The 48,553-nt window shown below is 58.8% G+C and carries 47 protein-coding genes and 1 tRNA gene; 23 read left to right on the top strand and 25 right to left on the bottom strand.

Translation table 11 applies throughout. From position 1 onward, the window contains the following. Nucleotides 1-222: 222 nt before the first annotated feature. Nucleotides 223-843, bottom strand: coding sequence for a transglycosylase family protein (locus HMPREF2849_RS02880; protein ID WP_016423316.1), 621 nt, complete (start codon nucleotides 841-843; stop codon nucleotides 223-225). A gap of 871 nt (nucleotides 844-1,714) precedes the next feature. On the opposite strand from HMPREF2849_RS02880, the gene HMPREF2849_RS02885 reads away from it, so the two are divergent. Further along, on the top strand, nucleotides 1,715-2,146 hold the full coding sequence (locus tag HMPREF2849_RS02885) for a cold-shock protein (RefSeq protein ID WP_005511873.1): 432 nt from the start codon (nucleotides 1,715-1,717) through the stop codon (nucleotides 2,144-2,146). A gap of 72 nt (nucleotides 2,147-2,218) precedes the next feature. Here HMPREF2849_RS02885 and HMPREF2849_RS02890 read toward each other — a convergent pair whose 3' ends face one another. Then, a complete protein-coding gene (locus tag HMPREF2849_RS02890) occupies nucleotides 2,219-2,713 on the bottom strand; it encodes a DUF2771 family protein (protein ID WP_049193037.1) in 495 nt (164 codons plus the stop codon). A 122-nt stretch (nucleotides 2,714-2,835) separates the two neighbouring features. After that, nucleotides 2,836-3,996, bottom strand: a complete 1,161-nt coding sequence (locus HMPREF2849_RS02895) for a glutaminyl-peptide cyclotransferase (protein ID WP_070862584.1) — start codon at nucleotides 3,994-3,996, stop codon at nucleotides 2,836-2,838. A 23-nt stretch (nucleotides 3,997-4,019) separates the two neighbouring features. Here HMPREF2849_RS02895 and HMPREF2849_RS02900 point away from each other — a divergent pair, with 23 nt between their 5' ends. The 3 genes from HMPREF2849_RS02900 (at nucleotide 4,020) to HMPREF2849_RS02910 (ending at nucleotide 7,267) form a co-directional block, all read left to right on the top strand. Beyond that, nucleotides 4,020-4,712 carry a DUF3027 domain-containing protein gene (locus HMPREF2849_RS02900; protein ID WP_224433761.1) on the top strand — a complete coding sequence of 231 codons (693 nt, stop codon included), beginning with the start codon at nucleotides 4,020-4,022 and terminating at the stop codon, nucleotides 4,710-4,712. A 158-nt stretch (nucleotides 4,713-4,870) separates the two neighbouring features. Beyond that, the gene (locus HMPREF2849_RS02905) at nucleotides 4,871-6,385 is read left to right on the top strand and encodes an NCS2 family permease (RefSeq protein ID WP_016423312.1); all 1,515 of its coding nucleotides are present in this window, start codon (nucleotides 4,871-4,873) and stop codon (nucleotides 6,383-6,385) included. 9 nt (nucleotides 6,386-6,394) lie between these two features. Next, nucleotides 6,395-7,267, top strand: a complete 873-nt coding sequence (locus HMPREF2849_RS02910; RefSeq protein ID WP_069359664.1) for a TrmH family RNA methyltransferase — start codon at nucleotides 6,395-6,397, stop codon at nucleotides 7,265-7,267. Between the two features lie 3 nt (nucleotides 7,268-7,270). On the opposite strand, the gene HMPREF2849_RS02915 is transcribed toward HMPREF2849_RS02910, so the two are convergent. From HMPREF2849_RS02915 to serC, 3 genes are all read right to left on the bottom strand, one after another. Next, a complete protein-coding gene (locus tag HMPREF2849_RS02915; RefSeq protein ID WP_070595312.1) occupies nucleotides 7,271-8,176 on the bottom strand; it encodes a DUF6928 family protein in 906 nt (301 codons plus the stop codon). A gap of 15 nt (nucleotides 8,177-8,191) precedes the next feature. Next, complete coding sequence (sepH, locus tag HMPREF2849_RS02920) at nucleotides 8,192-9,316, bottom strand: septation protein SepH (protein ID WP_083295721.1); 1,125 nt, start codon at nucleotides 9,314-9,316, stop codon at nucleotides 8,192-8,194. A gap of 141 nt (nucleotides 9,317-9,457) precedes the next feature. Continuing rightward, complete coding sequence (gene serC, locus HMPREF2849_RS02925) at nucleotides 9,458-10,594, bottom strand: phosphoserine transaminase (protein ID WP_070549879.1); 1,137 nt, start codon at nucleotides 10,592-10,594, stop codon at nucleotides 9,458-9,460. Nucleotides 10,595-11,318: 724 nt separating this feature from the next. On the opposite strand from serC, the gene HMPREF2849_RS02930 reads away from it, so the two are divergent. Beyond that, nucleotides 11,319-12,614 (top strand): citrate synthase, encoded by a 1,296-nt coding sequence (locus tag HMPREF2849_RS02930; RefSeq protein ID WP_016423307.1) that lies wholly within the window; start codon nucleotides 11,319-11,321, stop codon nucleotides 12,612-12,614. A 216-nt stretch (nucleotides 12,615-12,830) separates the two neighbouring features. Then, the gene (locus tag HMPREF2849_RS02935; RefSeq protein WP_070862585.1) at nucleotides 12,831-13,190 is read left to right on the top strand and encodes an FKBP-type peptidyl-prolyl cis-trans isomerase; all 360 of its coding nucleotides are present in this window, start codon (nucleotides 12,831-12,833) and stop codon (nucleotides 13,188-13,190) included. A gap of 249 nt (nucleotides 13,191-13,439) precedes the next feature. Here the strand turns inward: HMPREF2849_RS02935 and HMPREF2849_RS02940 are convergent, their stop codons facing one another. Beyond that, complete coding sequence (locus tag HMPREF2849_RS02940; RefSeq protein WP_070862586.1) at nucleotides 13,440-14,921, bottom strand: carboxyl transferase domain-containing protein; 1,482 nt, start codon at nucleotides 14,919-14,921, stop codon at nucleotides 13,440-13,442. Nucleotides 14,922-15,029: 108 nt separating this feature from the next. Here HMPREF2849_RS02940 and HMPREF2849_RS02945 point away from each other — a divergent pair, with 108 nt between their 5' ends. Next, nucleotides 15,030-16,016 (top strand): ribokinase, encoded by a 987-nt coding sequence (locus tag HMPREF2849_RS02945; RefSeq protein ID WP_016423305.1) that lies wholly within the window; start codon nucleotides 15,030-15,032, stop codon nucleotides 16,014-16,016. Nucleotides 16,017-16,129: 113 nt separating this feature from the next. Here HMPREF2849_RS02945 and HMPREF2849_RS02950 read toward each other — a convergent pair whose 3' ends face one another. Genes HMPREF2849_RS02950 through HMPREF2849_RS02965 form a run of 4 tightly spaced genes read right to left on the bottom strand, consistent with a single transcriptional unit; the run spans nucleotide 16,130 to nucleotide 19,192 of the window. Further along, nucleotides 16,130-17,395, bottom strand: coding sequence for an ABC transporter permease (locus HMPREF2849_RS02950; protein WP_016423304.1), 1,266 nt, complete (start codon nucleotides 17,393-17,395; stop codon nucleotides 16,130-16,132). Then, on the bottom strand, nucleotides 17,392-18,297 hold the full coding sequence (locus tag HMPREF2849_RS02955; RefSeq protein WP_070862587.1) for an ABC transporter ATP-binding protein: 906 nt from the start codon (nucleotides 18,295-18,297) through the stop codon (nucleotides 17,392-17,394). The genes HMPREF2849_RS02950 and HMPREF2849_RS02955 overlap by 4 nt, the downstream gene beginning before the upstream one ends. A 59-nt stretch (nucleotides 18,298-18,356) precedes the next feature. Further along, nucleotides 18,357-18,926 (bottom strand): hypothetical protein, encoded by a 570-nt coding sequence (locus HMPREF2849_RS02960; RefSeq protein WP_016423302.1) that lies wholly within the window; start codon nucleotides 18,924-18,926, stop codon nucleotides 18,357-18,359. A gap of 2 nt (nucleotides 18,927-18,928) precedes the next feature. Beyond that, a complete protein-coding gene (locus tag HMPREF2849_RS02965) occupies nucleotides 18,929-19,192 on the bottom strand; it encodes a helix-turn-helix transcriptional regulator (RefSeq protein WP_042388879.1) in 264 nt (87 codons plus the stop codon). A gap of 133 nt (nucleotides 19,193-19,325) precedes the next feature. Here HMPREF2849_RS02965 and HMPREF2849_RS02970 point away from each other — a divergent pair, with 133 nt between their 5' ends. From HMPREF2849_RS02970 to gcvT, 6 genes are all read left to right on the top strand, one after another. Continuing rightward, nucleotides 19,326-20,192 (top strand): aldo/keto reductase, encoded by an 867-nt coding sequence (locus HMPREF2849_RS02970; protein ID WP_016423301.1) that lies wholly within the window; start codon nucleotides 19,326-19,328, stop codon nucleotides 20,190-20,192. 61 nt (nucleotides 20,193-20,253) lie between these two features. Next, entirely contained in the window at nucleotides 20,254-21,006 is a 753-nt protein-coding gene (locus HMPREF2849_RS02975; RefSeq protein ID WP_016423300.1) for an enoyl-CoA hydratase, read from the top strand. A 41-nt stretch (nucleotides 21,007-21,047) separates the two neighbouring features. Next, nucleotides 21,048-23,501, top strand: coding sequence for an HAD-IC family P-type ATPase (locus HMPREF2849_RS02980; RefSeq protein WP_016423299.1), 2,454 nt, complete (start codon nucleotides 21,048-21,050; stop codon nucleotides 23,499-23,501). Between the two features lie 226 nt (nucleotides 23,502-23,727). Next, entirely contained in the window at nucleotides 23,728-24,105 is a 378-nt protein-coding gene (locus tag HMPREF2849_RS02985) for a DUF485 domain-containing protein (RefSeq protein ID WP_016423298.1), read from the top strand. Between the two features lie 2 nt (nucleotides 24,106-24,107). Further along, entirely contained in the window at nucleotides 24,108-25,760 is a 1,653-nt protein-coding gene (locus tag HMPREF2849_RS02990) for a solute symporter family protein (protein ID WP_016423297.1), read from the top strand. A 279-nt stretch (nucleotides 25,761-26,039) separates the two neighbouring features. Further along, a complete protein-coding gene (gene gcvT / locus HMPREF2849_RS02995) occupies nucleotides 26,040-27,212 on the top strand; it encodes a glycine cleavage system aminomethyltransferase GcvT (RefSeq protein WP_016423296.1) in 1,173 nt (390 codons plus the stop codon). 187 nt (nucleotides 27,213-27,399) lie between these two features. On the opposite strand, the gene HMPREF2849_RS03000 is transcribed toward gcvT, so the two are convergent. Beyond that, nucleotides 27,400-28,035 (bottom strand): hypothetical protein, encoded by a 636-nt coding sequence (locus tag HMPREF2849_RS03000; protein WP_048733659.1) that lies wholly within the window; start codon nucleotides 28,033-28,035, stop codon nucleotides 27,400-27,402. 281 nt (nucleotides 28,036-28,316) lie between these two features. Here HMPREF2849_RS03000 and HMPREF2849_RS03005 point away from each other — a divergent pair, with 281 nt between their 5' ends. After that, the gene (locus tag HMPREF2849_RS03005) at nucleotides 28,317-28,892 is read left to right on the top strand and encodes an RDD family protein (RefSeq protein WP_070545928.1); all 576 of its coding nucleotides are present in this window, start codon (nucleotides 28,317-28,319) and stop codon (nucleotides 28,890-28,892) included. A gap of 14 nt (nucleotides 28,893-28,906) precedes the next feature. Here the strand turns inward: HMPREF2849_RS03005 and HMPREF2849_RS03010 are convergent, their stop codons facing one another. Both HMPREF2849_RS03010 and HMPREF2849_RS03015 read right to left on the bottom strand, forming a co-directional pair. Then, nucleotides 28,907-29,767, bottom strand: coding sequence for a siderophore-interacting protein (locus tag HMPREF2849_RS03010; protein WP_016423293.1), 861 nt, complete (start codon nucleotides 29,765-29,767; stop codon nucleotides 28,907-28,909). A 197-nt stretch (nucleotides 29,768-29,964) separates the two neighbouring features. Then, nucleotides 29,965-30,037, bottom strand: a tRNA-Arg gene (locus HMPREF2849_RS03015). A gap of 275 nt (nucleotides 30,038-30,312) precedes the next feature. On the opposite strand from HMPREF2849_RS03015, the gene HMPREF2849_RS03020 reads away from it, so the two are divergent. Beyond that, nucleotides 30,313-30,594 carry a cg0963 family protein gene (locus tag HMPREF2849_RS03020; RefSeq protein ID WP_016423292.1) on the top strand — a complete coding sequence of 94 codons (282 nt, stop codon included), beginning with the start codon at nucleotides 30,313-30,315 and terminating at the stop codon, nucleotides 30,592-30,594. Beyond that, complete coding sequence (gene cobF, locus HMPREF2849_RS03025) at nucleotides 30,545-31,393, top strand: precorrin-6A synthase (deacetylating) (RefSeq protein WP_070565958.1); 849 nt, start codon at nucleotides 30,545-30,547, stop codon at nucleotides 31,391-31,393. Before HMPREF2849_RS03020 ends, cobF begins: the two co-directional genes overlap by 50 nt. A 30-nt stretch (nucleotides 31,394-31,423) precedes the next feature. Here the strand turns inward: cobF and HMPREF2849_RS03030 are convergent, their stop codons facing one another. From HMPREF2849_RS03030 to HMPREF2849_RS03040, 3 genes are all read right to left on the bottom strand, one after another. Further along, nucleotides 31,424-31,825 (bottom strand): hypothetical protein, encoded by a 402-nt coding sequence (locus tag HMPREF2849_RS03030; RefSeq protein WP_042388876.1) that lies wholly within the window; start codon nucleotides 31,823-31,825, stop codon nucleotides 31,424-31,426. Between the two features lie 117 nt (nucleotides 31,826-31,942). Next, on the bottom strand, nucleotides 31,943-33,730 hold the full coding sequence (locus HMPREF2849_RS03035; RefSeq protein WP_049171331.1) for an acetyl/propionyl/methylcrotonyl-CoA carboxylase subunit alpha: 1,788 nt from the start codon (nucleotides 33,728-33,730) through the stop codon (nucleotides 31,943-31,945). 420 nt (nucleotides 33,731-34,150) lie between these two features. Next, the gene (locus HMPREF2849_RS03040) at nucleotides 34,151-35,035 is read right to left on the bottom strand and encodes a sulfurtransferase (protein ID WP_048733645.1); all 885 of its coding nucleotides are present in this window, start codon (nucleotides 35,033-35,035) and stop codon (nucleotides 34,151-34,153) included. A 363-nt stretch (nucleotides 35,036-35,398) separates the two neighbouring features. On the opposite strand from HMPREF2849_RS03040, the gene HMPREF2849_RS03045 reads away from it, so the two are divergent. Continuing rightward, nucleotides 35,399-36,457, top strand: a complete 1,059-nt coding sequence (locus HMPREF2849_RS03045; protein ID WP_069359650.1) for a Cj0069 family protein — start codon at nucleotides 35,399-35,401, stop codon at nucleotides 36,455-36,457. A 67-nt stretch (nucleotides 36,458-36,524) separates the two neighbouring features. Here the strand turns inward: HMPREF2849_RS03045 and HMPREF2849_RS03050 are convergent, their stop codons facing one another. Further along, entirely contained in the window at nucleotides 36,525-37,127 is a 603-nt protein-coding gene (locus tag HMPREF2849_RS03050) for a Maf family protein (RefSeq protein ID WP_016423286.1), read from the bottom strand. 158 nt (nucleotides 37,128-37,285) lie between these two features. Here HMPREF2849_RS03050 and HMPREF2849_RS03055 point away from each other — a divergent pair, with 158 nt between their 5' ends. Together HMPREF2849_RS03055 and HMPREF2849_RS03060 are read left to right on the top strand one after the other, a co-directional pair. After that, nucleotides 37,286-37,498 carry a helix-turn-helix transcriptional regulator gene (locus HMPREF2849_RS03055; RefSeq protein WP_042388872.1) on the top strand — a complete coding sequence of 71 codons (213 nt, stop codon included), beginning with the start codon at nucleotides 37,286-37,288 and terminating at the stop codon, nucleotides 37,496-37,498. 2 nt (nucleotides 37,499-37,500) lie between these two features. Next, nucleotides 37,501-38,043 carry a hypothetical protein gene (locus tag HMPREF2849_RS03060; protein ID WP_048733634.1) on the top strand — a complete coding sequence of 181 codons (543 nt, stop codon included), beginning with the start codon at nucleotides 37,501-37,503 and terminating at the stop codon, nucleotides 38,041-38,043. Between the two features lie 136 nt (nucleotides 38,044-38,179). Here HMPREF2849_RS03060 and HMPREF2849_RS03065 read toward each other — a convergent pair whose 3' ends face one another. The 3 genes from HMPREF2849_RS03065 to HMPREF2849_RS03075 form a co-directional block, all read right to left on the bottom strand. Then, nucleotides 38,180-38,440 (bottom strand): acyl-CoA carboxylase epsilon subunit, encoded by a 261-nt coding sequence (locus HMPREF2849_RS03065; RefSeq protein ID WP_016423284.1) that lies wholly within the window; start codon nucleotides 38,438-38,440, stop codon nucleotides 38,180-38,182. Next, nucleotides 38,437-40,065: an acyl-CoA carboxylase subunit beta gene (locus tag HMPREF2849_RS03070; RefSeq protein ID WP_016423283.1), complete on the bottom strand. Its 1,629-nt coding sequence runs from the start codon at nucleotides 40,063-40,065 to the stop codon at nucleotides 38,437-38,439. The genes HMPREF2849_RS03065 and HMPREF2849_RS03070 overlap by 4 nt, the downstream gene beginning before the upstream one ends. Nucleotides 40,066-40,170: 105 nt before the next feature. Continuing rightward, on the bottom strand, nucleotides 40,171-41,811 hold the full coding sequence (locus HMPREF2849_RS03075) for an acyl-CoA carboxylase subunit beta (protein ID WP_070862588.1): 1,641 nt from the start codon (nucleotides 41,809-41,811) through the stop codon (nucleotides 40,171-40,173). 126 nt (nucleotides 41,812-41,937) lie between these two features. Here HMPREF2849_RS03075 and HMPREF2849_RS03080 point away from each other — a divergent pair, with 126 nt between their 5' ends. The 4 genes from HMPREF2849_RS03080 to purE all read left to right on the top strand — a co-directional run bounded on the left by HMPREF2849_RS03080 (nucleotide 41,938) and on the right by purE (nucleotide 45,177). After that, on the top strand, nucleotides 41,938-42,795 hold the full coding sequence (locus HMPREF2849_RS03080) for a biotin--[acetyl-CoA-carboxylase] ligase (RefSeq protein WP_016423281.1): 858 nt from the start codon (nucleotides 41,938-41,940) through the stop codon (nucleotides 42,793-42,795). A 6-nt stretch (nucleotides 42,796-42,801) separates the two neighbouring features. Further along, a complete protein-coding gene (locus tag HMPREF2849_RS03085) occupies nucleotides 42,802-43,263 on the top strand; it encodes a YdbT family protein (protein WP_069359648.1) in 462 nt (153 codons plus the stop codon). 30 nt (nucleotides 43,264-43,293) lie between these two features. Further along, nucleotides 43,294-44,583 (top strand): 5-(carboxyamino)imidazole ribonucleotide synthase, encoded by a 1,290-nt coding sequence (locus tag HMPREF2849_RS03090; protein ID WP_080969567.1) that lies wholly within the window; start codon nucleotides 43,294-43,296, stop codon nucleotides 44,581-44,583. Nucleotides 44,584-44,700: 117 nt separating this feature from the next. Then, nucleotides 44,701-45,177 (top strand): 5-(carboxyamino)imidazole ribonucleotide mutase, encoded by a 477-nt coding sequence (gene purE, locus HMPREF2849_RS03095; RefSeq protein WP_049171375.1) that lies wholly within the window; start codon nucleotides 44,701-44,703, stop codon nucleotides 45,175-45,177. A gap of 20 nt (nucleotides 45,178-45,197) precedes the next feature. On the opposite strand, the gene HMPREF2849_RS03100 is transcribed toward purE, so the two are convergent. From HMPREF2849_RS03100 to HMPREF2849_RS11525, 4 genes are read right to left on the bottom strand one after another with little or no spacing between them, the layout of a single operon-like run. Beyond that, nucleotides 45,198-46,808, bottom strand: coding sequence for an FMN-binding glutamate synthase family protein (locus HMPREF2849_RS03100; RefSeq protein WP_049171310.1), 1,611 nt, complete (start codon nucleotides 46,806-46,808; stop codon nucleotides 45,198-45,200). A gap of 53 nt (nucleotides 46,809-46,861) precedes the next feature. Then, nucleotides 46,862-47,587, bottom strand: a complete 726-nt coding sequence (locus HMPREF2849_RS03105) for a TIGR03089 family protein (protein WP_049171307.1) — start codon at nucleotides 47,585-47,587, stop codon at nucleotides 46,862-46,864. Between the two features lie 47 nt (nucleotides 47,588-47,634). Further along, nucleotides 47,635-47,784: a hypothetical protein gene (locus tag HMPREF2849_RS11300; RefSeq protein WP_371259568.1), complete on the bottom strand. Its 150-nt coding sequence runs from the start codon at nucleotides 47,782-47,784 to the stop codon at nucleotides 47,635-47,637. Next, a complete protein-coding gene (locus HMPREF2849_RS11525) occupies nucleotides 47,714-48,505 on the bottom strand; it encodes an AEC family transporter (RefSeq protein ID WP_371259569.1) in 792 nt (263 codons plus the stop codon). Before HMPREF2849_RS11525 ends, HMPREF2849_RS11300 begins: the two co-directional genes overlap by 71 nt. Between the last annotated feature and the right edge of the window lie 48 nt (nucleotides 48,506-48,553).

Consider the following 48,553-nt stretch of genomic DNA (forward strand, 5'->3'; position numbering starts at 1 on the left):
AAGTGGTGATGCATTCACCGCCTGAACCTACCGGGCCATTTTTGTCATAAACGCAGTCACTAACTCGCGTTGGCACGCGGTCGCTAGCCATAAACGCAGGCAGTAACTCACGCAGTCACTAACTCGCGTTGGGTCGGTACCGCCAACCTGCGGAAGCCAAAAAGTAGCCCCGAGGGGGATTACCCTCGGGGCTACTGTGATGAGCTGGCTAGCTCGAAAGTCTTAAATCAGACCCTGCAGCTTCGACAGGTCGAACGGAATGGCTGCGACCAGTTCCTGCGGGAGCTCAACCTCGCCGGTCAGTGCACGGAACTCAGCGATGAGTGCCTGAGCGTCGGACAGGCTGTCGACGTTGGACAGGCGGTCAGCGAACTGCTGGACCAGGTCAGTCTTGGAGTCGGAAGCAGCAGCTGCCGGAGCGGCCTGTGCGCGAACAGGAGCGGAGCCCTGGCTCGGGTGCGGACGATCGGTCGGGCCGGAGGAGAGACCCAGGCTTGCGGAGCAAGCCGGCCATGCGCCCCAACCCTGCTGAGCCAGGACCTTCTCAGCAACGTAAATCTGCTGCTCGCGGGAAGCCTGATCAGCGGTCGAAGCGAACTCGTTACCACCGAAAGCGTTCCAGGTGCTTGCGGAGAACTGCAGACCGCCGTAGTAGCCGTTTCCGGTGTTGATGTGCCAGTTGCCGCCGGACTCACACTGTGCCAGGCGGTCCCAGTCGGAGTCCGGAGCTGCAGAAGCGGTCGGTGCGAAGATAGCGGCACCGGCACCGAGGATTGCGCCGGTCAGTGCAACCTTTGCCGAAGTGGAAGCGAAGGTGTTGGTCTTAGCTGCGTGGCGAGCCATATGAAAATTTCCTTTTCGTCGATTTTCTTTGTGGCGCCAGTGGGGCTAATGCAACCCCATCTCACTCTTATGGAAAGTTCTTCACGTTATTGATAACGGGCCGATGTCATCGCACTGGAGTGAGATGAAGGCGATCTATGCGACTTCGTCCGTTAAACGCGTCGATTGCACACCGTAGCGGTTGATAACGAAATAGTCACGCGAATCGCCGGATTCTTAATTTTGAGCGCAGGTGGGAAATATGCATAAAAGTAGGTGAAACTGCAGGTAAGAGACGTGACTGTTATTGGTGTTGTGTAAGTTAAAACTTCAAAATGTGATAAAGCTCACGTTATCGTCTTGTTATTTTTCCGGTTTTGGCGCGCCGCATGCACTGAGAAGGATGGCCATAAGAGATAGCCATAAAGAACCAACGCTGGCAGTTAGTTGCCGTCTCGGTGTGTCAATCCGCGAGCGTGCTCGCTTCACTCAAATCCGTCTTCCCTTTATGTCTCCATCTATGGGTATAATTGAGTTCTTTAGGTAATCGGAGGTGACGTGCACATGCACGCCGCTACCGCTGCCGCCACTTCGCACTAGTAAGCAGTAATAAATAATGTGTTCCCCGTTGGAGTGCGTCCTGTTTTGGTCGCACCTTAATTAAAGGAACACCATTAAGACAGCGCCCGGCCCGGCATATCCTCGCGATCCTGTCTGGCCAGGCTCGCCGCGAGCGAGCCTCTAACTCTGGCCGTTTGTGCGTGCGAGGACGGTGGCAAATGCGGAAGAATTGCATCTCCGATCCGAAGACCCCGAAGGGCAGTCACCGCTGCACAAGGGGGAACGAGGTTGAGTGCCCCCAGTCACAGGGCACGGGAAGGTTAGGTGGAAAGTGCCCATCGGTAAGGTCAGGTGGTACGACAAGGATCGCGGTTTTGGCTTCGTTTCGAATCCGGACGGTGAAGATGTCTACATCGGCAAGAACGTGCTGCCGAAAGGTGTGGAAGAACTCGTAACTGGTCAGCGCCTGGAGTACGACTACGCTGACGGCCGCCCAGGCCCGCAGGCTCTCCGGATCAAGGTGCTCGACGAGGGACCGCGCGGTGCCCGTCACCGCCGTGGCGGGGCAGGTGGGGGCGCAGGAGCCCGTCGTCAAGCAAAGAAGCACAGCCCCAGCGATCTCAACGGCATGATTTCGGACATGATTTCCATGCTGGAGTCGACGGTGCAGCGTGACCTGCGCGCCGGGCGTTACCCGGAGCGTAAGGACGGCCACCAGATGGCTGAAGTCCTGCGTGCGGTCGCGCGCGAGCTGGACTCGTAAGTCGGTAGAAGATGTGAAAAACGCCCGCTCACGAAGGTGGATAACCTCAGTGAGCGGGCGTTTTGCTGTGCTTTACGACTGTTCGTTGACGATCGACCAAGTAATACCGTAGGTGGTCTCTTCACCCTCGGAGTTCTTTCCGATGAGCGCGGTGGAAACCTCCACGACCCCGAGTGGGGTGCGTTTGCCGGCAACAGCTGCGGAGCCGGCGATGGTCTCGGTCGTGGCTTCGCCCGGATCCTTGCGAGAGGTGGAGTTGACCGCATCGTCGGAGAAGAAACGCTGCAGAGTCCAAGAGTTAGAGCCAACAGTGGAGCCGACGTTAACCTCAGCTGTCTCCTGCTCGCCCAGAGAAATCTTGGCGGCGTTGGCCTCAGTCGTGGTGCAGGCATTCTTCTCAAAGAGGTCGCAGACACGGTAGGGAAGAACCTCTGTGGTTTCGCCGTCCTGAATGACCTCGATGGACAGCGCGTGCGGGTCGTCGATTGCCTGGTTGGTCCACTTATTGACAGCAAGGACAATGCCGGTGACGACAAGACCCACCACGACAATAGCGCCGACAACCATGAACGCCTTACTATTCTGTTGCCAGCGGCGCCTACTCGATCCCATCAACTCTCACTTCCCGACATTCGTAACGGAATTGAAGCTACGTTCAGTCACACTAGCCGTTTTCGGGCCAGATACTGCTATTCACTCACGGTAACACGGTAGGCCGTGGGCCATTTCTTCCCTGTGAGCAGGAACTGGCGGGGGCCATTGGGGGAGGTAGAGGAAGAATCCGGCATTAGAGCAATGCCGTTGAGCACATCAATACTGTTTTGCTCTGCTGGGGAGAGCTGCGCGTACAAGTCGCGGAAGAGTTCGGTGGCATCGACGATGCCTGTGACCTTTCCGTCTTCCGGGTTGATGCGGTAGATGAATGGACTCTGCCAGACGTTGGCCCAAATCTCGCGGTGCGATTGCGGGGAGTTTGGTCCGTCCGCGTTGCTCTGGTTGTTTGAATCGCTCGTGTCCGCTGGTACTTCGTCCGGCACTTCGTCCAGAGCTGCGTCGCCGTTGACAGTGACGCACTCGAGTTCGTTGAGCCACGTTGTCTCTGTACCTGCTGCAGTGACCGCCAGTTGACGCTGGGAAGAGAGGTCATCGGGGGCGCGGAAAGTGAGGGTGCCACTGCCGTCGGAGGTCACGATGGTGTCATCGAAGGAGCACGCGCCCCAGCCCTCGGTGTCGAAGGGAACCTCGCGACGCTGCTTGAGAGTAGCCGCGTCGCGTTCAATGGCGCGTCCTTCCTTCCACGTCAGCTGCCACACGGTATCTCCATGACGGGTAATCCCCTCGCCGAAGAGTTCAGGCTGTAAATCTTCCACGTTGATCGGCTCGGCTGCAGAGTTGTCGAGCCACTGCGGTAATCGGTAAATCTGGGACTCACCGTAGAGGCCGGTGCCCATCAACAAAGAACCATCGGGTTCGAACTCAAGGCCCTGGACAAAAGGCGCAGCGACATTCTTCTCCGTGGGAAGTGGTGGAGCCAAGACAGGATAGGACTGCTCGATGGCCAGTTTCAGTGTCGGAACGTCACCGAGCCCCGGCACCTTATCGGCACCGACCAGCTCGGAGGGATTAACCGATGCCGAAGTCGACCTTGGGGCGGTGCCGGAGTTCGAGTCCGCACTAGCTCCACTAGAAGGGGCCTCGCCTGAGGGATCGCCACCTGAACCAGTTTCAGCCGCACAGCCGGCCAATAGGGCGGCAGTTGCCACGGAGAGGATGGCAGCTCGGACCGTCGTAAAGCGTGATGAGTGGAAAGGGCGGGCGAGTTTTGCATCGCCCGACGGGAATCTGTCCATAGCTTCACTCTAGGATAGGAAACGTGACTGAAAATCGACGACGTTCCCGAAACAGCCGCCGACGGGGGAAGGTGATGAATCACCAGGCGGTCGACACTGCCCGTACCGCGATTGAAGAGCTCGGGGAGGGGCCTGCCGGCGCGCACACCGGTGTAAGTGTCGTAGGCGAGGGCGTTGCGGTGCATCGTTTTGCGGCTGACCTGCCCGGATACAGGGGCTGGGAGTGGCATGTGGTGGTCGCGTGCGCGCCGGGCACTCAACAGGCGACGGTCAGTGAAGTGGCTCTTGTCCCTGGCGAAACCGCGCTGCAGGCGCCTGAATGGGTGCCCTACGAGGAGCGGCTGCGCCCCGGTGACCTCGGTCCACGCGATTTGTTGCCGGCTGCGGTGGGAGATGAGCGACTCGACGGCGATGACTTGCAGACCCGCACCTTGTCGGCGCGTGGTGTGGAAGACACCGAGCAGCGTTGGGAAGAGGGCGATACCGGCCCCGAGAGTGACTTTGCTCGGGAAGCATTGCACCGTTGCCGAACCTGCGCCTTTATGGTCCCGCTGACCGGGCCGCTCGGTAAGAACTGGGGCGTGTGCGTTAACGAATGGACATTCGATGCCACGGCCGTAAGCTTTGACCACGGCTGCGGTGCTCACTCAGCTATCCCGGAAGTAACGGGGCAGGGTGCACCGGTGGCGGAACCCTACCAGGATTCCCACCTGTAGCTTTCCACCTAGGCAAACGCGATGACGAAGAAGGTGCAGTTTCGACGCCACCGTGGCCCCAGAGACTGCACCGTTACGGTTTTCGGCACAAAAATTCCGCTCTGACACGGATAAACACGTGACACGGATAGTAAAGAGACTCTAGAGAGGCATAAAAAATGGACAAAGGTACGTCCACCTCTGCAACATCCTCAGATGAGGCGAAGGACTCCAAGCCTGCACGGAAGGGGAGCCATCTTTCGGCAGTGGACCGCTATTTTCACATCACGGAGCGCGGTTCGACGACCGTGACCGAGATTCGCGGTGGCGTAGTGACCTTCTTCGCGATGGCCTACATCATTCTGCTCAACCCGCTGATCCTCGGCAATATCGAGGATGTCAACGGCAATAGCCTGGGGATACCACAGGTCGCCGCTGTCACCGCGCTCGCCGCGGGTGTCATGACCATTACTTTTGGTCTCTTTGCCAAGTACCCCTTCGGCATTGCGACGGGCCTGGGCATCAACACCCTGGTTGCCGTGACATTCGTTGCTAACGAGGGGCTGGCCTGGGAAGAAGCGATGGGCCTGGTCGTGCTGGACGGCGTGATTATCGTGCTGCTGGCGCTGACCGGATTCCGCACAGCTGTCTTCCACGCGATTCCGTCCGATATGAAGGCCGCGATGAGTGTGGGTATCGGCCTATTCATTGCCATGATTGGTCTGGTCGACGGTGGCCTGGTTCGCCGTATTCCCGATGCCGCTGACACGACTGTTCCGGTGCAGCTCGGCATCAATGGTCAGATTGCCTCGTGGCCGACCGCCGTGTTCGTCCTCGGGCTGATTATCTGCGGCATCATGGTTGTCCGCAATATTCCAGGTGGCCTGTTCATCGGCATCGTGCTGAATACCATCATTGCGCTCGCAGTCGAGGCCTTGACGGATGCGGGCCCCTCCTTCGCTGATGGCAAGCCAGTGCCGACCGGTTGGAATCTTGCGGTACCGACTCTGCCGGACCGCGTAGGCGGCATGCCGGACTTGTCCCTCGTTGGAGCTGTGGATCTTTTCGGATCCTTTGCCCGCGTCGGTGCCCTCAGCGCCACCATGCTGCTGTTTACCTTGGTCCTGGCGAACTTCTTCGATGCCATGGGCACGATGACTGGTCTGGGCAAGCAGGCCGCACTTGTCGATGAAGACGGTGTGCTGCCGGACATGAAGCGCGCACTGGTTGTCGAAGGCACCGGTGCCATTGTCGGTGGTGCAGTCAGCTCCTCGTCGAACACCGTCTTTGTGGACTCCGCAGCGGGCATCGCCGATGGTGCACGCACTGGCCTTGCCAACATTGTCACCGGCATCCTCTTTCTGGCAGCGATGTTTTTCACCCCGCTCTATGAAATCGTGCCCATCGAGGCTGCCGCGCCAGTGCTGGTCATCGTCGGTGCCATGATGATCGGGCAGATTACCGAGATTGATTTCACCCGTTTCGACATCGCACTGCCGGCATTTTTGACTATTGTCACCATGCCGTTTACCTACTCGATTGCAAATGGTATCGGCATCGGTTTCATCACCTTTGCTGCGATGGCTATCTTCTCGGGTCGTGCCAAGTCCGTACATCCGCTGATGTGGATTGTCTCCGGCCTGTTCATCATCTACTTCGCCGCCGATCCGTTCACCGCTCTGCTGGGCGGCTAAAGAGTTTCCATGAGTACCAACGCATCCCTCGAACGCTTTGCGCCCATCGTCGTCGACGATCCCGCCGACAGCCGTCTCGATGACATCCGCAACCTCAACAAGTCCGATTCCCGCCCCGATTTGCCCGGTGGGAAGGGGCTGGTCATCGCCGAAGGCACGCTCATTGTGCCGCGGTTAGTGCGCTCACGCTTTCCGCTCCGCGCAGTCTTTGGTACTCGCCAGAAGCTCGCATCGCTTGCCGACGGACTGACCGCGAGCGAGGCCGCTATTGCGGAAACGGTGCCCTGGTTTGAACTCGACCGCGAGGTTCTGGCCGCAGCGGCCGGATTTGATCTTCACCGCGGCCTTCTGGCCACCGCTGACCGCGCGCCGGAGCTATCGGTGGACCAAGTTCTGAGCGGAGCCACCACCTTGGCCGTGATGGAGGGAGTCGGTGACCACGAGAACATCGGAGCCCTGTTCCGTAACGCGGCGGGCATGGGCGTGGATGGGGTCGTCTTCGGCGCGGCCTGCGCCGATCCGCTGTATCGCCGCAGCGTGCGCGTTTCCATGGGGCATGTGCTGACAGTCCCATTTGCGACTCTGCCCGGTACTACGACCACCTGGCAGCGAAGCCTGGACCAGCTCAAAGAGCAGGGCTTCCGCGTGGTGTCGATGACCCCTGCGGGCACGGTGGACCTGTGGGATGCCATGGACACGGACAAGGTCGCGATTCTCGTTGGCGCTGAGGGGCAGGGGCTTACCGAGCACGCGATGGCAGCCACCGATGTGCGTGCTCGCATTCCCATGTCACCGGGAACTGACAGCCTGAATGTGGCTACCTCCGCGGCGATCGCGTTCTACGAGCGACTGCGCGTTCAGTCGCAGCGCGCAGGGCGGTAGAAACTATTTCCCGAACTTGCCTCGCGCCCGCTGCCAGGTGCGGCCAGCGAAGTTCTTGGCCTTAGCCCCAAAGCGACTGAGCTCCTCCAGAAAGTCTCGGTTCGGCTCTGCGTTGTGAACTTCGTAGTCGTCGTAGGCGCGGTCAAGCTCTGCGCCAGACTCGGACGAACCCGGCTCACCCATTAGCCCGCGTGGACTACGAGACGTCGAATACGAAGCCCCGGGAGCCGCACGACGGCCATCCACCGCAAAACCACTAACAGGGATATCGGTAGCGGGCGAATGCGGGTCGAATCCGAGCCAGTCGGTGATGACGGCGTCGGCAAGCTCTGCCGGAACGAACGGCAAACCGACCCCCTCGCGTGGACGTGAACCCGTACCTTCGAAAGCATCGGGCAGCGGGCGGTGCTTGCCCGCCCAGAAGCTGCCCTCTGCGGGGCAGGGAAGACCGATGTCTTCCAGTGTGCGGTAGCGAGTAGCGGAGAAAGCACGCTTGAGCTCACCATCGTGCCAATGCGCAAAGGCACCGAAGCCCGTGGATTTATTCGACACACTCGCGTAGACGTCCGTGGCGGCAATCTCCTGGCGCAGACGAGGCGACAGCTTGGACAGCTGCGAGACATCATCGAGAACCGTCTGCAGTACGGCAACGCCCTCAAATCCACCGATGTAGTATTCACCGTCACCGGTTTCCGCCGAGCGGTTGAGCGGGAAATCACCAATCGGTGTTACCGGCAACGTCGAGTCATAGAGAGCTAGGAAACGACGCCCGAAACCGCGGTCATGCTGAACACCTGTCTCCAGGGTCGCAGCAGGGTCATTGGTGCTGATAAACCAAATCGTGACTACACCGCGGCGAATCGCGGAGAATTCGAAATCAGAAGCGTTGCCACTGTTCATGGAGCTCATTGTCGAGGGAAACTCCTACTTCTTCGGGCCGTTCGGACGTACGCCGAGTAGCACATCCTCCCACGACGGCATGACAGTCTTCTTCTTGCGCTTCGGCTGCTCCGCGTCCGGGTGCTGCAAGAACTCCGCCTCGTCAACATCGTCGTCGACGTCGCTTTGCGACGGAACATCCTGCTCCCCGTGGCCTCGCTGCGGCTCCGCCGAAGACTGCCATGCGGCTGGCATCTCAGAGGTATCCGCGGTATCAGCAGCTCGATTGGCCTGCGGAGCCAAGTCTCGGTTGCGGCGGGCAAAGTCGGGGTCAATCAGCTCTGCTGCCAGCTCATTGCGAGCAATGGTGAGTGCGGAAAGTCCCTCCGCCTGGTAACTCCACTCAGCTACGTTGGTGGTGTGGCCGACATTCCAAGTAACCGTCACAATCCACTGTCCACTCGGGTCGCGGTAGGCATCCCACGAGGCATCGGCGAGTTCCTGGCCACGAGCGGCAAAAGCGGTGGCGAGAATCTCCCACAGGGACAACTTGGCCGGGCCATCAATGCGACGTGGCTTCGACTGCTTGCCGAGCTCCGCAATACGTGCGCGCTCTGCAAGCACCGGGTAGGCGAAGGACTCAATCTTGCGCGGCTGCATGCCGCTGTACTCAATGAGCTCCTCCACCGTCTGACCGCTGCGAATGCGGTCCTGAATTTCGCGCGGCGACAAAACTACGCGAGGCTCTTCCAGAACAGGCTTCGGCGCCGTTGGAGTCTTCTTCGGTGCCCCGCCTGCCGTAGCGGAGTTGCCGGCCGCCTCGCTGCCTTCGGCCGCGTCGCCGCTTGCGGTGGTGGCTTCCGCTGTGCTGCCACTAGTGGAACTTCCGTCGGTGGAGCCCCTCTCTGCGGTAGCACTCTCCCCAGAGCTACCGCTGGCAGTGGCGGTGGCGGCGCTGGATCCGTCGGCAAGCGATGCGGAATCAGCTGCAGCAGGGGAACCGGCGGCATCGGCGAGCTCGAAGTGCTCGACCAGGAAAGTGCGCAGGTTCTCGTCGAGAGGCAGCGTGAAGCGAAGTCCCTCCTGCCGTTCCTGCTCGGTGATATCGGCGGGAACGAGAATCAGTGAATCGGTCACATCGCCGTCCAGAACGGGCTTCAGCTCCCTCATGCGAGAACCTCCTTGTTGGTCGACGTTATAAGTAATGCTCACTAATCATGGTAAACGACAAAACTCCCGCGTCACGGACAAATGGGGCAATGCCCTTGCGCGTGGCGCGGGAGTTATGCGGCTGAGGCCGGTATTTGGCTGTTACTTTGCAGCGTAGCCGTTGTCCAGAACCCAGTCGATAGCGCCAGTCAGACGACGGATGTCCTCCGGGTCGATGGCCGGGAACATACCGATGCGCAGCTGGTTGCGGCCCAGCTTGCGGTACGGCTCGATGTCGAGGATGCCGTTGGCGCGCAGAACCTTGGCAATCTGTGCGGCGTCGATGTTGTCCTCGAAGTCGATGGTGCCGACGACCAGCGAGCGCTTTGCAGCATCGGTGACGAACGGAGTTGCCTCCGCGCGGTTCTCAGCCCAGTTGTAGAGGTGGGAGGAGGACTCGGTGGTGCGGGCAACCATGCCGTCGAGGCCGCCGTTGGCGTTCATCCACTTGACCTGATCAGCCAGCATCAGCAAAGTGCCGACGGCCGGGGTGTTGTAGGTCTGGTTCTTGCGGGAGTTATCAACGGCAGTCTGCAGGTTCAGGAAAGCCGGGATGAAGCGGTCGGAAGAATTGATCTTCTCAATACGATCGATGGCAGCCGGGGACATTGCAGCCAACCAGATGCCGCCGTCAGAAGCGAAGCACTTCTGCGGGGAGAAGTAGTAGACGTCAGCCTGGGACATGTCGACCGGGAGGCCGCCGGCACCGGAGGTGGCATCGATAGCCACGAGCTGGCCCTCGGAGCCTGCCGGGCGGGTGACCGGAACCATGGTGCCGGTGGAGGTCTCGTTGTGAGCCCAACCAATAAGGTCAACGCCCTCTTCGCCAGCGACAACCTCAGGTGCGGAACCCGGCTCTGCTTCGATGATCTGCGGAGCGTCGAGCCACGGAGCCATCTTGGAGGCCTTGGCAAACTTGGAGGAGAACTCACCGTAAGTCAGGTGAGCGGACTTCTTCTCGATGAGCCCAAAGGTGGCAGCATCCCAGAAAGCGGTTGCGCCGCCGAGGGACAGGACAATCTCGTAGCCTTCCGGAAGCTGGAAGAGCTCAGCCAGACCCTCGCGAACCTCACCAACAACGTTCTTCACTGCCGGCTGACGGTGGGAGGTACCCATGATAGAGGTACCGCCGTCAACGATTGCCTGAATCTGCGCCGGGCGAACCTTCGACGGGCCGCAGCCAAAGCGGCCGTCGCCGGGCTGGAACTCTTCAGGGAGGACTGGGAATTGATCGCTCATATGAGGCGCAACCTTTCAAAGTGCATTCAAAGTGAAGCTTGATATACAGCCGTTGTCTTCAAACTCTAGCGGTAATCGGGGGTACTTATAGCAAAAGGGTGGGGTTCAATTGCCCCCGCTTCCGTACTTTGCATAACAAAACAGGGTGGATTGGCGTATTTGCAAAGTTTGCGAAGAATTTTTTCCAGTTTTGTTGGCGCTGAAAACTTGGCGGTGTGGAGCCTCGGGCGGGCGGCGAGGGGTGAATTATTGTGGATTTAGTCGATGTGTTTTCGGGCGTCGGCTCGATGGCTTTTGAACTTTTAAAGACATTGGCTGTTGAATGTGCTCCTGGCCTCCTGATTAGTAAATGAGCAGTGACAACGTAATAAACCCGTTTTTCCATTTGCATTTCGGGGTAAAGAGGGGTCAAGATTGGGTAAGCCCAGGCTGCCCGAATGGGGTAGAGGGTGTTGCGCTGCTCACACTCTTTGATATTGTGTGTTCTAATCCACTGCAGGTGTCGGCTCTTTATGGTTACGACACGGTCGATGTGAACTAAGCAAACTTTTTTCACTGGGCAAGATGCAATGGAACGCAAATGTCGCGCATAATTGAATCATTGAAAACAATGCGACCCCGAAGGGGTGGCGTGGAGTTGGGAGGCAGCATGCTGTTTTCCGCTGTGCCTGCTTCCCCCGCACTCTGGAGTCGTTAAGAAGAATTTTTCTGTGAAAGGGAAGTTGTGGCTACTAAAGACGGCAAGGCTGTACTCCACTACCCGGGCGGCGAGTTCGAGATGGACATCGTCAAGGCAACCGAGGGTAACGACGGTATCGCACTGGGCAAGATGCTCCAGGAAACTGGACTGACCACCTTCGACCCGGGCTACACCGCCACCGGTTCTACCGAGTCCAAGATCACTTACATCGACGGCGGTAACGGCATCCTGCGCTACCGCGGTTACCCGATTGAGCAGCTGGCTGAGAAGGCTACCTTCAACGAGGTTTCCTACCTGCTGATTCACGGCCACCTTCCGTCTGAGGAAGAGCTTGCGCAGTTCAACCACGACATTCGTCACCACACCCTGCTGGACGAGGACTTCCGTCGCGCATTCAGCATCTTCCCGCGTGGCGCACACCCGATGCAGACCCTGGCTTCCTCGGTCAACATTCTGGCTTCCTACTACCAGGACGAGCTGGATCCGCTGAACGAAGAGCAGCGCAACCTGGCTGCGGTTCGCCTGATGGCTAAGGTCCCGATGCTGGCTGCATACGCTTACCGCGCATCCAAGGGTGAGCCGTACATGTACCCGGACAACAACCTGAACGCTCGCGAGAACTTCCTGCGCATGATGTTCGGTTACCCGACCGCTGACTACGAGGTTGATCCGGTAGTGGTTGACGCTCTGGATAAGCTGCTCATCCTGCACGCTGACCACGAGCAGAACTGCTCCACCTCCACCGTCCGCATGGTCGCTTCCTCCGGCGCTTCCATGTTCGTCTCCATCGCTGCTGGTATCAACGCTCTGTCTGGCCCGCTGCACGGTGGCGCTAACCAGGCTGTTCTGGAGATGCTTGAGGACATCCAGCAGAACCACGGTGGCGACGCAACCGAGTTCATGAACCGCGTGAAGAACAAGGAGCCGGGCGTCCGCCTGATGGGCTTCGGTCACCGCGTCTACAAGTCCTACGACCCGCGTGCAGCTATCGCTAAGAAGACCGCCCACGAGGTGCTCCAGCACCTCGGCGGCGACGAGCTGCTGGATCTGGCTATGAAGCTGGAAGAGATTGCACTGGCTGATGACTACTTCGTCTCCCGCAAGCTCTACCCGAACGTTGACTTCTACACCGGTCTGATTTACCGCGCCATGGGCTTCCCGACGGACTTCTTCACCGTCCTGTTCGCCATCGGCCGCCTCCCGGGCTGGATCGCTCAGTTCAACGAGCAGGTCACTGACCCGGCATCGAAGATCAACCGTCCTCGCCAGATTTACACCGGCGAGACCGAGCGTGACTTCGTTCCGCGCGACCAGCGCTAAGGATTTTCTAGCGATTACCGCGTAGGAGTTTCTCGCAGGTAACTCAGCATAGAAAAGTCCAGCGTTGAAAACGCGAAAAGGCGCGTACTAGCCTTCGAAAGGTTGGTACGCGCCTTTTATTTTTCCTAGAATTCTAAGAAACCCCATTTAAGTTGGGTCCATTTACGTTGGGCTGAATACCAACTGTGAAAAAGCCAACTGTGATAGGAGATTGTCTTGTCCAAGCCAGAACTCACTGCTAAGTCCGGTCCGGCTCCGACGGAACTCGTCATCAACGACCTCACTGTCGGTGACGGCAAGGAGGCCACCCCGGGTGCTCGTGTCGAGGTCCACTACGTGGGTGTTGACTACGAAACCGGTGAAGAGTTCGACTCTTCCTGGAACCGTGGCCAGTCCATCGAGTTCCCGCTGAACGGCCTGATTGCCGGTTGGCAGGAAGGCATTCCGGGCATGAAGGTCGGCGGTCGTCGCGAGCTGATTTGCCCGCCGGAGAGAGCTTACGGCCCGGCTGGTGCAGGACACTTCCTGTCTGGTAAGACCCTGGTCTTCGTCATCGACCTGTTGGACGTTAAGTAAAAGTCCGCATGCTAGCTCTGTTGGCCGGCTGAGCTTCGCTTCGCGGTTCCTGCCCATCCCTCCGTCGGCGGTTTGCAGGATTTCCGGCGAAGAAAGTGACTGCGTTTATGACACTTCAGGCGTGAAAAATTGCCCAAAAGTGTCATAAACTCAGTCACTTTCTTGCTTTCTGAGGTTGGGGTGGGGGCTGAAGGCCCACACCAGCCCCAAACCAGGCCCAGACCAGCCCCACACCAGGCCCCAGCCCCCTTACTCGCTCAGCGCGAAGCGACGGTAGTGGTCGAAACGCTGCTCACGGCCAACGCGAGCCGGATTCTTCTCTAGCTCCCAGAGGGCGTGCTCGATAGCACTCAGAGCACGGCGGGGCAGTTCGGACGAATCCTCAGGTTCGGCCACAATCTCGTCGATGACCCCGGTCTTCAGCATGGCCTCGGCGCCAACGCCCTGCTCCTCCATCATTTCCGGGGCATGCTCGGTGTCTCGGTAGATAATCGCCGAAGCGCCCTCCGGCGGCAACGGAGACATCCAGGCATCGTGCATTGCCAGCACGCGGTCAGAGGGCAGCATGGCCAGCGCACCGCCACCGCAGCCCTGGCCGAGAATGAGTGACACGGTCGGAACCTTCAAGTTCACCAGCGTGGTCAAGGTGCGGGCAATCTCGCCGGCCATGGCATTTTCCTCGGCGTCTTTGGTCAACTCAGCGCCTGGGGTGTCAATGACCGTGACTAGCGGAATGTTCAGGCTCTCCGCGATGCGCATCGCACGGCGGGCAAAACGCAGTGAGCCAGGCCCCATTGGATGCGTGCCCAGCGGCGGCTGGTTATGGCGATCCTGGGCGACCAGAATCACCGGCCGCTCACCAATCCGCGCCAGGCGAGCCCGGACCGACAGCGACTTGTGGCCATCGCCAGTGCCGGAGATCGGCACGGAGCAGTCGACAAGGGCATCGATAATGTCGCCGCCACCTGGACGAGAAGTATCGCGGGTGCGCAGGATAGCTTCCCAGGTATCGCGACCATCAATGGCTGCTACTGGCGGTGGGGTGGGTTCGCTGGGGTCTCCGTCGGCAAGCACGTCGATGGTGCGGCGGACAGCGCCGCGCAGACCTTCGAGCGGAATGATGCCGTCGATAATGCCCTGCTTGAACAGGTTCTCGGAGGTCTGAATGCCTTCGGGCATGGGTTCGCCGGTAGCGAGCTCGACGACGCGCGGGCCGAGGAAGCCGAGAAGTGCGCCGGGCTCTGCGAAGGTGAAGTGGCCTGCCGACCCCCACGACGCCATGACACCACCGGTGGTGGGATTGCGCAGGTACACCAGGAATGGCAAGTGAGAATCCTTGTGGCGCGCCACTGCGGTGGTAATAGAGATCATGAGCGCGAACGCAGCAGTGCCCTCCTGCATGCGAGTGCCGCCCGAGGTCGGGGAGAGCAACAGCGGCAGCTGCTCCGCAGTCGCGCGCTCGATGCTGCGAATAATACGACGAGCGGTTGCGGCGCCGATAGAACCGCCGAGGAAGCCGAACTCAGAACAGATGACGGCGACGCGCTTGCCGCCGACGGTGCCTTCACCGGTGATAACGGCCTCATCGAGACCGGTTTTCTCAGAGGCTCGGGACAGTGTGCCGCGGTAGGACTCGTCGATGTTGCCATGCTCGGGCGCGCCGTCCCAGGAGGTGAAACTTCCGTGGTCGAGGACGGTATCTATTACTTGTTGGGCGCTGATTCTAGCCATACCTCCACGGTAGTAAACAAGGGGTAAACCGGCTTAGTTGATGGTGGGCGGAAAGGGGTAGCGCTATTGTCGGAAAAAACGTGTCCGCACTACCGAGGAGTCGAACCAATGCCGATTACTGAGCGCCTCACCGAGCTGGCTGAACAGAGGCCAAACGTATGTGTCGTCGGTTCCATCAACGCAGACCTGACTGTCACCGTGAAGCGCCTGCCGCATGGTGGCGAGACTATCGAGGGCAGTCCTCTGCGCATTCTGCCGGGCGGTAAGTCGGCGAATCAGGCGGCGACGGCTGGAAGACTGGGCGCGGCCGTGGAACTGGTCGGCGCGGTCGGTTCGGATCCCAATGCGCAGTTGCTGCGCGACGCGCTTACCGACGCTCACGTGGACATCTCTGCAGTTGAGACCGTCGACTCTGCCACTGGTACAGCCATGATTGTCGTTGATGATGCGGCGGAGAATTTCATTGTCATCTCCGCTGGCGCCAATGGTGAAGTCGATGCTGAGATGGTGCGCAGTCATGCGGACAAGATTCAGCGGGCTGGGTGCCTCGGTCTGTGTCTGGAGATTTGTGATGAGGCTGTCCTGGCCGCCGCACAGATTGCCCACGATGCGGGTGTGCCGGTGGTGTTCAACCTGTCGCCGATTCGGGCGGTCAGTGAGGATCTGCTCGCGCTGGTCGATGTCCTCATTGTCAACGAGCACGAACTCGCAGCCATCATCGGCTCCGAGCGCGCGGTCGCCGGTTGCGAGCACGGTCAGTGGGATGCGGTTGGGCGCGCGCTTGCCGACGAACACGGGATTTCCACGGCCATTGTCACACTTGGCGGGGAGGGGTCTGCGGTCTTGAGGACGTCGGAAAGCGAGGTGGCAGTCACTCGCATTCCAGCGCTGCCCATCGAGGTCGTGGACACCACGGGCTGCGGTGATGCGTACATGGGTACGGTCCTCACCGCGTTGGCCGCGGGCGATGATGTGGTGACGGCAGCTCGTCTTGCGGCGGTGGTCTCGGCTCATGCGGCGACAGGCGTGGGGGCGCAGACCTCCTATGGCGAGACAGGAAAAATCGCGCAGTTTGCGGCGGACCATGGTCTATAAGGTGCGCTGCGCAAAGGCCTATAAGGTGCGCTGAGCAAACTACGCGATTGACGATTATTCGGTTTTAGGTGACCGTGGCCGAAGGAGTCACGCTCTTTTGGGCAGGGCTGGGGCTAGCTCTTGGCTGTCAGAGCCTTCTTCCAGCTGACCGCGGCACCGGTGCGCAGGACATTGCGCGGGTAGATCCAGGCGGCGAGTGCGATGACTGCGGCTACTCCCACAACCATGATTAGCAGCGAAGCCGCCAACTGGAGTGCGGAGAAGTTGCCAACGGCGTACTGCATCGGGGCAGTGGTGATGGAAACCGGTGGAATCCACGCTGCAATCTGCATGACGGTAGAGTCCAGCTTGCTCCAGCCAAACAGCGGAACATACATCGTGATCAGCGAGAACACCAGTACCGGCATCTGTGCGCCCTGGAAATCTTCCATACGGCTGACCAAGGATGCGGAGGCTGCATACAGCGCGGCGAAGAAGAAGTAACCGAGGATGAAGCACGGGACCAGCAGCCAGACTGCGGACCACGGCACATCGAAGCTCTCCGCCAATCCGGTAATCATGAGGGCAACTGCGGCGCTGGCGGTCAGCACGCTCATCATGATGATGCCAGCCAGACCGGCGCCGAGGATCTTGCCAGCCAGCAGGTGCGCCGGGCGAACGGTCGAGAGAATGATCTCGATGACGCGGGAGGACTTCTCCTCGATGACGCTGGTGGCCACCGCGCCGCCGAAGACGAGGATGGCGGTCATCATGACCATCACACCAATCAGTGTGATGACCACTGCGGGCATCTTCTCGTCTTTGGCTTCATCCAGCGACTCCACCGACACGGCTGCGCTTTGAGTCTTGGAGAAAAACTCGCTGGGGTTGATTCCGTTTTCGCTGAGCAGCATGGCTTCATTTTGTTTCTGCAGCGATTCCTGCAGCATTGGGGCCAGCCAGGATGGGGCGTCGTCGGCAAGCAGCTTCCACGAGCCCTCCTTGCCTTCTGCGGTGTCGGGGACGAGAGCGGCGTCGGCGTCGCCGTCGGTGACGGCAGCGCGAGCGGCCTTGTCGTCTGCCGCGGACGTAATCTCCAACGGTGAGAGCGATGCTGTGGCAAATGCGCCGGCTGCGGCATCCGCGCCTTCAGCATCCTTTATTTCGGCGGTAGCGTCGGCGAGAGAGTCCGCGAACGGCGCTTCTCCGACGACCGCGATTTTTACGGTGTCATTATCGGACTTGGAGGTCATGTAGTCGGCAACGAAGATACCGCCGACGGCCGCCACTGCCATGATGATGAGCGTGATTAGCGAGCTTTTCTTCAGCAGATGCTCGCGGAGTTCGCGGACGAAAACAGTCTTGACGGCCGTTGAGGCGTTGTAAGTGTTGGTGCTCATTGCTGTACGGCCTCCTGGTAGAGCTCGGTAAGTGGAATTTGCAGAGGTCCAAACGAACGGACCGTTCCCGCTGCCATCGCGCTGTGTAGCAGCTTCTGGTCGGTGTCGGCGGGGGCGTTGGAATCGAGGTGAACGACGGTGGCACCATGGGTATCACGCTCCACGCTTGTCACGCCCTCGACGGAGGTCGCCCAATCCTGGGGCGCACCATCGAGCTTGACGACGAAAGCCCGTGGGCCCCGTGCTCGCAGCTCATCAACAGTGCCTTCCACGAGCATGCGGCCGTCGCGGATGATGCCGACGCGGTCACACATGCGCTCGACAAGGTCGAGCTGGTGGGAAGAGAACACAATCGGGGTGCTGCGGTCGGCGTACTCCTTGAGTACGGAGCTCATCACCTTGACCGCAACTGGGTCGAGACCAGAGAAGGGCTCGTCGAGGACGAGTATTTCTGGGTCGTGGACGAGGGAGGCTGCCAGCTGCACGCGCTGCTGATTGCCGAGCGAGAGCGTGTCGACCTTGTCGTTGGCGCGCTCGGTGAGACCGAGGCGCTCCAACAAGTTGTCGGCGTTGGATTCCGCGCGCTTGGTGGGCACACCGTGTAGGCGAGCAAAGTAAATCAGCTGCTTGCGGACCTCATCCTTTGGGTAGAGGCCGCGTTCTTCTGGCATGTAGCCAATCGTGCGGCGCAGCGAGTCATTCATCGGGGTATCGCCGATGCGTACCTCGCCTTTATCGGTGGCCAGCACGCCCAGGGCAATGCGCATAGTGGTGGTCTTGCCGGCACCGTTAGAGCCGACGAAGCCGTAGATTTCTCCAGGGTGAACTTGGAAGCTCATGCCACGGAGAACCTGCAGGTCTCCGTAGGACTTCTCAAGCCCGTCAATAATGAGGCTGTTCATGGTGATCCTTAGATTGAGGAGTGAAGGGCAGAGGAGGGATATGAGTTTTTGAGCCCGTACTAGTCGTCGCGCAGATTCCAGGCGTAGACGACGGTGGGCAGCGTGGAAATGTAGAGGAAAGCGATAATTCCGAAGATTCCGAAGCTGTACGGAATGTAGTGTCCCCAGTCAGGTTGCGCGTTCAGGACATAGGTGCCCACCAGAACGAGAGCGAGGAAGGTCACCAAGCCGAAGTAGGTGAAGCAGCGATATGTCAGCCCCCGCAGGTTCAGAATCTGTTCCTGCTGGTATTCGTCCAGTAGCGAGGTCGGTGCGCTGTCAACCATGTCGACTGTGATGTTGAGGCTGGTCCAGACGACGACCATAATGAGGGAAATCACTGGCCAGAGCAGAGAAAGCCATCCCGGGAAAATATCGGTCAGGCTACCGAGAAGCGCGATGCCGCTCAGCAGCATCAGCACAAGGCACACCTCGAATGCGATGACCAGCTTCCGCCGCGCCGCCTGGTTGCGCCACTTGGGCAACCAGCTCGACATCTGCTCGACACGCTTTGTGTACTTCGCTTCGCGCCGGGCTTCTAGCTTTTCGAAAAAGTTCGGTGTTGCGTCTTCAGTCCGAATAGCTGGCATCGTTAGCTTTCCTTTCGGTATAGGGCAGAGGACATGGGCTTGAATTCCTCGCGAGAAAACACCGCCTCAACGGGGAGATCGAACACCGCGCAGATGCGAAATGCCAGATCCAAGCTGGGGTAGTGGTCACCTCGCTCCAACGCGCCAATCGTTTGAGGATTGACCTCTACTTGTTTGGCTAGTTCGGCTCGGCTGAGTCCGTGTTCTGCCCGCAGCACTGAAATTCTGTTGAATATCGGTTCTTTGGGTTTAATCTTTGGGGACACACTCCAAAGTGTTATATAAACACAACGCTACGTCAACTGTTCGCAACAAAATGAAGCGCACTCACCTTTCTAAACCGCAGGTCAGCGGGGTAGAAAAAATCTAAAAAATTTTCAGTCCGTACACTCGGTTGGCATGACCACACTCAATCTGAAGTACGATGCAGCGACAACCGGAATTGCCAACGTGGAAATGGTCGATGGCAACGCCATCCCGATTCTGGGGTTCGGTACCTACAAGCTTGACGATGAGCAGGCGCGCGAATCCGTGCGCTACGCCCTGGAAATCGGCTACCGCCACATCGACACCGCATCGCTCTATCGCAATGAGCGAGGGGTTGGGCAGGGTATTGCTGATGCGGTCGCTGCGAACGTCGTAAAGCGTGAAGATATCTTCGTGACCACGAAGGTCTGGAACGATGCGCAGGGGTCGGCGGCGACGCGCGAGTCCGTGCGGGCATCTTTAGAACGGCTCAGCCTTGACTACGTTGACCTGGTGCTTGTGCACTGGCCGGTGGAGAAGCAGGGGACGTTTGGGCAGTGTTTCGATACGCTGCTGGAGCTCAAGCGTGAGGGGCTGATTCACTCGGTTGGTGTGGCGAACTTTTACCCAGAGGTGCTCGACCAGCTCTCGGAGACTCCGGTGGTCAACCAGATTGAGCTGCATCCGCAGTTCCCGCAGAATGAGCAGGTTGAAGACGATCGTCGTCGCGGTATTGTCACGCAGGCTTGGTCGCCGTTGGGGCGCGCGAAGTACTTTGAGGGCTCGCCGATTGCTGAAATCGCAGATCGCCTGGGTAAAACTCCCGCCCAAGTTGCTATCCGCTGGCACCTTCAGCGTGGCATCGTGGCCATCCCGAAGTCGGGCACGCCGTCGCGCATCAAGGAGAACTTTCAGGTCACCGACTTTGAACTCACCGACGAGGACATGGAAACGATTGCGTCGATGGCGCGTGCCGACGGGCGCCTGAGCGGCGACCCGCGGGTATTCGGCAACGAATAAGCGAATTTAGATTTGCTTATAGCCCCATCACTATTGGTGTTTCGCGGGTAGCCTAAATGCTATGACGAACCCAGCATCTGAAATCCGCGTCGAAGCCGACGGCGCAATTGTCACTATCACCATCGACCGAGATCATAAGCGCAACTCCCTGACTGCCGACGTGTGTCGTGACATCGCCGATGCGGTGGAAGCTGCCGCTGAGGTTCCAGAGCAGCGCGTTATCCTGCTGCGCGGCGAAGGCCGCGCTTTCTGTGCGGGCGCCGACCTGAGTGGCCAGCACCATGAAGATTCCTTCCACGAACAGCTCCGTCGAATGCTGCGCACAATCGAGGCCAGCCGTCTGGTGGTTATAGCGGATGTGCAGGGGCCGGCTGTCGGCGCTGGGATGCAGCTGGCGATGGCGGCCGATTTGCGCGTCGTGGGTGAGCGCGGCTGGTTTATGATTCCGCCGGTCAAGCTCGGTATCGCTGTCGATGCCTGGACAATTCGCCGCGTGCGCGTCCTCGTCGGCGGTGCCCGTGCCCGCACTATTCTGTTGGCGGCCGAGCGCATGGATCAGGAAGCCGCCCGCGGTTGCGGTCTGGCTTCCTACCTCGGTGGTCCGGACAAGGCGGAGGAGGTAGCGCTTCGTATCGCCACCTACGCGCCCCTGTCGCTGGCCTACCACAAGGCAGTGCTCAACGACGATGAGACGCATAGCCCGTTGAAGGACTACCAGCAGGAGCTCTACAACACGGTGTGGGCTTCCGAGGATGCTGCGGAGGCATCGAAGGCGCGAGCCGAAAAGCGCGAACCAAATTTCATTGGCAAATAGGTCGAATAGGTTCAGCAATTAGGCGAATAGGGTAGGCAGGCATGGGCTCGTGGAAAACTCCCGACAGTGGTCTTACTCAACAGCAGGTCCAGCAACGCATCGAGTTGGGGCACGTCAACGAGCTGCCGCCAACATCCGGGCGCAGTGTGTGGGACATTATCCGTGCCAATGTGTTTACCCGGATTAACGGTATTCTCGCTGTTTTATTCGCAGTCGTGCTCTATACCGGCTCAATCGTCAACGGTGCCTTTGGTCTGCTGATTATCGCCAACTCTATCGTCGGCATCATCCAAGAACTGCGTGCCAAGCGCACACTGGACAAGCTTTCCATTGTCGGCCGTGCAAAACCCATGGTCATTCGCGACGGGGAGCCTGCTCGCGAGATCGACCGCGAGTCCGTCGTCCTCGACGATCTCATCGAGGTTGGTCCCGGTGACCAAATCGTCGTTGACGGTATTCTCCGCTACGCCTCTGACGTGGCTGTCGATGAGTCCTCTCTCACCGGTGAATCCGATGCCGTCGATAAGAGCGTTGGGGACATGGTCTACTCGGGTTCCTCGGTCGTGGTGGGGTCGGCGCGATATCAGGCCACCAAAGTGGGCAAGGAGGCTTACGCCGCCAAGCTCGCAGCTGAGGCCAACAAATTCACGCTGACTGATTCCCAGCTCTTCCGCGGCATCAACAAGATCCTGACCTACATTTCCTGGATTCTCATTCCCGTCGGCGCCTTGGCAATCTATACGCAGCTCTTTGTCGCCGGCGATGATTTCAACGATGCGCTGCTGGGGATGGTCGCCACGCTGGTGCCCATGGTCCCTGAGGGGCTTGTCCTCATGACCACCATCGCATTTGCCCTTGGGGTGGTGCGCTTGGGGCGACATCGCGTGCTGGTCAATGAGTTGCCCGCCATCGAAGGTCTCGCGCGTGTCGACACCGTGTGTGTCGACAAAACTGGCACGCTCACCGAAAATGCGATGCAGCTAGTGGAAGTCGACATCGTATCGGGTGACGGTACCTCCCGCGATGAGGTCGACTCCGCACTCATCGATCTGTGCAAGCTCGACGATCGCCCCAACGCAACGGCTCGTGCACTGCTCGATGGACTTGCGGACGCAGGGGACGTCGTAAAGCATGAACAAACCAAAACCCGCCCCTTTACCTCGGCGAATAAGTGGTCGGCGCTGACGTATCACGGCGGTGCGACGTGGGTTTTCGGCGCGCCCGATGTGCTTGTCGACGACTCCGCGGTCGGCATGCAGAAAGCTCGGGAGCTTATGGAGAAAGGACTTCGTGTGCTCCTGCTCGCGCGGACCTCAGTTGGGGCAGATGACCTGCCCGGCGGTGCGCTGCGGAAGAGTGGCGAGGTGGAGTTGGAGCCAGTCGCACTTGTCGTGCTGGGGCAGAAGGTGCGTTCCGATGCGGCGGACACGGTGGCCTACTTCTATGAAGAAGGCATCGAGGTCAAGGTCATTTCTGGTGACAATGACCGCTCCGTGGGGGCTGTTGCACGTGAGCTGGAAATGGAGGGGGCTAACAATCCTGTCGATGCGTCTGAGCTTCCGGTCAGCCGCGATGAGAATAGCGAAGCCAAGCCCACCGAGATCCGCAACGAGTTCGCAGACATTGTGGAGTCGCGGCAGATCTTCGGCCGTGTCACGGCGGAGAATAAGCGCGATATGGTTCATGCGCTGCAGTCGCGGGGGCATCATGTGGCGATGACCGGTGATGGTGTCAATGATGTGCTGGCGCTGAAAGCGGCGAACCTGGGCGTGGCTATGGGGGATGGGGCGCCGGCGACACGTTCGGTTGCGCAGTTGGTGCTGTTGGATAATCGCTTCGCCATGATGCCGATGATTGTGGCGGAGGGGCGTCGCGTCATTGGCAATATCGAGCGTGTGGCCAACCTCTTTTTGACGAAGACCATCTACTCGGTGGTGCTGGCGCTGGCTGTGGGGCTGTGGGGGATGGATTATCCATTCGAGCCGATTCACGTGACGATTACGGGTTGGTTCACAATTGGAATCCCGGCGTTCGTGCTGTCGTTGGCTCCTAACTTGGAGCGTGCGCGCGATGGTTTCGTGCGGCGCGTGTTGCGCTTAGCGATACCGGCGGGCATCACGGTGGGGTTGTTGACCTTCATGTTTTGGTTGTGGGCAAACCCGGGAGTCGACGCCAGCGATGAGGCACGAGGGGAGGCGTCTACTGCGACCCTCATTGTGCTGATTGTTTCGGCATTTTGGGTTTTGGTGGTCGTGGCTAGGCCATACACCTGGTGGAAGGTTCTGTTGCTGGCGGTATCGGCAGGAGCCTACCTGTTCATCTTCTCGGTTCGTTCAGTGGCCACAGTGCTTAATCTGTACTGGGTAGGGCGGGAGCTGTTGATTCCCGCGCTGATCGTGGGGGCCATCGGCGCGGTCATTATCGAAGCGCTGTGGTGGTGGCGTCAGAGTAAGCCATTGCCGGAAGAAGCGGAGAACACGAGTACAACGGCGTAAATGGGGGTAGTAAAAACGGCGCCTAAGTATGCAGGTAATGGCGTTTTTGGGGGTGCCTTAAGGCTCGCTGAGAAGTAGTTAGCCGCATTTAACTTCTTTGCTAACTGTGTTCCAGGTAACTTTGTTTCCACACATAATGAAAAATGTGGTGCATGGCACACCCTCGGGGTGGCTGTGCTGGACCTCATTACGAACACCTGCATAACTTCCTGGAAAGGATTAGCCCGTGTCCGCAACTCCCTTGCCGGCAGACCGGCATAAGCCACAGGCGGCCGAGTACCGCTACGTGCAAAACTCAGCGCAGTTCCAAGAGCTCCGCTCTACATTCCGTTCTTTCGCCATCCCGATGACCGTCGCAGGTCTGGTGTGGTACATCGCATTCGTTCTGTTTGCGACGTTCGCGCCAGACCTCATGGCGACTCCCGTACTGGGCAATATCAACCTGGGCATCGTCCTTGGTCTGCTCCAGTTCGTGACCACCTTCGCCATCACCTGGGTGTACATCAACTTCGCCAACAAGAAGCTTGAGCCGATGCAGGCAGAGCTGCGCGAGGCACTGGAAAGCGGAGAAATCGCTGAAATCGTCGCAAAGAAGGAGGCATAGACATGCTGACCAGTTTCTTTGCTGCAGATGACACTGCAGCAGCAGGTAACCCGATTCTCAACATCGCGGTCTTCGTCGCCTTCATTGTTGCGACCATGTTCATCGTTACTCGAGTGGGCAAGGGCGGAAACAAGGGAGCATCGGACTTCTACACCGGTGGTGCACAGTTCTCCGGTACCCAAAACGGTCTTGCCATTGCAGGTGACTACCTCTCGGCGGCTTCCTTCCTCGGTATCGTCGGCGCCATCGCGCTGACTGGTTACGATGGATTCCTTTACTCCATCGGCTTCTTCGTAGCCTGGCTGGTCGCGCTGCTGTTGGTTGCAGAGCCGCTGCGTAACGTCGGTAAGTTCACCATGGCCGACGTGCTGTCCTTCCGTCTTAAGCAGCGCCCGGTACGTACTGCGGCTGCTATCTCGACCCTCGCGGTGACCCTGTTCTACCTCATCGCGCAGATGGCCGGTGCAGGTTCCCTGGTCGCCGTGCTGCTCAACATTCACGACTCCACTCAGCAGTCCATCGTTGTCGCGGTCGTCGGCATCATCATGGTTGCTTACGTTCTCATCGGTGGTATGAAGGGCACGACTTACGTGCAGATGATTAAGGCCGTCCTGCTGGTCGGTGCTGTCATCATCATGACCCTGATCATCCTGGTTGGCGTTAAGGGTAACTTCTCCCAGCTCCTGCAGGACGCAGTGGACATGCACGCGAGCTCGGATCACATCGCCGAGAAGGGCTACGAAGCCTCCGCCATTCTTGAGCCGGGTCTGAAGTACGGCGGCTCCTTCGTTCAGCAGCTGGACTTCGTCTCTCTGGGCCTGGCACTGGTCCTCGGTGTTGCTGGTCTGCCGCACGTGCTCATGCGCTTCTACACGGTGCCGACTGCAAAGGAAGCTCGTAAGTCCGTGACCTGGGCAATCATCCTCATCGGTGGTTTCTACCTGTTGACCCTGGTACTCGGTTACGGCGCCGCCGCACTTGTTGGTCCGGACCGAATCAACGCCGCCCCGGGCGGAGCCAACGCTGCAGCTCCGCTGCTGGCCTTCGAAATCGGTGGCTCCATCTTCATGGCAGTGATTTCCGCAGTGGCGTTCGCTACCGTGCTGGCCGTGGTCGCTGGTCTGGCAATTACCGCTTCCGCGTCTGTCGGCCAGGACCTCTACCAGGCCGTGATCCGCAAGGGACAGGCCACGGAAGCCGAGCAGGTTCGTGTCTCCCGCATTACCGTAATCGTGCTGGGCGTTGTCGCCATTATCCTCGGCATCCTGGCCATGGGGCAGAACGTCGCCTTCTTGGTGTCGCTGGCCTTCGCAGTGGCAGCATCCGCAAACGTACCAACCATCCTGATGTCCCTGTTCTGGAAGCGCTTCAACACCGCAGGCGCAGTTGCCTCCATGTACACCGGTGTCATCGCCTCGCTGGTTCTGATTATCTTCTCCCCGGCAGTTTCCGGCAGCGAGTCCTCGATGATTCCGTCGGTTGACTTCTCCTGGTTCCCGCTGACCTCGCCGGGTCTGCTCGCAATCCCGCTGGCGTTCCTGGCTGGCATCATCGCCACCTACATGGGCAAGCCGGATAACTTCGATGACCTGGCAGCTGAGATGGAAGTTCGCTCCCTGACCGGTGTTGGCACCGAGGCTGCGGTTGATCACTAATAACCACTGCGTCCTTGGCTGGCAACGCTGCCCGAACAGCTCAGCCAATCGCAATTAACTGAATAGACAAATGCAAGGGCCCCGTTATCGTCACTGGTAGCGGGGCCTTTGTGGTGGCCGCGGGGTCGTCGTCAAGCGTGTGCGAATCAGTGCATGATAGTTAATGGACGGGCCTGTTGCCCTGGCTCCGCAGGGGCTCGCGGAAGCGAGCACGGAGTCTTAGATATAAGGTGGGAAGGTAACAATCTGGTTTGCCCCACCGCAATAATTGGAGTGTGTATGACTGACAATTCTGGCGCTTCTGAGAACAACAATTCTTTCCGTAGCGCCCTGCATGATGAGCACGTAAGCCTTGGCGCAGAAATGCGCAATGTTGGTGGCTACGAAGTGCCGTTCCGCTACTCTTCGGAAATTGCAGAGCACAACGCAGTGCGTGAGGCCGTTGGTGTTTTCGACCTGTCGCTGATGGGTATCATCCGCGTCACTGGTGAGGATGCGGCGGCGTTCCTTGCACACTCCCTGATTTCGGCAATCAAGCCGCTGGCGTTGGGTCGTGCCAAGTACACCATGATTGTGCAGGAAGACGGCGGCATTATTGATGACCTCATCATTTACCGCCTCGGTAGTCACGAATTCATGCTGGTGCAGAATGCCGCAGCCGCTGAAGATGTGTACTCGACGCTGCGCGAGCGCGTTGGTGGCTACAACGTCGAGGTTGAGCGCATGAATGACAAGAATGTGCTCCTGGCCATTCAAGGGCCGAAGGCTGCGAAGCTTCTGCGCCGTCTGTTGCCACAGGATCTGCACGCGACTCTCGATGGCATGAACTACTACTCTTGCACTCTGCTCGAGGTCGCAGGTGTGGAAATGATTGTCGCCCGAACCGGCTACACCGGTGAGGACGGCTTCGAGATCTTCCCGCCGGCTGACCGCGCCGTCGAGGTCTGGCGTGCAATCATTGCAGCAGGTGGCAAGGTGGAAAACCCGGAGGATCCGGCTGACAACGGCGCTGACCTCGGCCTGCTGCCGTGTGGTCTGGCCTGCCGCGACACCCTGCGTCTTGAGGCCGGTATGCCGCTCTATGGATACGAGCTGACTCGAGACCGCACTCCGCTGGAGGCCGGCCTGAAGTCCATCATGGGGCCGACCAAGGGGCAGTTTATTGGTCGCAACGCACTGATTAATCGTCCGCAGTCGAAGGAGCTACTGGTTGGTCTGCGTTTCTCCGGTGATGAAGCTCCCAAGCGTGGCACCAAGCTCATTGATGCGGAAGGTAACGAGGTTGGCGTGCTGACTTCCGCCAAGGTGTCGCCGACTTTGGGTCACCCCATCGGTTTTGCATACGTTCAGCGTTGGCAGTCCTCCACTGGCACGGAGCTGACCGTTGAAGGCGCCGACATTACCGCCACCGTCGTTCCGACGCCGTTCTACAATCGCCGTCACCGCAAGTAGGGGAGCCCGGGTGCTCCGCCGCATTGTGGCGGGCTCAGATCTGTTCAGGCTCGTCTCTTCGTATCTGTTGGGTAAATAAAAAAATCCGCTGCAGAATTTTTGCAGCGGATTTTGGTGTTTTAGGGCGAGCTAGCGCACCTCACCTAACTAAGTCCCGAGCCGACGAACCTCGCAGCCAGAGACGAACCTAGCGGAACAGGCCGGTGAGCCCATGATTATCTTCGCTTGGCTGCTCTTCCTGCTCCGATTCCGATTCTGTCGGCTCGCCGGAGGTTGTCGGAGTCGTTGAAGTATCGGGCGGCGTGGAAGTATCAGAGGTCGTCGAGCTCTCCGTCTCACTTGTCTCCGTTGTGCTCTCGCTCGGAGTCGTCGGCTCAGGTTCCTGAGGCAGTGGCTCAGTGGTCGTCGGAGTAGTGGAAATCCACATTTGCTGCGATGTCGGGTTCGCGGGGGTTTGCTGCAGCACCGTCCATACTTCCTGCTCGCCGACTTGTGCGCATTCAAGATTCTGGCCGTTGGCGCTCATTCGTATTTCCCCGGTCTGGTTCGGGCACAGCTGCCCGATGCGCGGCGTACCGCCTTCTCGAACCTTTGGTCCGGTCGTCGTCGGCGAACTCGTCGTCGACACCGTAGTAAGTTGGCTTGACGACGAGGTTTGCGTCGCGGCAACCTCCTCGCTTTCGCTGTTGGCGCAGCTGGTGGCCGTGGCTGCGAAGGTGAGGAAGCAGCAGGCCAGCGCCAGCTGCCGGCGGTTCTTGCGCCGGACGGCAGTGAGTTTAGGGTGCTGTACGGCTGACAGCTGAGTTCGCGTATTCACATCCATCTCACTTTCTGGGCTTCTCGGGCCTGCGTCGCGTGGTTTAATTCTCGGCTTTCTGGGGCGGCGTCTCCTGAAAAACCACTGGGGGTGCCAGCTATAGGGGAACTTGCCAAGTTATTGGCAAGGTAGTTGCTGACACCCAATAGATAGGTTGATTCAACCGGCAACTATACAGTCAACTTTTCGATTTGCATACTGGATGCTTCTAATCGTGGCAGAACGGGTGCGGTAGGGAAAGGCAATTCGTCTGTGAAGTCATAAGTGGTTTTGATAGCGTGTGTCCCATGTATCGGCGCACCCCGAATCGATTCCCCGTAAAGAGTAATGCGGATTTGTTCGCTCGGCGCAGTGGCGCGTGGATACTGGATTCGTTCCTTGTAGGAATCTTTGTTGCCATCATTATGGCACTTGGCAAACTTGCGTGGGAAGCAGCCATGGCGAACTGGGCGCTGCCGAGTCCGCCAGAGTTCAGGATTTTGTATGGTGTCATATTCCCAGCTGTCTTTTTCTTTGTGCGCGTGGTTGCAGAGGCTCGCGGTGAACAGACGTTTGGTAAAAGCGCATTTTTGCTACACGTTGTTCCAGCGCGGAAAGCAGACTCTGGGGCAACTCCGTTCGAAGTCGCTCAGCCAGAGGGAACATCGGAGCTCGAATCAGGAGACGATTCTTGGCACAGAGGTTGGCGGGCAGCGGTACGTAATTGTTACCTATTGTCGCTGATTTTCTTGCCTACGGGTTTTGAGCCAAACGTTGAACTGTTTTTTGGTGTCCTGATGATTTGGGTTGCTGTTTGCCGCTGGCACCCATTCGACTGGTTGGCAGGAAAACGCGTCGTTGTTGAAAGGCGTAGCGAGCGCTAACGTTCGAGCAAGCGTCAGGCCCTGGCTCTTTCCTCCTCGGCCTCAACCTCAGCGTTGAATTCTCGTTTAGAAGACTGCCACTGGTCTTCGGTCATACCGATACGCCAGTAGCCAGAAATGGAAACGTCTTTCTTCGGGATCTCAGATTCGACGAAGAGGAAGCGGCGCAATTCCTTGATCATCTCGGCGACACCGTGGATGAACCAGCTAGTTTTCTTACCTTCTGGAATGCCCGCCTCGCGCACTGCGCGGGATAGCTCTGTGCCGTGGGTTGCGCCGTTGCGGAGGACCCAATGGACTTCCACACCCTCTCGGGTTGGGAGCTCAAACTTCCGATCTTCGGACTCGATTTCGATGTATGCGGTTGCGGTCGTGCCTGCTGGGAGGTGCTTCAGTCCGGCGCTGATAGCTGGCGCTGCGGACTCGTCTCCGGCGAGTACAAAGTGTTCATATTCTGCTGCAGGTCCCCATGCGCCTCCTGGCCCTAAGAAGCCACGCTTGTCTCCGATTTCGGCTACGCGTGCCCACGGTCCAGCCAGGCCGGAATCGCCGTGGGTGACGAAGTCGACGTCAAAGTCGCCGGTTTCGGAGTCCACATTAATCAGAGTGTATGTGCGGGTGATTGGCAGTTTGTCTCGCGGCTGTTCGGCGCGAATTTTCGCAATATCGAACGGCCAGGAGTAATCAGCGTCCTCTGGCACAAACAATAATTTGATGTAATGGTCGGTAAACTCCAGCTCCTTGCCCACAAATGCAGGCGAGTTCATGCTCAAACGAACAAGGTCTGGGGAAATCTGGCGACGTCCAGTAACTGTTGCCTCGTGTGCCTTACGGGGCTTACGCTTCGGTGCTGCTGCTTTAGCTAGGCCAGCCATAGTTGTCACTGTCCTTCAACAAGTCTTGGGCTGTTTTGTACTGGCGGAAGTCTACACGCCACGTGATTAGGTAAGCCTAACACAAGTGTTTCTGGAAATTGCTGGGTGATGCGTTCTCAGGAGGGGGCGTAGTGGCCGGTCGTGAGAAAAACAAAGAACCCTCGCGCCCTATATGTAAAAGGTCACGAGGGTATTTGTGCCCCAGAGAGGAATCGAACCTCCGACACCGGCTTTAGGAGAGCCGTGCTCTATCCACTGAGCTACTAGGGCAATCATCTTCCGGGTAAAACAGCCGTGAAAACACATTCTCGGCGGCCGGAAAATTACTTCATCACTTTAACGCATCTGCGAGCTCTAGTGGCAATTGGGTCCTCGACCTGACACGCAAACATGCAGGAAGCTCGCTATTACCCCCATGTGCTTTTGTGCTCGGCGGTGCCGCCCGGAATCTGGCTAACATGGTTTATAACGAGCGACTTTCTTGCGCTTGCGGTCGCAACAGCGCTACTTATTTTCCGGTCGCTGTTTTGGAGGAGGATGACAATATGATTAAGCCAACTTTCACGGATGTCAACGGTGTCAAGATTAAGTGCTCCATGACCACGGACTCGGACAAGCCGCACCTTTTGGTTTCGCGCATGGAAGATGATGGCTCTTTGACTCCGATTCTGGAGATGAACGTGTACGACTCCAAGTACATGGCCAACGCTTGCGAGATTTACTTGAAGCAGGCCGCTTCGGCTAACCTCCAGGGTTCGATGGCTGGCCTGTCTCCAGATGAGATGGCTGAACAGTTCGGTTACGAGGGAGATCCGACCAATCACTAGTCGAAACGACGCCGCCCGCACTCAGGCCGAGAGCCCTGTATACAGCGGATATGTCGATGTAGACGTCATCGGAATCGGCGCCGGTAGTCCGAGCCACATTACGCTCGAGGCTATCGGCGCTCTTGCTGATGTCGACGTAGTTTTTGCTCTCGACAAGGGTGATGCCAAAGCGGACTTGTTGGCTGCGCGACAGGCGATCGTCGATAAGCATGCGCCGCATGTCGAACTCGTTACCGTTCCCGACCCGCCACGTGACCGCACGCCCGATAACTACGGCGCAGTCGTCCGTGACTGGCATCAGCGCCGTGCAGAGCTGCTTGCCGACGCCTTCGTCGCTCACCTCGGACGAGAGGGCAAGCGCCGCGGTGCGTTCTTGGTCTGGGGTGACCCCTCCTTGTATGACTCAACATTGCGGATTTTGCAGCGCGTCCGCGACCTTGGGGTGGACGTGCGCTCGCGAGTTATCCCCAGTGTGACAGCGATTTCCGCGCTGACCGCAGCGCATGGAGAGTGCCTGAACCAGATTGGTAAGCCGGTGTTGATTACCACTGGTCGGCGCCTGGGGGAGCGCGCGCCTGGTACGGATGCGGTGGTAATGCTCGATGGTGGGGCAGCCTGGCTCGAGCACGCGGACCCGGAGGAAGAGATTCTCTGGGGTGCATTCCTGGGAACGGAGCTGGAGACGCTCCGCCGTGGTCGTGTTGGCGATGTCGGCGAAGAGATTGCGGAGCTGAAAAAGGAGCTACGTGCGGAGCACGGTTGGATTATGGATATCTACCTGCTGCGCTCCGGCGCCTAGGACTGAGCAGTCGCAGCCGTGTTAGTTCGGCTAGCTGACTTTCTTACCCAAGAAGCCCTCTGCCCATCGATGGAGGGCTTTTTCGGCGGCTTCGACGCCGTCGGCGACGGTTACCTTGGTGAGGACCTGATCGTCGTTAGGCAACACGCGTGCGGGATCGCCTGCGGGACGGACGGTGATGCTGACGTGGTCGGCATTGATGACCTCGACGGTTGCTAGTGCGAGCATCTCGACGTTCGTCTGCTCAGCAACCGCAAAGCGGTAGGCGGTGTCGTTTTCCCACTCGGTGGTGGAGTTCCGAAGGAACTCGGCGACGGAGTCAGGGGCCAATTCTGTGAGTAATTGGGTTGCGACCGGGGCGTCATCGACGCGGGAATCGTGGCGCAGCGGACGGCAGTAGAAGCGGCCGGCATTTACTTCCATGGGTTCCATACCGTCCACTCTAGACGTCCTGAACAGTGTTTAAGGGCGCCGGGGGAGGGGCTGAAAAGAATCAAGCGGGGCTGGCTGCGAACCCCATCGCAACCAGCCCCGCTTAGAGCTTTAGAATTACTTCAGTTCCATCAGGACATCGCCCTTGCCGACACCCGAGCCAGCCTCGGTAGCCAGACCAGTGACAACGCCGTCCTTGTGAGCCTTGACTGGGTTTTCCATCTTCATGGCCTCAAGGACAACGACGGTATCACCCTCGGAGACTTCCTGGCCCTCTTCGACGTTGACCTTAATGACGGTGCCCTGCATCGGAGCAACCACAGCGTCACCGGAAGCAGCCTTCTTGGAACCGCCAGCGCGCTTCTTCTTGCTCTTCTTCTTGGCACCAGCGTTGCCGCCACCCAGGGCCAGGTCGCCCGGCAGGGCTACCTCGACGCGGCGACCGTCAATCTCGACGACGACCTTCTGAGCCGGGACGGTGTCGGTGTCAGCGTCAGAGTCACCGTCGTACGGAGCGATTGGGTTGTCCCATTCCTCTTCAATCCACTTGGTGTAGACGTCAAACTTCTCGCCATCGCCGACAAACGCCGGGTTTTCAACAATGTGGCGGTGGAATGGAATTACCGTTGCCAGACCCTCAACCTGGTACTCGGACAGGGCGCGAGCGGAGCGGCGCAGAGCCTCTTCACGGTTCTCGCCCCAGACGATCAGCTTGGCCAGCATGGAGTCGAACTGGCCGCCGATGACATCGCCCTCCTTGATGCCGGTGTCCATGCGGACACCCGGGCCGGACGGTTCGATGTACTTGGTGATGGTGCCCGGAGCCGGCATGAAGTTGCTGCCGGCGTCCTCGCCATTGATGCGGAACTCGAAAGCGTGACCGTGCATCTCCGGGTCTTCCTTGATGGACAGTTCCTTGCCTTCGGCAATGCGGAACTGCTCACGGACCAGATCGAGGCCGGTAATTTCCTCGGTGACCGGGTGCTCCACCTGCAGGCGGGTGTTGACCTCGAGGAAGTTGATCAGGCCATCAGCGCCGACCAGGTACTCAACGGTGCCAGCACCGTAGTAGCCAGCCTCGCGGCAGATGTCCTTAGCGGACTGGCGCAGGCGCTCATCCTGCTCCGGGGTCAGGAACGGAGCAGGTGCTTCCTCGACGAGCTTCTGGAAACGACGCTGTAGAGAGCAGTCACGGGTGGAGGCGACAACGACGTTGCCGTGCTTATCAGCGAGAACCTGGCACTCGACGTGGCGTGCCTTGTCCAGGTAGCGCTCTACGAAGCACTCACCGCGACCGAAGGCGGCAACGGCCTCGCGAGTAGCGGACTCGTAGAGGTCAGCGACCTCTTCCATCTCGTGTGCGACCTTCATGCCGCGGCCACCGCCACCGAAAGCAGCCTTAATGGCGATTGGCAGACCGTGCTCCTTAGCGAACGCGACGACCTCGTCTGCATCCTTAACCGGTTCCTTGGTGCCTGGAGCCATCGGAGCGTCAGCCTTCAGCGCAATGTGGCGAGCGGTGACCTTGTCGCCCAGGGCGCGGATGGACTCTGGCGACGGGCCGATCCAGATCAGGCCAGCGTTCTCAACAGCCTCAGCAAAGTCGCCGTTCTCCGACAGGAAGCCGTAGCCCGGGTGGATGGCATTAGCGCCGGACTTCTTTGCGGCATCCAGAATCTTATCGAAGACTAGGTAAGACTCAGCGGAAGTGGTGCCACCGAGAGCAAAAGCCTCATCCGCCATAGTTACGAATGGAGCGTCCGCATCCGGCTCAGCGTAAACGGCGACGGAAGGAATGCCTGCGTCCTTCGCAGCGCGAATAACGCGAACGGCAATCTCGCCACGGTTGGCGACGAGAACCTTCGTGATTTTTTCAGTGGTCTGCTCGGACACGAAATCCTCCATTTTTCGTGGGCACCCCGAGAATTGGCCCTCGGGGCAAGGTTGCGACAGTCATTTGTAGGAATCACAAGCAGCACTGCAGTTAACTGAGCGGTGAACCGCAATGCGGTTAACCACGCGGTAGCTAACAGCGTGTGACCCAATGCCTCCATTGTGTCACAGGTGCGGTAAGCAACCTCTTTTTGCTCGCTACATAAGGGGGTAGGGATTGTGACCTTGAGCAGCGTTCAAGTGAGTATGGGGGCAGCTGAAGTGGCTATTTTCCGCCCAAAAACCTAGGTTTGCGGCTAAAATTATCGCCCAAGAGTGCAACTGCCGCCCCCTTGATTGGGGGCGGCAGGGGGAAACCAAATCTCCGGTGTAGCGCCAGTCGCTGACGCTGGAAAAACGGTGGGGGAAGCGCCCACCGGTTGCGTCGATCGCCTACAGGCTTCCCGGCTCCGAACCGTGGGCAATGGGCATGCCAATCATATTGCCCCACTCAACCCACGAGCCGTCGTAATTGCGAACATTCTCGTGGCCGAGCAGGTGGTGCAGTACAAACCAGGTGTGCGCGGAGCGCTCGCCGATGCGGCAGTAGACAATCGCCTCATCTTCAAATTGAACGTGCGCGTAAATCTGCTCGAGCTCTTCGCGGTCGCGGAAACGCGAGTTCGGGTGAACGGACTGATTCCATGGAATGTTTACTGCGGTTGGAATGTGGCCACCACGCAGGACGCCTTCCTGCGGGTAATCGACCATGTGGGTTCGCGCACCGGCATACTCCTCCGGGGTGCGCACGTCGATAATCGGAGCCTTTCCAATGAGTTCACGTGTATCGCTGAAGTAGGCACGCAGTGTCTTATCGTCGCGCTCGACGACAGGGTAGTCAGTGTGTGGGTAATTGGGGACCTCGAAGCTCGTGTCTCGTTCTTCAGTCATCCAGGCATCGCGGCCACCGTTAAGCAGACGCACGTCGGGATGCCCAAAAAGCTCGAAAACCCAGAGTGTGTAGGCGGCCCACCAGTTGGACTTGTCGCCGTAGATTACGACGGTGTCATCGCGCGAGATACCCTTCTCGCGCATGAGCTCGGCAAAGCCTTCGGCGTCGATATAGTCGCGGCGCACAGGATCGTTGAGGTCGTGATGCCAGTCGATGCGAACCGCGCCCGGAATATGTCCAATGTCGTAAAGCAGTGAGTCCTCGTCGGATTCAACAACGCGCAGACCGGGAGAGCCCAGTCGGGCAGCAAGCCAGGAGCTAGAGACGAGGCGCTCAGGGTGGGCGTACTGCTGGAACTGGGGGTGCGGGTCGTGCGGAACAGCCATCGGATACTCCCTTGGCGCAAGTTGGGTGGGTGGGACTTTCTGACGTTTATCGTCAATTGCATATCTAGTTTACGGGTCGCGTGGCGAACGGCGGAATAGTCCCCAGTGTGAGCGCTTTCCGACGGCAACAATTGCGTCCGCGGCCACCCTGGGATACGCCTCACAGTTGGGGGTAAAAGCAGTGGTTTCAGCGCGCTTGGAGTCCAGGTAGTGCCCTAAAATTTAGCTGAGAGTTAGCGCAAAAACTGTGTTGATTCGTATCACTGGAAAATGGGCTGAAATGGGCTATCTGCCTGGGTATTCGCTGCGTTACGGAGACAATTGAGTGCCGGAAGTCCATGTATTTTCTTAAAAGGAGTGCCTGTGCACAAGAACATTGTTGTATTCGAGATCGAGGGCGGCTCGGACAAGTACTTCGACGGACACCGCAAGGACACCATGCCAATCGTCAACGCTATCCGCGAAGCCGGTTGGTCCGCTGAGGTCGTCTACTACCGACCGGAGTGGAAGGACGACCTGTACGACTACGTCTCCCAGAACTTCGACGGCTACATCTCCCGCGTAAACCCGGGCAACATCCCGGGTGGCGAGAGGGGCTACTTCGAGCTTCTGACCAGTCTCTCGGTCGCTGGTTTGGTTGGTATGTCCACCCCGGGCGAGATGATGGCCTACGGCGCAAAGGACGCACTGGTCAAGCTCAAGGATACTGACCTGGTTCCGTCTGACACCGCTGCTTACTACGACGTCGAGGCATTCCACAGCACTTTCCCGACCTCCCTGTCCTACGGCGAGCGCGTCCTTAAGCAGAACCGTGGCTCCACCGGATCCGGCATCTGGCGCGTGCGCATCGCTGACGAAGAGGTTGCTAAGAACGTTGAGCCGGGCACCCCGCTGCCGCTAAACACCAAGCTGAAGTGCACCGAGGCCGTGGACAATCACACTGAGACTCGTGAGCTCGGCGAGTTCATGGATTTCTGCGACCAGTACATCATCGGCGATAACGGCATGCTCGTGGACATGCGCTTCATGCCGCGCATCACCGAAGGCGAAATTCGCATTCTGCTGGTCGGTCCGCACCCGGTCTTCGTGGTTCACAAGAAGCCGGCCGAGGGCGGCGACGCTTTCTCCGCAACCCTGTTCTCTGGCGCGAAGTACACCTACAACAAGCCGGAAGAGTGGCAGGACCTCATCGACATGTTTGCTGAGGCTCGCCCGGTCATTGCCGAGAACCTCGGTGGCGACAATATCCCGCTAATCTGGACCGCTGATTTCATGCTGGCAGACGGCGAGAACGGCGAGGACACCTACGTTCTCGGCGAGATCAACTGCTCCTGTGTTGGCTTCACCTCCGAGCTGGATATGGGTATCCAGGAGCTTGTTGCTCAGGAGGCCATCAAGCGCGTTGAGGCTGCTAGCAAGTAGCCTCCACAGCTAAGAAAAACCGCACCAAATTGGTGCGGTTTTTGCTTTTCGACGGTTCTTGCGATGCCTACCGATTCCAGAACTGGGAGACCGAATAGCCGTAGCGATACAGAGCTCGGCGCACGACAGGTAGCGACAGTCCGATCACACTGGATGAGTCGCCATTGATGCCATCGACAAACCAGCCGCCTAGAGCCTCCAAAGTAAACGCGCCAGCGCACTTCAGCGGCTCGCCCGTCGCAGCGTAGGCACGGATGTCCTCTTCTGGGACTTCAGCGAAATCGAGGGAAGTAATCGCCACCTCAAGGTGCTCGCCCTTTGGTGTCACGACACAGTGACCAGTAATCAGCTCAGCCGTCCGGCCACTCTGTTGATGCCAGCGCTCAATGGTCTTTTCTTCCGTGTGGGGCTTGCCCTGCAACTGCCCGTCGAGAAGCAGCATTGAATCCCCGCCAATGACAATGTCATTGGGGTAGGCCGGAGAGGCAGCGTGTGCCTTGGCCTGTGCGAGTTCCTCGACGATGCGTACCGGCGATGCGTCCGGAAGGGCTGTGATTACGGCATCCTCGTCGACGTTGGGCGCTACTGTGATGGGCTCGATGCCTGCAGAGCGGAGAATGTGCAGTCGCGAAGGGGAAGTGGAAGCCAAGACGATTCGGGGGCTGCTCATAGTTAGTGATTTTAGTGAGGGCGGAATCGTAAAGCCTAATTTTTGTGGCAAACATGCGTGGGGTTGGCCCGATTGTAAGAACAGGCAGATTTTTTAGATGGCAGCTGCCTTCTAGTGATGTAAAGTAAAGTGGACATCAAGTTAAAGAAAGTACACAGATGAGTGGGGAAGAACGTTCGAACCAGGTCAGGAGATACCGACGCTGGTTGGAGCTGAGCCAAGCGGATTTAGCCGCGCAGGTGGAGGTTTCGCGGCAAACCATTGCAAATATCGAGCGGGGAAATTACTCGCCTTCGGTGTATTTGGCGTTGCGTATCTGCAAGGTCCTGGGAAAAACAGTCGAAGAAATTTTTGGTGAGGAAGGATACTGACAATGTCCTATGCGGATGTCGTAATTGAACGCAACAGCGCCACGGTGGACGATGAGTATCAGCAGATGTTGCTGCATAAGTCCTACACGTACGGGTTCACAATGATGATGTGGGCTAACTACGTGCTTGCAACGGTACTGATTTGGCTCATTCCAGAGCCAAAGATGGTGGGCGTGACAGTGGCAATCATCTTGATGCCGCTGGTTGGACTCCTGTTTTCGCAGCGGTGGTTGCGACGTCAAGTGCCAATGCCGAAGATTAATGGTCTTACAAAAGGCGAGATTGCAGCACTCGTAGCCGTCATTGGGCTGTGGCTGATTGGTTTTATCAGAGTGCAAATGCTCTCTGAGGCAAGCGCTGGTGGGGCACTATCGGAATCGTGGGGATCCATTGCCGGCGCTGTGGTGGGTGCTGCCATCGGTCTGGCGTTTGTGTATTTCCTGTTCAAGGTGGTGTGGCCGGTAGCTCGCAACCGTGATCAGCGTCGGCTGGACCGGGAGCTCGATGACGAGTTTGATGGCGAGTCGCTGGGTGAACAGCGCTAGTAATAAGCAGTGGTCAAGGCTAAGGCAGTAACAAAAACCAAAGCGCCACCATCGGAAAACCCGATGGTGGCGCTTTGTGCTAGCGAATCAACGCAGCTAGCGTGCGGTAACGACTACGCGGTAAGCGGTAGCTGTACTAGTAGAAATGGACGTTGCGGAACGTGCCCGGTACGTGCTGGTGCGGCTGGTGGAAACCCTCTTCCAGCCGACCCCAGTTGTTACGCGGGCCGCGGTCCTCTGGGGCGCCGCCGGCTGCTGCCATACCTGCGAACAAAAGCGCGAGCGTGGCGGTTTCAGCGTCTGACGGGTTGCCTTTGAGGACGGACATGAACGGTGCAGCCGGGGCTGTAGCGGCGTCCTTGTCTTCGGTTGCTGGGGTGTTTTTGGAATCGGTCACAGCGGAATGTTCCCATGCTTCTTGGCGGGTACGTTAACAACCTTGCGATCCAGTAGACGCAGACCCTCGATGATCTGGCCGCGGGTCTCGCTCGGCGGGATAACGGCGTCGATGAAGCCGCGCTCAGCAGCCATGTACGGGTTGACCAGGGTGGCCTCGTACTCTGCCTCGTACTCCTTCTGCAGTGCGACGACGTCCTTGCCCTCGGCTGCAGCAGCCTTGAGCTCCTTGCGGTAGATGAAGCCGACAGCGCCGGAAGCACCCATGACCGCAATCTGAGCGGTCGGCCATGCCAGGTTGATGTCAGCGCCCATGTCCTTGGAGCCCATCACACAGTAAGCTCCGCCGTAGGCCTTACGGGTGATGACGGTAATCTTCGGGACGGTGGCCTCAGCATATGCGTACAGCAGCTTGGCGCCACGGCGGATGATGCCGTCGAACTCTTGGTTGGTGCCCGGCAGGAAGCCTGGAACGTCAACCAGCATGATGATCGGAATGTTGAAGGCGTCACAGGTGCGGACGAAGCGAGCCGCCTTCTCGGATGCCTTGATGTCGAGGCAGCCAGCGAACTGAATCGGCTGGTTGGCGACGAAACCGACCGAGCGACCTTCCACGCGACCGAAGCCGATGACCACGTTCTGTGCGTAGTCCTCCTGAATTTCCAGGAAGTCCTCGTCGTCGACCAGACGGGTGATGACGTCCTTGATGTCGTACGGCTGGTTTGGGGAGTCCGGAATCAGCGTGTCGAGCTCGAGGTCAGTCTCAGTGATGTTGTCAGCGATGGAGCCCTCGAACGGCTCAGCCTCCATGCGAGGAGCCTCAGCGCGGTTGTTGGACGGCAGGTAGCTGACCAATTCCTGAACGAAAGTCAGAGCGTCTTCGTCATCAGCGGCGGTGTAGTGCGAAGTACCGGAGGTGCTCATGTGAGTACCAGCGCCACCCAGCTCTTCCTGTGTGACCTCTTCGCCAGTGACGGTCTTAATAACGTCCGGGCCGGTGATGAACATCTTGGAAGTGCCATCGACCATGACAATGAAGTCGGTCAGAGCCGGGGAGTAGACGTGGCCACCAGCGCAGGCGCCCATGATCAGGGAAATCTGTGGGATAACACCAGAAGCCTGGGTGTTTCGGAAGAAGATCTGGGAGTAGAGGCCGAGGGAAACAACGCCCTCTTGGATGCGGGCACCAGCACCCTCGTTGATGCCGATAATTGGGACACCGGTCTTGATGGCCAAATCCATGATCTTGACAATCTTTTCACCGTAGACTTCACCGAGCGCGCCACCGAAGATGGCGCCGTCCTGCGAGAAGACACAGACCTGGCGGCCATCGATGGTGCCGTAGCCTGTCACAACACCGTCAGTGACAGGGCGCTTGGCATCGAGGCCGAAGTTCTTGGAGCGGTGACGTGCGAGAGCGTCAACCTCCACGAACGAGCCCTCGTCCAAGAGGAACTCGATGCGCTCACGAGCGGTCATCTTGCCCTTGTCGTGGACGCGGTCAATGCTGGCCTGGCCCATTGGAGCCTGGGTCTCTGCGAGACGGGCTCGCAGATCGGCCAGCTTTCCAGCAGTAGTGGTCAAATCCGGGGTTTCACCGGTTGATGTATTTGCGGCAGTCGTCATACCAACTAGTTTACGTTTCGAAAACGGGGGGAGGTAGTTGGGGGCAATCGCTGTTAACAAAAGTAGGGGTAATGACTAGCTCGTTGTACAGCAAAAAGCCTGCTCTTACAGTGGAATATTGCCGTGCTTGCGCGCAGGCCACGGTACTTTCTTTGAAGTTAGAAGGCGCAGATTTTTTATCACCCGAGTTCGTGTCTCGGAGGGGAGGATGACTTCATCAATTAACCCCCGTTCGGCGGCGCGATAAGGCGTGAGCATGTGTTGCTCGTATCCCATTTCCAGTTCAGCAATGAGTTCTTTCACACTCTCGGGAGTGCCAAATCTATCGGCCGCTGGATCTGCTGCGAGAGCTGTTTCGGTGGCGGTTCGAATCTCGGCACGATGGAGGAAGCGTACTGCGCCAGAGGCGCCCATCACGGCGATCTGTGCCGTCGGCCAAGCCAGATTTACATCCGCGCCGAGCCCCTTTGATCCCATCACGCAATACGCGCCGCCATAGGCCTTGCGCATGGTGACGGTGATTTTAGGAACGGTTGCTTCTGCATACGCATAGAGCAATTTAGCGCCACGGCGCAGAATTCCCTGGTGTTCTTGATTTGAACCGGGGAGAAAGCCGGGTACGTCTACGAGAAAGACGAGTGGAATGTTGAAACAATCGCAGGTTCGGACGAATCGCGCGGCCTTCTCCGCTGCATCGATATCTAGGCAGCCCGCGAATTCCATGGGCTGATTAGCGACAAACCCAACAGATTGACCATTGAGACGGCCAAGGCCAATCACGACATTGGCTGCCCGGTTTTCCTGGATTTCCAGGAACTCCGCATCGTCGCAAAGCGCGTAGATGACTTCATGCACGTCGTACGGCGTGGATGGGCTGTCGGGAATGAGACTGTCGAGGGTGCGATCGGTGTCGGTGATTTCGTCACTGGCATCGGAATCCCAGCTGGGCGCGGGGGAGGTTGTGTTGTTGGGGAGGTAGTCGAGCAAATCGCAGACCCAGTCGAGTCCATCCTGCTCGCTAGTGGCGGTGTAGTGGGAGTTTCCGGCGATCTCCATATGGGTGTCGGCGCCGCCGAGCTCGTGCTGGCTGATTTTTTCGCCTGTGACTGTTTCGATTACGTCAGGGCCGGTGACGAACATACGGGAGTTTTCCTCCACCATGACAACGAAGTCCGTCAGTGCTGGAGAGTAGGCATTTCCGCCCGCGCAGGCGCCAAAAATGACTGAAATCTGCGGAATGACGCCGCTGGCGCGAACGTTGTGGTGGAACGTCTGGGCAATAAAGTCCAGTGAGACTGCGCCATCTTGGATGCGGGCGCCGGCACCTTCGTACATGCCAATAAGGGGTCGGCCGGTAGTGATGGCAAGCTCCTGAATCTTGACCATCTTTTCGCCGTAGACCTCTCCGAGTGCACCACCGAAGATTGTGCCGTCCTGAGAGAAGATGCAGACCTCACGGCCGTCTATGGTTCCCCAGCCGGTGATAATTCCGTCGGTCACGGGGCGTTTGGCTTCCATTCCAAATGCGGTAGTGCGGTGGCGGGCTAGTGCATCGAATTCGACAAAAGACCCTTCGTCCAGCAGGTAGTCAATGCGCTCGCGGGCATTCATGCGCTCAGTCAGTTTGAGCTTGTCGTAGCCCCGCGACCCCATCGGAGTCAGTGCAGCAGTGCGTCGGCGTAGAAGGTCTTCATTGAGAAAAGCGGTGGTGTGTTGCTCCGCCGCCAAACGTGAGGAAATAGTCATGTTATGGAATGTAGTGTTTGGGAAGGAAAATAGTAAAGCAGGCGAGCTGTGATGATTCTCACGCTGTCGAGCTCTTGAGAAAGGTCACGACTCAGTGAATCCGGCCATGGCGCTAGACTGCTGTGCATGACCAACCCCAGGATTGTTGCTTCCCGCAAGCCTCTTGACGCCACGCGTGTGCGCGCAGCCGCGCCGGGCTGGAATTCCATTGAGGTTGTCGAAACCACTGGTTCGACCAACGCTGATCTTCGGAAACAGGCGGCACTGGGGCAGGTGGCAGATCTCAGTGCGCTTATCGCCTCGGAGCAGACCGCAGGTCGCGGTCGACTGAGTCGTAGTTGGACGGCCCCGAAGGGTGCGTCCATTGCACTCAGCGCGCTGCTGCGCCCGGAAGGGCTCGCACCCGAGCAACTGGGTCTGTTGCCGTTAGTCGCGGGCCTCGCAGTTGTCGATGCTGTTGTGGAAGTTGCGGGTCTTGCGCCTGAACGCGTTTCCCTGAAGTGGCCGAACGATGTCCTGGTTGACGGTCGTAAGCTCTGCGGAATTCTGGTGGAGGCCGCGTCGCTGACACCGCCAATTCTCATTCCGGGAATCGGCATCAACGTTTCCCTGCAGGAAGATGAGCTGCCGGTGCCACACGCCATTTCGCTATACCTGGCGGGAGCGGAAAACCTCGACCGCGACGACATCTCCGCTGGTGTGCTGCGTGCGCTGGGACGTCGTCAAGCGCAGTGGCGAAAGGGCGATGCGGAGCTGCTGCGGGACTACGAGGCGGTGTGCGCGACCATCGGTTCGAACGTGCGCGTGGAGTTGCCGGGGGATCGCGTGCTGGTGGGCAAGGCGGTTGGCGTGCGTGCCGACGGCGAATTGATCGTCACCGATGAAGCTGGCACAAGTCACTTTGTTGCGGCCGGTGACGTGTTCCATGTTCGTGCCACTGACGGCGGCTATGCGTCCCCGCAGGCTGATTCGGAGCGGGGGTAGTGCTGTATGGCCTTTCCCGATGATGAGTTGGACACGCGCGAGGCAATTCTGCTGGACACCAATCCAACTTTTGGTCGGCTGGTGTGGCCGCTCTTGGAACTCATGGTTATCACGGGCGTCTGCTGGTTGCTGATTGGTTTTATCGACGGCCCTGCGATTGCTCCGGGAGATCTGCAAGGTGTGCGTCAGCTGCTGCTCTTCGCGTGGCTGGGGCTTATTCTCTGGCGCGTCGTTCGTCCGGTACTAAGTTGGTTGGGGGAGCGGTTCGTACTAACTGATAGGCGAATTATTCTGCGCCGTGGCATTCTGCGCCCGCAGGTGGTCTCGATTGATCTGCGTTCGGTACGTGCGGTCAATCGCAAGGGCGGCGTGCTGTATCTGCACACCCGCAGTTTCGGCCCGCCGCTGGCTGTGGAAGATATTCCCAGCTCTCGTAAGGTGGCTAAGTTGGTCTCCCGGTTGACTTAGAATTTTGGGTCATAACCTACAATCAGGGGTGTGATTGCTTCGGATACCCCTGAAAACTCCACTAATTCCACTTCTAATTCCGCTGCAGCGCTAACTGCTGCGCAGCATCCCGCGCATGCTGATGGCGTGCCGGTTGTGGCGGTGATTGGTGACGGTCAGCTGGCTCGTATGATGCAGACTGAGGCCATTGAGCTGGGACAGTCCATCCGTTTGCTCGCCGGTTCGCCGGATGCTTCCGCAGCGCAGGTGTGTGCGGACGTTATCATCGGCGACTACCACGTCTGGGAAGATGTTGAGCGCGCTGTCGCCGGTGCGCAGGCCGTGACTTTCGACCATGAGCACGTTCCCACCGAATTCCTCAACAAGCTGACCGAGATGGGCTACTCGGTTCAGCCTCAGCCGTCGGCGTTGCTGTACGCGCAGGATAAGCTGCTGATGCGCCAGCGCCTGGAGGAACTGGGCGCTCCAGTACCTGCCTACGCTGCAATTGAGTCCGCCGAGGATGCCGAAGCATTCTTCGACCGCGTTGACGGTGCCGTCTGCCTGAAGGCTCGCCGCGGCGGTTACGACGGTCACGGCGTGTGGTTCCCGAAGGACCGCGAGAATCTGCGCACGCTTGTCGACGAGCTGTTGGGCAAAGATGTGCCGCTGATGGCCGAGCGGAAGGTCGCGCTGGTTCGTGAGTTGTCGGCCATGTGTGCGCGCACGCCGTCGGGCGAGGTCAAGGCCTGGCCGGTCCTCGAGTCCGTGCAGCGTGACGGCATCTGTGTTGAGGCAATCTGCCCGGCGCCAGGGCTTGCCGACGACCTTGCGAGAGCGGCCGAAAAGCTCAGTGTGACCATCGCTTCCGAGCTGGGAGTAACCGGCGCGCTGGCAGTTGAGCTGTTCGAAACCGTCGATGCTGACGGCAATCCGGAGATTTTTGTCAACGAGTTGGCCATGCGGCCACACAACACTGGTCACTGGTCGCAGGACGGCTGTGAGACCAGCCAGTTTGAGCAGCACCTGCGTGCAGTTGCTGACATGCCACTGGGTTCCACTCGCCCGACTGCGCCGGTGACGGTAATGGTCAATACGCTCGGTGGCGATGAGGCCTCGGATGTACCTATTTCACAGCGTTTTGCTGAGGTATGGCGTCGTTTCCCATCAGCGAAGATTCACTGGTACGGGAAGGATTGGCGCCCTGGACGTAAGCTGGGGCACGTCAACCTGTGCGGCTACGACGCAAGCCCGGAAGGCATCGCGGAGACCCGGCGGGTTGCCAACCTCGCTGCTGGCTACATCGTCGATGGCGTGTGGGCAGACGGCTACACCGCATAGGTGGCTGGCGCTGTATAAGAATTAGATTGCTATCTCAAGGAGACAACATTGGCTGAAGCAAACCAGGTGGCAAGCCCGAAGTTGGCCAACGTAACCGGTCCGCTGGTCGGTCTGATTATGGGGTCGGACTCGGATTGGCCGACCATGGAGCCCGCAGCGGAGGTCTTGGCTGAGTTCGGAATTCCCTTTGAGGTAGGTGTGGTCTCTGCACACCGCACTCCGGAACGCATGATTGACTACGCAAAGTCCGCCGCTGACAAGGGGCTGCGCTGCATTATCGCTGGCGCCGGTGGTGCAGCACACCTGCCGGGCATGGTTGCGTCGGCCACTCCGCTGCCGGTTATCGGCGTGCCACGCGCGTTGGAGAACCTGGAGGGTGTCGATTCCCTGCTGTCAATCGTTCAGATGCCGGGCGGCGTTCCGGTGGCAACCGTCGGTGTGGGCGGCGCTAAGAACGCTGGCCTGCTGGCTGTGCGTATTCTCTCGGCCGGTTACCCGGAGCTCATTGTGGCGATGGAGAACTACCAGGCCAACATGCGCGATCAGGTCCTGGAAAAGGACGAGCGTCTGCGCAAGAAGCTGATGGGTGAGTAGGGCGCGCAACCAGCCCCGAACTACCCGCGCATATGAACTGCGGGGTAGTGGAACGTGTCCGGGTCGGCGGTCTCCCAGGCTTCGGCCCAGTTGTGGAAGCGAGTTCCGCTCAGCAGCTCGCCTGGCTGCAGCCAGTTGTAGAGCTCCGCGTAGGTCTCACCGACCTGCTCATTGGTGCGCCGCAGCAGGTGGGACGGCCCCAGCTCAGAGAAGCTATTCAGGCCCATCGATGCCAATAGGCTAGCTGCTTCCGCGACCGTGGCATTGTGATAGTTGGCCACACGCTGACCCTTGTCGTCGACATCCAGGGCCTTCCACAGGCTCGGATCCTGGGTAGCCACACCCACCGGGCAGGTGTTTGTATGACATAGCTGAGATTGGATACAGCCGGTGGCCATCATCATGCCGCGAGCCGAGTTCACAAAGTCAGCACCGATGCACATGCGCTTCACAATATCGAAGCCAGTAATGACCTTGCCGGACGCACCGAGCTTAATGCGATCTCGCAGACCGGCACCTACGAGCGCGTTATGGACGAGAATCAGGCCGTCGGTAAGCGGCAGGCCAACGCGGTCGGAGTATTCCAGCGGTGCAGCGCCGGTGCCGCCTTCAGCGCCGTCGACGATGATGAAGTCCGGGGTGATGTTCTCTTCCAGCATGGCCTTGCACACGGCGAGGAACTCAAGCTGGGAGCCAACACACAGCTTGAAACCGACCGGCTTGCCACCGTTGAGCTCGCGCATGGTGCCCATAAACCGAACAAGTTCACGCGGGGTGGAGTAGACGCGGTGGTACGGCGGGCTCATCACACCCTTGCCAACTGGTACGTGGCGAGTAGCCGCGATTTCCTCATTGACCTTGTGACCTGGCAGCATGCCGCCGAGTCCAGGCTTTGCGCCCTGGCTAACCTTCAGATAGGTTGCCTTGACCTGCGGAATCTTAGCCTTTTCGCGGAAGAGCTCCGGATCGAAGTCGCCATCCTCGGTACGCGCACCGAAGTAACCGGAACCCAGCTGCCAATAGAGGTCGGCACCATACTTCAAATGGTAAGGGCTGATAGCGCCCTCGCCGGTGTCCTGTACGAAGTTGCCCAGCTTCGCGCCCTTATTCATTGCCATGACAGCGTTAGGGGACAGAGAGCCGAAACTCATGGCTGAGATGTTGAAGATAGACGCTGAGTACGGCTGGGCGCAGTCCGGACCGCCAATATCTACGCGCGGATCCTCGATGACGTGCTGGCTCGGCGCCATCGAGTGGCGGACGTACTCGTAGCCGGGCGCATTAATCTTTCGCTCAGTACCGAATGACTTCTTCGAGGACAGCCCCTTCGCACGCTCGTAGACCACGGTACGGGTATCGCGGTCGAATGGAGCGCCGTCGAAGTTGCGTTCGATGAAGTACTGCTGCATCTCAGGGCGAATGGTCTCACCCATGTAGCGCAGATGGCCGATGACCGGGAAGTTCCGCAAGATGGAGTGCTTCCTCTGAAGCATGTCATAGATAGCCACAACATCCAGGAAGAGGATGAAGGCCATCAGAATCCACCACCATGGGCTCAGATCCCATACAGCCAGTGCGCCCAAGACGTTGATGAGGGCGAGAATCGCAAGAATATATGGTCGGGTAATCACGGTTTCCAGGTTATCGCGACTACTTAGAGCGCTTCTCGACGGGACAGCTGCGACTAAATCACACGGGCTTTTTCGGCCGTAGAAATAGCAGTGACACGCTCGCTATCGCCACCGCGCACGACGACGGCAGCACCTCCACGAACCCAAGCCGACAGCACATTACATGCCCATTTATCTGCGGTGACCTGTGAAGAATCAGGCACCAGCCAGCCGTCGGAAACGACGCGGGAACCGGGCGTGAGCTGCATCTCGTCCGCATAATCGCCAGCAGATGAAAGCAGTTCTGCAGCCGACTTTTCCCCAATAACGGGGGTTTGGTCGGAGTCCGGGCCTGCGCCTAGATATGCGTCTGGGTGGAAACGAACTTCCGGACCAAAGTCAATGACTCCCGGTGGAATATCATCACCGCATTCCACGACACCGCGGCCAAAGGGATCGTCGGTAAGCACTGCGAGGTAGGCATCTGGGAACTTCTCTTCCCACGTGCTGACGTTGCTGACAGTGGTGAATACGACCAGCGGCTCCTCATCGCTAACGGTGACGCCAGCACGCTCGCAGCCCAGGATGATGCAGGCGGACTGCCAAATCAACGGCAAGTCAATCCATACTTGGTCTCCGGCGACGAGGTCGAACTCATCGTGCAGCATGTTGGCGATCTTGCTGGCCCAGTTGTCCAGAGTTTGGGCCGATAGATCAGTACGACCGCCGGTAGTTTCGTCATAACAGGTCAAACGAGGCACGGACGGGTCGGCCTCGAGAAGTGTCTTCAGAATCTCCACGCCTCCAAGGGTAACGAGATTCTCTCCAGGCCGTCGGGAAGAGTCCCCTAACTCAACAGCAGGGTGAACAAAAGGACCGTCGGCAAGCAGGCGATTGTCGTAATCACGCCACAATCGCGCGCCTGTTCAAGGTTCCGGCCGAAACGGGAGGCGAAGGTGTAGACGTTCTGGGCTGTCGGCAGGCCGGCGATAATCACAGCTGCCAGCAGCGCATGCCCGCTGAGACCAAAGACAAAATGGCCGAACAGGAGAGCCAGCGCGGGGGTGCAGGAAAAGCTTCAGCGTAGACGCCACCACGACGGCGCGACGAGGGGAGCGGCCGGCTTCCATAAACGGCATGCCATGCAAACTAATACCGAAGGCCAAAAGTGCCATTGGCACCGCGGCCTGCCCCAATAGCCCCACTGGATGCGCTACGAACTGAGGTAGTTTGATAGCAAACGCATTAACCGCAAGTCCCACCATCGCCGCCAGAAAGATCGGGTTCTTCAGCGGTGCCATGATGACATTGCGCGGTCGGAAATGGCCGCGGTTAGTGAGGATTTCCAGCACGGTCATGGAAGCGGGCGCATAGAAGGCAATCTGAAAGATAAGGGCTGGGACGACGGCGGTAGCGTCGTGAAGCACTGCGACAGCGATGGGCACGCCGAGATTAGCGACGTTGTTGTAACTCGACGACATCGCGCCGACCACAGCATCGGCGCCGCGCTGTTTGAACATGGGTGCCACAAAGATCCGGTAAAACGCCGCCGTGCCAAGCGCCGACAGTGCCGCGACGCCAAACGCCGAACCGAAGATGCTCGCCGAATCCGCCGTCGCGAGCGTGTGCGCGAGCATGCACGGCATCGCAATCCAGAACACGACCATATTCAGGGTAAAAGATGCCCGCTTATCGACGATCTCACTGCGCCCAAACAACCAGCCAACAATGATGGGTTAAGTGACAAAAAGTGTGTCTGATTTTCA

Origin of the sequence: Corynebacterium sp. HMSC073B01 (genome assembly GCF_001838255.1) — a bacterium.
Taxonomy (GTDB): domain Bacteria; phylum Actinomycetota; class Actinomycetes; order Mycobacteriales; family Mycobacteriaceae; genus Corynebacterium; species Corynebacterium jeikeium_D.

What these genes read in the sequence shown, in the direction of transcription:
- HMPREF2849_RS03075 (WP_070862588.1), bottom strand. Translation starts at nt 41,811, where the DNA reads ATGACTATTTCCTCACGTTTGGCGGCGGAGCAACACACCACCGCTTTT.
- HMPREF2849_RS03030 (WP_042388876.1), bottom strand. Translation starts at nt 31,825, where the DNA reads ATGGAACCCATGGAAGTAAATGCCGGCCGCTTCTACTGCCGTCCGCTG.
- purE (WP_049171375.1), top strand. Translation starts at nt 44,701, where the DNA reads ATGGGGTCGGACTCGGATTGGCCGACCATGGAGCCCGCAGCGGAGGTC.
- HMPREF2849_RS02975 (WP_016423300.1), top strand. Translation starts at nt 20,254, where the DNA reads ATGACGAACCCAGCATCTGAAATCCGCGTCGAAGCCGACGGCGCAATT.
- HMPREF2849_RS03055 (WP_042388872.1), top strand. Translation starts at nt 37,286, where the DNA reads ATGAGTGGGGAAGAACGTTCGAACCAGGTCAGGAGATACCGACGCTGG.
- HMPREF2849_RS03000 (WP_048733659.1), bottom strand. Translation starts at nt 28,035, where the DNA reads ATGGATGTGAATACGCGAACTCAGCTGTCAGCCGTACAGCACCCTAAA.
- HMPREF2849_RS03020 (WP_016423292.1), top strand. Translation starts at nt 30,313, where the DNA reads ATGATTAAGCCAACTTTCACGGATGTCAACGGTGTCAAGATTAAGTGC.
- HMPREF2849_RS02980 (WP_016423299.1), top strand. Translation starts at nt 21,048, where the DNA reads ATGGGCTCGTGGAAAACTCCCGACAGTGGTCTTACTCAACAGCAGGTC.
- cobF (WP_070565958.1), top strand. Translation starts at nt 30,545, where the DNA reads ATGAGATGGCTGAACAGTTCGGTTACGAGGGAGATCCGACCAATCACT.
- HMPREF2849_RS02895 (WP_070862584.1), bottom strand. Translation starts at nt 3,996, where the DNA reads ATGGACAGATTCCCGTCGGGCGATGCAAAACTCGCCCGCCCTTTCCAC.
- HMPREF2849_RS03080 (WP_016423281.1), top strand. Translation starts at nt 41,938, where the DNA reads ATGACCAACCCCAGGATTGTTGCTTCCCGCAAGCCTCTTGACGCCACG.
- HMPREF2849_RS02910 (WP_069359664.1), top strand. Translation starts at nt 6,395, where the DNA reads ATGAGTACCAACGCATCCCTCGAACGCTTTGCGCCCATCGTCGTCGAC.
- gcvT (WP_016423296.1), top strand. Translation starts at nt 26,040, where the DNA reads ATGACTGACAATTCTGGCGCTTCTGAGAACAACAATTCTTTCCGTAGC.
- HMPREF2849_RS03035 (WP_049171331.1), bottom strand. Translation starts at nt 33,730, where the DNA reads ATGGAGGATTTCGTGTCCGAGCAGACCACTGAAAAAATCACGAAGGTT.
- HMPREF2849_RS02940 (WP_070862586.1), bottom strand. Translation starts at nt 14,921, where the DNA reads ATGGCTAGAATCAGCGCCCAACAAGTAATAGATACCGTCCTCGACCAC.
- HMPREF2849_RS02905 (WP_016423312.1), top strand. Translation starts at nt 4,871, where the DNA reads ATGGACAAAGGTACGTCCACCTCTGCAACATCCTCAGATGAGGCGAAG.
- HMPREF2849_RS03050 (WP_016423286.1), bottom strand. Translation starts at nt 37,127, where the DNA reads ATGAGCAGCCCCCGAATCGTCTTGGCTTCCACTTCCCCTTCGCGACTG.
- serC (WP_070549879.1), bottom strand. Translation starts at nt 10,594, where the DNA reads ATGAGCGATCAATTCCCAGTCCTCCCTGAAGAGTTCCAGCCCGGCGAC.
- HMPREF2849_RS03040 (WP_048733645.1), bottom strand. Translation starts at nt 35,035, where the DNA reads ATGGCTGTTCCGCACGACCCGCACCCCCAGTTCCAGCAGTACGCCCAC.
- HMPREF2849_RS02880 (WP_016423316.1), bottom strand. Translation starts at nt 843, where the DNA reads ATGGCTCGCCACGCAGCTAAGACCAACACCTTCGCTTCCACTTCGGCA.
- sepH (WP_083295721.1), bottom strand. Translation starts at nt 9,316, where the DNA reads ATGAGGGAGCTGAAGCCCGTTCTGGACGGCGATGTGACCGATTCACTG.
- HMPREF2849_RS02955 (WP_070862587.1), bottom strand. Translation starts at nt 18,297, where the DNA reads ATGAACAGCCTCATTATTGACGGGCTTGAGAAGTCCTACGGAGACCTG.
- HMPREF2849_RS03005 (WP_070545928.1), top strand. Translation starts at nt 28,317, where the DNA reads ATGTATCGGCGCACCCCGAATCGATTCCCCGTAAAGAGTAATGCGGAT.
- HMPREF2849_RS03060 (WP_048733634.1), top strand. Translation starts at nt 37,501, where the DNA reads ATGTCCTATGCGGATGTCGTAATTGAACGCAACAGCGCCACGGTGGAC.
- HMPREF2849_RS02915 (WP_070595312.1), bottom strand. Translation starts at nt 8,176, where the DNA reads ATGAGCTCCATGAACAGTGGCAACGCTTCTGATTTCGAATTCTCCGCG.
- HMPREF2849_RS02950 (WP_016423304.1), bottom strand. Translation starts at nt 17,395, where the DNA reads ATGAGCACCAACACTTACAACGCCTCAACGGCCGTCAAGACTGTTTTC.
- HMPREF2849_RS03010 (WP_016423293.1), bottom strand. Translation starts at nt 29,767, where the DNA reads ATGGCTGGCCTAGCTAAAGCAGCAGCACCGAAGCGTAAGCCCCGTAAG.
- HMPREF2849_RS02960 (WP_016423302.1), bottom strand. Translation starts at nt 18,926, where the DNA reads ATGCCAGCTATTCGGACTGAAGACGCAACACCGAACTTTTTCGAAAAG.
- HMPREF2849_RS02890 (WP_049193037.1), bottom strand. Translation starts at nt 2,713, where the DNA reads ATGGTTGTCGGCGCTATTGTCGTGGTGGGTCTTGTCGTCACCGGCATT.
- HMPREF2849_RS03085 (WP_069359648.1), top strand. Translation starts at nt 42,802, where the DNA reads ATGGCCTTTCCCGATGATGAGTTGGACACGCGCGAGGCAATTCTGCTG.
- HMPREF2849_RS02945 (WP_016423305.1), top strand. Translation starts at nt 15,030, where the DNA reads ATGCCGATTACTGAGCGCCTCACCGAGCTGGCTGAACAGAGGCCAAAC.
- HMPREF2849_RS03070 (WP_016423283.1), bottom strand. Translation starts at nt 40,065, where the DNA reads ATGACGACTGCCGCAAATACATCAACCGGTGAAACCCCGGATTTGACC.
- HMPREF2849_RS02970 (WP_016423301.1), top strand. Translation starts at nt 19,326, where the DNA reads ATGACCACACTCAATCTGAAGTACGATGCAGCGACAACCGGAATTGCC.
- HMPREF2849_RS02990 (WP_016423297.1), top strand. Translation starts at nt 24,108, where the DNA reads ATGCTGACCAGTTTCTTTGCTGCAGATGACACTGCAGCAGCAGGTAAC.